Genomic DNA, 55,485 nt, shown 5'->3' with positions numbered 1-55,485 from the left:
GGTGCCGGTGGTGGTGGACAACACGCTCGCCACTCCGGTGCTGTGCCGGCCTTTGGAGCACGGCGCCGACGTGGTGGTCCACTCGGCCACCAAGTACATCAGCGGGCATTCCGACGCGGTGGCCGGGGCGGTGGTGTGCGCGGATCCCCAGGTGCACCGCCGGATCTGGAACCAGCTGCTCATATCGGGCGGCACCCTCGACCCGACGAGCGCCTGGTTGTGCACGCGGGGCCTGGCGACGCTGCACATGCGGGTGAGGCGGCAGTCGGAGAACGCGCTGTTCCTGGCCCGTCGGCTGGCCGAGCACCCGGCGGTGGAGCGGGTCCACTATCCGGGGCTGGAGTCCCATCCGCAGCATGCGACCGCGCGGCGGCTGCTGGACGGCGGGTTCGGCGGGCTGCTGTCGGTGGACCTGGTCGGCGGGCGGGAGGCGGGCCGGGTGTTCGCCGAGAGCCTGCGGCTGGTGCAGCTGGCGGTGTCGCTGGGCGGCACCAAGACGATGGTGATGCATCCGGCCAGCACCTCGCACCGTGAGCTGGACGCCGACGCGCTGGCCGCCGCCGGGATCGGGGCCGGCACCGTGCGGTTCGCGGTGGGCGTCGAGCACCCCGAGGACTTGTGGAGCGACCTGGAGCAGGCCCTGGCCAAGGTCTGAGGCCCGGGGCCCTTCCGGACCGCCCGGCGCTTTCACCCCCCACACGCCGGGCGGCCGGGCCGGGGCCGCCTCCCCTCGCGGAGACCCCGACCGAATCGAGCATCGCCGTGAGGCGGGATCCGGGACATCCGGGGCACCACGGTTCTGAACCCGTAGTGCCGGCTCACGCCGAGACCAGCAGACGTCGGCAGATCCGACGCAGACCGCGGAGATCACTGACCGGGGCGGGAAATTCGATGTACAGATCGCGCCCCGGCGGCATGACCGAATCCGGAGCGAAGCAGCGCAGCCACAGTCCGTGGCGGTCCAGAGCGAGCGGCCGGACCTCCAGATCGCCGTCCGCCGGGCCGAATCGATTGCGCACCATCGCGGCCAGTTCGGCGCCGTGGCAGGCGTCCAGATGCGTCAGCATCCGGTGCTCGACGATCACGAACGGGTCGGGCGGCGCCGCCCGGTACGCCTCCGGCTCCACCGCCGCGTGCACCCAGGGGTCGCAGATCTCCGCCTCGGCGACCTCCAGGGCGAGCACCGTCCACTCGTCGGTCCGTCCCGCCCGGACGTCCAGCAGCTCGGCCCGGGGGTGCAGCCGCGACAGCCGCAGCGCCGCCTCGGCCAGCTCCTCCCCCTCCAGTGCGGTCAGCCGGCCGCGCAGCCGGGCCCGTCCGCGCAGCCGGTCGGCCAGGGGCAGCGGCGCGATGTCGGCGATCTCCAGGGTGGCGGCCGGGCCGGGCTCGTCGCGCAGCGCGACCGCCGCCGCGGAGTCGGCGGGCACCAGCAGCAACGGCCGGCCCGCCGGGTCGGTGACGTGCGCCGGCACGGGAGGGGGCGGGTCCGCGCGCGCCGGGTCCTCCTCCCACGCCGCGGTCACGAGCGCGCCGCCCGCGATCCCGTACGCCAGGGTCCGTGCCCGTTCCGCCGCGGTCGGTCGCCTCACCGAGGACCTCCTTAATTAGGTTAGCCTTACCTAAGCAAGGGTTACCTTAGTCATGAAGGGGGGCAGTTGAACAGGCCCGCCCGAGGCGAAGCCCTCCCGCGCGCCGGGCATCGCCCTCACCCCCGAGCGCGCCGACCGCCTGGAGAACCGCCCCTCCCCGCCGGGCGGGCACGGCCGCGGTCGCACGCGAGCGTCGGACCATCGGCCGCGGCCGCGCGAGAAGCAGCGGCTGCACGCGCCCAGGACGACCTGCGCGAGGCCCGGCTCGCCGGCGCCTTCGCCCGCGCCGCCCGCGCCGCCCGCGCCGGCGGCGAGACCGGGCGAGGTCCCGCCGGCAGCCGGCCGCACCCCGCGCGGCGTGCGGGATGCGGCTCAGTCCTTGGCGGTGGGGCTCGGACTGGGAGCGGAGGTCCGGTCGAGATCGGGCAGCGTGCCGCCGTCGGCGGTGGTGTCGGTCTCGCGGCCCGCGGGCCTTTGCTGGCTGATCTTCCAGGTGCCGTTCTCCCTGACCAGGCTGAGGCTCAGATAGTTGCGGGTGACGCTCTGGGTGGCGGTCGGGGCGGCGATGGTGATGTCGAAGACCAGGACGGCGGTGGCGAAACGGCCCTCGACGGTGCCGACATAGACCCGGTCGGTCTTGGAGGTGAGGGTGAACTCGCCCTCGTCCATGCTCTTTTGCAGCCGATCGACGTCGGTCCGCTTCGCCGCGGCGAGGGCGTCGCCGGTGAGGAACGAGCGGGCGCGTTCGACGGAGGCCTTGAGGTTCTTGCGGTCGTAGCTGAGGACGACGTTGCCGTAGTCGGTGACGACCTCGGTCACCTCCCTGCGGGCCTCCTCCCGGGCGGACAGCTCCGCCTGGGAGCGCCACAGCAGCACGGTGCCGGTGGCCAGCGCGGCGACGGCCACGACCGCGACGCCGGCGATCAGGCGCCGCCCGTCGCGGAGCGCCGACGGCCGCGCACGCCCGCGCCCGACCCGGGGCCCGGGGCGGGCGAGCCGCCTCTTCGCACCGGCCCTCCCCGCGTCCCCGGCCGTGTCCCCGCTCGCGTCCCCGGCCGGCTCCGCCCCGGCCTCGGCGGCCTTCGCGGGCTCGGCAGGCCTCGCCGGCGTCGTCGACGCGGCGGTCCCGGTGTTCTCCGTCCCCTCCGCGGGTTCGGGAGCCTCCGTTCCGGCGCGCCGCCCGGCGGGCCCGCCGTCGGGGGCGGGCCCCGGCCGCTCCCCGTCCGGCCCGGCCGCGGCGTCGCCCTCCTCCAGCGCCTGCAGCACCTCCTGCAGGTCCTCGTCGTCCTCGTCGTCGATGACCTCGATCACCCGGACCCGGCGGACCTTCCTGCGGGCCGAGCGGGCGGGACGCTCCGCCGGAGGCGTCGGGGCCTGCGCCTCCGCGGGCCGCTCGTCGGCCTTCTCGACGACCCCCTCGGCGGTCTCGGGCTTGTCGGTGACGTCCTTGCCGATCTCGACTGTCACGGGCGCACTCCTTAGGGATCGGTCACTTGCGGCGGCGCAGGCGGGACAGCACCGGGACGGCGCCCGCCATGACCCTGATCAGCACCAACAGGGCGATCAGCGGGGGAAGCCAGACCAGCCACGTCGGCGGCCCGGCGGGGCGGTCGGAGGCGCTGGTCCGTTCCGCCTCATGGGCCCGTCGCGCGGCCTCGGCGTCGTGGGACGGCAGGGTCTCGCCGGGCTCCTTGCCGTAGAAGTCCTTCTGCTCGGTCCGCGCCGGCACCCGGCCCCCCGGGCAGGCCGGAACGGGGGAGATCTCCGGCTGCGGCAGCGGGCGCTTGTACTCCAAAGTCGCCGGGGTGTTCAGGGTGACCAGGAAGAACACGTTGAGGACGTTCTGGCCCCGGTCCTTTTGGATGACGCTGTTCAGCACGTGGACCAGCTCCCCGGACTGCTCCAGGGTCTTGCGCAGGTCCGCGTACACCTGCGGGTTCTTGCGCTCCAGGTCCATGGAGCCCAGGGCGCCGAGCATGCACTCCACGTCCGCCCGGGATCCGGCCAGCAGCTCGTTCACCGTCTCCAGCACGGTGGGCCCCTGGTCGCGCAACCTGATCAGCTCGGTGCGGACCCCGCGCAGCGCGGCGGTCAGCGCGGCCAGGTCGTCGACGCCCGCCCCCAGCTCGGCCCGGTGGGCCGACAGCACGTCGGCGATCTTCCCGAAGTCCCGGGTGAGCCCGTCGATCAGCTCGGTGTCGCGGGCGAACGTGCCGGTCAGCCGGTCGGTCCCGGCGATGATCTGGCGCAGCGAGTCCTGCCGGCCCGCCCATCCCTCGGCCAGCTCGCGCAGCACGCCGCCGGCGGCCTCGGGGTCGACCGCCTCCAGGGTGTCGTTGACCGCCTCGAACAGCTCCCCGTAGGAGGGCGGGACGGAGGTGTCCTCCAGGGGGATCCGCGCCGAGCCGTCGGTGGGCATCATCGGACCGGCGGCCCGGCCCGGTTTGGGGGTCAGCTCCACCACCGGCTCGCCGACCGCCGACTTGCGCGCCGCCGCCGCGGTCACCCCGCGGGGGATCCGCACGTCCCGGTCGATGTCCAGGCGCACCACCACGCGGTCGTGCCGCAGCTCCACCGAGTCGATCTTGCCGATCCGGGTGCCCAGATAGTCCACCTCGAAGTTCGGGTGCAGGCCCGGGGAGGACTCGAACTCCACGGTGACCCGGTACGGCCGTTCGATGACGTCCAGCCGCAGCACGCCGGTGAACGCCCACACCAGCAATGCCACGCCCAAGATCGCGAACACCGCGACGTTGATGTGGATCCGGGCCTTCATCGCGGCCTCACGACGTCGTCGGTCATGGGCACCGCCGCGCGGACCCCGGCGGGCAGCGGATCGGACCGGCCCGTCGTGGCGGGGCCGCTCCCCGTGCTCGGGAGCACCGTCCCGTCGTCCAGCACCAGCCGGAGCAGCGGATACAGCAGGAGCTGCCCGTCGTAGGTGGCGCGCGGCAGCTTCGCGGTGAACGCCTCGATCCCGTCGACCAGCCTGCCGAGCCGCTGGCGGTCCCCGGCCAGCAGCTCGAGCACCGGGTCCACCTGGCGGATCAGGGTCTTGAGCCGGGTGACCCGGTTCTCCAGGACCTTGTCGCCGAGCAGCCGGGCGGTCCGGGTGAGCTCCTCGACGGTGGCCAGGATCTGCTCGGCGTTCTCGTTCAGCACCCGGGTGGTGCGCTCCAGCTCCCCCGGCACCGCGCCGAGCCGGTCCGCCCCGTCGGCCAGCGACCGGCCGAGCCGGGCGAACTGGTCCACCGCGGTGGTGAGCTGCCGGCGCTGGTCGGCGAACTGCTCCAGCAGCCGGGAGGATCGGGCGACGGCCGTGTTCAGCACGTCCCCGTTGCCGCCCAGCGCGCTCGCCCCGGCGTCGACGATGGTGGCCGCGTCGCCCTCGGCCAGCGCCTTCAGCAGCGGCCCGGCCCGGCCCACGACCTGCTCGAACGACGGCTGGGTGCTGGTCTGGGCGATCCGGTCGCCGCCGCCGAGATAGGGGCCGGAGGCCATCGTGCGGCCCTTGGGCAGCCGCAGGTCCACGAAGTTCTCGCCCAGCAGCGAGGTCACCCTGATCTCGGCGGTGGTGCCCCGCGGGATGCGGAACCCGTCCTCGATCGACATGGTGACCCGGGCCTTGTAGCCGTCCACCAGCCGCACGTCGGTGACCGTCCCGACCTTGACGTCCGACATCTGCACGCTGTGCCCGACCACCAGATGCTGAACGTCGTCGAAGACGGCCACCAGGGTCAGCCCGCCCTTGGGCCCGCCCAGGGTGCGGATCGAGCAGCCGGTCGCCAGCATCCCGGCGACCAGGCCGAGGACGGCCATCCGCACCAGACGCGGCGTGCGCATCAGTCCCCTCCCCTGTCCCAGGGGCAGTTGGAGTTGGGCTCCGGCAGCGGGCAGCCGACCTCATCGGTGCCCTGGAGGCCGGTCAGCCAGGTCCGCAGGAACGCGTCGGTGGCGAACCGGATCCGCACCGCCTTGAGGTTCTCGTCATAGCCGCCGATCAGCGCCGCGCCGACGTCCGGCAGCACGTCCAGCAGCTGCGCCACCTGGTCGCTCTGGCCCTGCAGCACCAGCGCGAACCTGGTCAGCACCGCCAGGTCCTGCGGGAGCTGTCCCTTGTACCTCTTCAGCAGCCTGCGGCCCTCCTCCGTGAGCGCCAGCGTCCCGCGCACCAGCTCCTGCAGCTCACGGCGCTCATCGGCCAGCACCCGGGCGGCCGCGCCGAAGTCCTCGATCATCCGGCCGAGGACCTGCTCCCGGCCGCGCACCACCCCGGCCAGCCGGTCCAGGTTGCGGGCCACCTCCAGCAGCTCGCGGTCCTGTCCGGCGATGTTCTCCACCAGCCGGCCGGCCTGCTCCAGGGCGGCGTTGAAGGCGCGTCCGTTGCCGCGCAGCGAGGCGTCGGCCTTCTCCAGCGCCGCGTTCACCGTGGTCGGGTCGAGCGCCCGGCTGAGGGTGGTGAACGAGGCCAGCGCGTCGTCCACCTCGACCGGGACGTCGGTGCGCTCCAGGGGGATCTCGTCGGAGGTCTCTTTGGGCTGGCCCGGTTTCCAGGGCGGATGCAGCACCAGGTTGCGTTCGCCGACCAGGTTCAGCGGGACGATCGACGCCCTGACCCCGCGGGGCAGCGGGACGTCGGCACGCAGATGGAAGGTGACCTTGATGCGGTCGCCGAGGTTGCGCACCTCGTCGACGGTCCCGACGTCCGCGCCCATGATCTTGACCTTGGAGCCCGGGTAGAAGGACCGGGCCTTGGTGAAGTACACGGTCATGTGCCGCTGGGCGTCCTGGCCGAACGGCGCGCAGCCCGCCAGGGAGGCCGCCAGTGCGACGATCACCGCCGTGCCGAACAGGCGCCGCATCAGTTCCCTCCGTCCTTGGGCGTGGAGATCGGTCCGGGAGGCTGGATCGGCCCGAGCCCGGTCAGCACGCCCTCGACCCAGTCGCCGTTGCCCTTGAGGTTGGCGACCTGGGCGAACGTGGGGCCGAGCAGGGCGAAGTCGGCGTTGAGCGCGTCGATGTTGGGGGCGATCCGGCGGGTGAGCAGATGCAGGTTCCGCAGCAGGGTGTCCAGCTCCTCGCGGTGCTCCTCGAGGACCCGGGCCATGGTCTGTGCGGTGCGTCCGCCCTCGCCGATGGCGGCGGCCAGTTCCCGCCGGCGCTGCACCAGGGTGGTCAGCAGCGTCCGGCTGTGCTCGATCAGCCGCCGGAGCTGCTCGTCCTTGGCCGCCAACGTGCCGCTGATCTCCTTGCTCGCCTTGATGAGGCGTTCGATCTGCGGAGCGGATTCGTTCAGCGCCGTCGCCAGGGCGCGGAAGTTCTCCAGCATCCGCCGCAGCTCGGCGGCGCGGGGCGACTCGATCCGGGAGATCGACTTCAGCACCTGGTCGATGGCCTCGTGGTCGAGCCGGCGGGTGAGGTCGGTGGCGTTCTTCACCGCGTCGGTGACGGTGAACGGCACGGTGGTGCGCTCCAGCGGGATCCGCCGTTCCTCCTTCGGCAGGTCGTCCAGGAACGGGCCGTCGGTCGGGACCGGGCCGGACAGCTTGAGGTAGCGCCCGCCGAGCAGGGTGGCGGTCTGGATGTCGGCGCGGGTGTTCAGGCCCAGCTTGACGTCGGCGTCGACCCGCCAGGTGACGACGACGTGGCCGCGGGAGAAGTCGGGCTCGACCTTCAGCACCCGGCCGACCCGCACCCCCGCCACCCGGACGTCGTCGCCGTCCTTCAGGCCGCCGGTGTCGGCGAACACCCCGCTCACCTCATAGCCGCGTTCCAGCAGGCGCAGCTCGCCCACCGCGAACGCCAGCGCGCAGGCGGCGCCGATCACCGTCACCGAGACCAGCGCGACCACCCGCTGGTTGACGTCGCGCAGCGACCTGAGCGCCATCAGCCGCCCCCCATCCCGAGCGCGGTGAGCATCTGCCGGAGCTTGGCCTCGTCCCGGTCGCTGAGGGCGGTCTCGCCGCCGGTCCCGCTGGGGAAGCGCATCGGGAACGGGCAGGGCCCTTGCACGACGTTCAGGCACAGCACGTTGGTGCGCATGAAGTGACCGCCGTTGACGGCGGCGAACAGCTGCCGCAGCGCCAGCGGCAGGTTCTGCACCATCTTCTCCAGCGTGTCGAGCTTCCAGCGGGCGGTCTCGCTGAAGGCGGTGAGGTTGCCGATGATCCGGGACAGCCGGGCCTCGTTCTCCCCGAGGACCTCGTCCAGCGTGGCGGCGATCCGGGAGACCTCCACCGCCGCGCCGTCCAGCAGGGACCGGTTGGCGGCGAAGACCTCGGTGAGCTTCTCCAGGTTGTCCACGGCGGCGGCGATCTGCCGGTCCCGCACCGCGACCGCCTCGGCCACCGTCCGGTAGTCCTCCAGAAGCCGCTGGATCGTCTGCGCCCGGGTGCCGAACGCGGCCAGCAGCGCGTCCATGTTCCGGATCATCGCGTTGATGTTGGCCTCGTTGCCGTCCAGCGTCCGGGCGAAGCCCTGCAGCAGCCGGTTGAGCATGTCCGGGTCGAGGCTGCCGGTGAGCGGCCCGAGCGCGTTGACGAGCTCGCCGAGGTCCACCACCGAGCGGGTGTGCCGGATCCGGTCACCGGGACCGAGCTTGACAGGGCTGCGGCCGGGCTCTAGGGAGATCACCCGCTGGCCCATCACGTTGCGCCACTGCACGGCGGCGGTGGAGTCCTCCGGGATCCGCACGTCCCGGTCGATCTTCATCACCACGACCGCCTTGCCGCGCCGGACGCCGATCCGGTCGACCCGGCCGACCGGGACCCCGGAGATCTTCACCTGGTCGCCGCCGAGCAGCCCGGTCACGTCGTCGAACGTGGCGGTCAGCTCATAGCGGTCGGCGAACCCGGTGCCCAGGATCTGCTGGGCGATGAAGACGGTCAGCGCGGTGGTCAGCGCGGCGAACACGGTGAACGACGCCAGCGACCGGGGGTCGGGGCCGTGCCGGAACCGCAGCCGCGGGATCATCGGGGGCCTCCCGGCAGCCGCAGATAGGTGCGGTCGTCGTCGCTCTCGCAGGCGTCCACGAAGATCTTGCAGACGTCGGTCGGCAGGTACGCCACCACCTGGGCGAGCAGCGAGTTCTCCGGTCCGGGGACCCGGATGATGTCGCTGAGCAGGCTGAAGAACCCGTTCAACCCGTCGATCAGGGTGGGGATCTCGTTCTGCTCCCGGTGGAGGACCTCCACGGCGCGGGAGCCGACGTCGATCAGCTCGGCGATGTCGTCGCCGTGCCGGGCGAGCGTGCCCGACAGCTGCTCCGACAGCCGTTCGGCCTGTTTGAGCAGCCGCTCGACCTTGTCCGGGCGATCGCCGATCACCCCGGACACGGCGGTGAAGTCCTCGGCCAGTCCGGTGACGGTCCCGCCGCGTCCGCCGAACGTCTGCGACAACGCGGCCACGTCGTCGACCAGCCGCCGCAGCTCGGCCCGCCGGTCGTGCATCACCTCCAGCAGCCTCGCCCCGTTGTCGATGGAGCGGCGCAGCGCCGGCCCCTGGCCGCGCAGGCCCTCGGAGAAGGTGTGCAGCAGGGCGGAGAGGTCCTGCGGGTCCAGCGCGCCGGTCAGCCGGTACGCCGGCCAGGCCGCATCCGCCGGCTCCTCGGGGTCCTCGGTGCGGGCGACGGTGCCGCCCTCCTCCAGGAACGGCCCCTTCTCCGCCGTCGCGCCGAGGTCGACGGCCAGGTCCTTGGGCCCGAACACCGATACCGGCTCGATCGAGGCCACCGCGTCCCGGGTGATCCGCACGTCCCGGTCGTCGATGCGGAACCGGACCCGTACCCGGCCGTCGGGGCGCAGCGCGACCGACTCGACGCCGCCCACGGTGATGCCGCGGATCTTCACCTCGGAGCGGTCGTCCAGCCCCTGTCCGGCCCGGCCGAACACGGCGTGGTAGTACCGGGCGCCGTCGCGGTCGGGGTGAACGCCCGCCAGGGCGTATGCGGCGCCGCCGGCCAGGACGGCGACGCCGATCGCGCCGTAGAGCAGGCGCGACCGCAGGGACAGGTGGTCCTCGCTCATCCGGTCAACCTCACGGTGCCGCCGTGGCCCCAGAAGATGTACGACAGGAGCAGATTGATCACGATGATCGAGACGCTGGACTCGCGGATCGCGCGGCCCGCGGCGACGCCCACGCCCACCGGCCCGCCCGCGGCGTAGTAGCCGCGGTAGCAGTGGATGAACATGATCACGAACGCGAACACCGCCACCTTGATCGCGCTGTAGAGCACGTCGATCGGCGGCAGGTACAGGTTGAAGTAGTAGTCGTAGATGCCGGGCGAGAGACCGAAGTACCGCACGGTGATGAGCCGGGTGGCGAAGAAGCTGGCGTACAGCGACAGCAGGTACAGCGGGACCAGCGCGATCACCGCCGCCGCCACCCGGGTGCAGACCAGGAAGGTCAGCGAGTTGACGCCCATCACCTCCAGGGCGTCGATCTCCTCGGAGATCCGCATCGCCCCGATCTCGGCGGTGAACGCCGAGCCGACCTGGGCGATCAGCGCCACCCCGGCGATGATCGGGGTCACCTCGCGGACGTTGGCGAAGCTGGCCAGCACCCCGGAGAACGCCTCGGCGCCGATCCGCTCCAGCGAGGGGTAGCCCTGCATGCCGACCATGGCGCCGGTGGCCAGCGACATGGTGCCGATCACGAAGATCATGCCGCCGCCGATCACCAGCGCGCCGACGCCGACGGTGATGTCGCTGACCTGGCGGAGCAGCATCTGGCCGTACTTGCGCCGCAGGATCAGATCAAGCAGCAGGTGGTAGAGCACCCTGCCGAGGAAGACCGGCATGCCCGCCGCGTCGACCAGGCCGGCGGCGCGATCGCGCATCGCCCGGCCGGCCCGGCGCACCGGGGCGAGGACGGGAGCGGTGGCGACCATTTACAACCTCGGAGGGACGAGCACCTGGTAGAGCATCGTGATCACGTAGTTGGCGGCGAAGACCAGGATCGAGGTCACCACCACCGCCTTGTTGACCGCGCGGCCCACGCCGACCGGGCCCAGCGCGCAGTTCATGCCGGCGTAGCAGGCCACCGCGGCGGCGATGAATCCGAAGATCCACGCCTTCAGCAAGGTGACCACCAGGTCGGAGAACTGCAGCAGCGAGGTGGCCCCGTCGAAGAACGCCCCCGGGCTGACGCCCTGCTGGACCACGTTGAAGTAGTAGCCGCCCATGGTGCCGGAGAGGATCACCACCGAGCACAGCAGCACCGCGACCGTGCTGGCCGCCCACAGCCGGGGGGTGACCAGCCGGTGCAGCGGGTTGACGCCCATCACCTCCAGGGCCGCCAGCTCGTCGCGGATGTGCCGGGCGCCCATGTCGGAGGTGATCGCCGAGCCGCCGGCGCCGGAGATCAGCAGCGCCGAGGCCAGCGGGGCGACCTGAGTGATCATGTTGGCCACCACCAGCGCGCCGGTCCCGGACTGGGCGCCGAGCTGGCGGGCGATGTCGCCGGCCTGCAGCGAGATGGTGGCGCCCAGCGGGATCGCGATGAGCAGCACCGGGACGCTGGTGACCCGGGCGATGAACCAGCACTGGTCGATGAACTCGCCCCACCAGGTCTTGAAGTCCCAGGTGCGGCGCAGTCCCTCCAGCAGGGTGACGAACAGCAGCCCGGTCTCGTCGGCGGCCCTCCCCAGGCGCCGGCCCACCAGTTCCGGCGCCCTGCCCAGGATCGACGCCATCTCACCCGGCGCCCTCGCCGCAGGGAGCGGGACCAGGGGTCATACCAGCCTCCTTCGTGGTCTCGGGCGCCCGCCGGTCGCCCGGCCGAGCCACCGAGGTCGGCGGATCACGGTCCGGCGAGGACGGTCGCGCCCGGCGCCGACTGTGATCTGGAGCACTGTGTGGAACCCTGCGCCAAAAAGCGGACGCCCACGACCCTCAGTCCCGCTCATCAGAATCCGCGTCCGTGATCGGCGCCGCGCCCGTGGCAGGGCCGCCGGCCCCTGCACGGGCTTCGCGGCTCGGGCCTCCCGAGACGATCCGGAGCCCTTCTCCGAGCGCCGGCGGCGCTCAGGGGAAGAAGAAACCGGGCGATCACGGAGCGTGGCTTTTCGGCGCCCCGAACCGATCATGCGTCACCTTGCGTATCTTTGGCGACGACAAGTACCGGCGAGACAGGGTCGATCAACTCTCATGCGGCACAGTCGGGGCGCGATGCCCGAACCTCCACGACGGCCGGCCGAGCGGCCCGAGCGACCCGTGCAGGGTCGGCGCGCTGCGGCCCGCAGGCGCCGCCGCGGCCGACGCCGCCTGGTCCGGCGCGTTCTCACCAGCAACGTCACCATCACCCTCGCCGCCATCGCGGCGCTGATGGCGGTCGCGTTGAACATCGGCTCCTTCGGCTTCGCCAAGGCCGATCCGCCTCCGATCGCGGCCGAGCTGGACCTGTCGGCCAACGAGATGGTCGCGCTGCTGAACCGCAGCGACATGGACAAGGTCGCCGCCGACGCGGTCGCCGCCGCCAAGCACCGCGCCTATCTGCAGCAGAAGGAGGAGGAGCGCAAGGCGCGGGAGCGGGCCGAGTGGTACCGCAAGAACCGCAAGAAGATCGAGGCCTCCAAGACCGCCGAGATGCTGCGCCGGATCAACCCCAGCGCCAAGCAGAACAAGGCGTACGGCAAGCAGATGAACGAGCTCAAGGGCTGGGCCGCCTGCTGGCCGTCGCTGGAGCAGTTGTGGGAGCGCGAGAGCAGCTGGAACGAGCGGGCGCAGAACCCCTACAGCGGCGCGTACGGCATCCCGCAGGCCCTGCCCCCCGAGAAGCTGGCCTCCGCCGGGGCCGACTGGCGCACCAGCTCCCCCACCCAGATCGCCTGGGGGCTGAGCTACATCAAGGCCCGGTACGGCGACCCCTGCAAGGCGTGGCGCTTCTGGCAGGCCAACCACTGGTACTGAGCGCGGCATGGGACCATGGGGACCATGGGCATCAACGGCCATGGTGAGGGGGGCGGTGGCCGGCAGTGGGCGCGCGCCGACGCGACTCGGCAGGCGTTGCTGGAGGCGGCCCAGGAGGTCTTCGCGAACCGTGGCTACAACGACGCGGGCATCGCCGAGATCGTCGAGCGTTCCGGCATCAGCGTCGGCAGCCTGTACCACCACTACGGCGGCAAGGCGGGCCTGTACCTGGCGCTGTGGGAGGACTACAACCGCCTGCAGGAGGAGCGCGCCGCGCAGGCGGTGGCGGACGCCCGCGCCCGGGGCGAGCAGGACCCGATAGCGCTGTTCATCGCCGGCGCCCGCGCCTATCTGCAGACGTGCTGGGAGCGCCGGCAGGTGGCCCGGCTGTTCCTGGAGGGCGAGGGCCCCTCGGGCTTCACGCTGATGCGGCGCGCCCGCTCCCGCCAGTGGATCGCCCAGAACACCAAGCTGCTGCGCGGCCTGGACGGGGACGGCAACGGGGCGGGCGCCCGCCGTCGTCAGGTGCTCAGCCAGGTGCTCACCGCCGTGATCGCCGAGGCGGGGCGGGAGATCGCGGCGGCCGAGGACGAGCGGGAGGCGCAGGAGATCCTTCAGGAGGTGTGCCGGATCCTCATCCGGCTGGCCCGCTGATCGTCCCGGCCGCGCGCCGGGAGATCATGGACCGCGGCGGTCGACGATCCTCCGGGCGAAGGGCGGGCCATCGTGCAGGTGCCGTACCACTGGCGCGTGCTGTCGGTGGTGACCTTGGGTTCGCTGGTCACCGGGATCAACGCCGGCACCTTGAACGTGGCGCTGCCGGTGGTGGTGCGGCACTTCGGGGCGGGGGCGCTGGCGGCGCACTGGGTGCTGCTGTCGTTCATGCTGACCAACACGGTGCTGCTGGTGCTGTGCGGGCGGCTGGCCGATGAGTTCGGGCGGCGCGAGACCTATCTGCTCGGGTACGGGGTGTTCACCCTCGCGAGCCTGCTGCTGGGGCTGTCCCCGACGATCGGGGCGGTGATCGCGCTGCGGGTGGTGCAGGCGGCCGGGTTCGCGATGATCCTGGCCAACGCCACCGCCATCATCGCCCATGCGTTCCCGCCGCATCTGCTCAGCCAGGGCATCGGGTGCTACATGTCGACGATCTCCATCGCCCAGGTGCTGGGGCCGTCGGTGGGCGGGTTCCTGGCGGACGCGGCGGGCTGGCGGTGGGTGTTCTGGTTCAACGTGCCGTTCGGGGTGGCCGCGCTCTGCTGGGGGGCGTGCACGCTGCGGCGGATGCCGCGCGGCGAGCGGGAGCCGGTGGACGTGCGGGGCGCGCTGCTGCTGCTGGTGTGGCTGGGCGGGCTGCTGCTGGCGCTGTCGGAGGCGGGCTCGCTGGGCTGGGGCAGCCCGCTGGTGCTGGCCGGGCTGGCGGCGCTGGCGGTGGCGCTGCCGGCGTTCTGGTGGGCGCAACGCCGCGCCTCTCACCCGCTGGTGGACCTGGCGTTGTTCCGGGACGCGGGGTTCGCGCTGGCCAACGCGGCGGCGTTCTTCCACACCCTGGCCCGGTTCGGGATCGTGCTGGTGGCGTCGCTGTTCTTCCAGGCGGTGTGGCGGGTCGACGCGGCGACCGCGGGGCTGGCGGTGCTGCCGGTGCCGGTCGCGATGATGGTGGCCTCGCCGCTGGCCGGGGCGCTGGCCCGGTGGCTGGGGCCGCGCACGGTCGCGGCGGCGGGGCCGGCGATGACCGCGGCCGGGCTGGCGACGCTGCTGGTCACGTTGGACCGCCACGTCCCCTACCCGCTGGTGGCGGCAGGGCTGGCGCTGATGGGCGCGGGCTCGGGGGTGTTCCTGACCGCCAACACCACCGCGATCATGGCCCGGGTGCCGCGCGACCGGCTCGGCGTGGTCAACGGGATGCGACTGACCTTGCAGAATGTGGGCAACACCCTGGGGGTGGCGCTGTCGCTGAGCATGATCGCCAGCGTGCTGCCGACGGCGGATCGACCGGCGCTGTTCACCGGCGCGGTGCCGTCCGGGTCGCTGACCGGGGTGCTGGCCGGTTACGACCGGGCGATCACGGCCATGCTGATCATGGCGCTGGTGAGCATGGCGGCGGCGGTGGCCGGGCTGGCCGTCACCCGGCGCGATCCGCCGACCGCACGGTGATCGCATGGACACGGGCCGCCGCGGAAGCCGCTACCCTAACGCCCAAGTCATGATCCGTTGACCGAAAGCTGAAGGCCGAATGCCCACCTCCACCTGGTTCCGGCTGAACGTCGCCAAGCGAGATCGGGTGCTCGAAGCGGCGATGCGGGAGTTCGGTGAGCACGGCTACTCCACCGGCAGCCTCAACGCCATCGCTCGCGAGGCGGGGATCGCCAAGGGATCGCTGTTCCAGTACTTCACCGACAAGCTGGAGTTCTTCGCCTACGTCTGCGACGAGACCTCCCGGCGGGTCCGGGAGGACATGGAGCGCCGGATCGCCGGGATCGACCTGGACCAGCCGTTCGACGAGTGGCTGTTCGACGTCTTCTGCGAGTGGACCGAGTACATGGCCGACCACCCGCTGGAACGGGGCGTCACCGCGGCCACCAACTTCGAGCTCAACAACGAGGTCCGGGCGGTGGTGCGGGACACCGCCAATCAGCACTACCTGCAGGTCATTCATCCGGTGCTGGAGCTGTGGCGGGACCGGGGCGGCATCCGCCCGGACGCCGATCTGCAGGTCCTGGCGACGATGATCATGCTGACGCTGCCGTTCCTGGCGCTGGCGCCCTACTACGACGGGCTGGATCCGGTCCTGGGCCTGCGCGGCAAGGACCCCGCCGGACAGCGCCCCATCATCCGGCAGATCATCGCGGGCATCCGGCCGCTGTTCGCGCTGCCGGACAAGGACCAGGAGGGTTGAGCGGCGCACACCCTCCGCGAAGCGGGGGTGCGCGCCGCGGAAGGTCAGCGGATGATGTAGTCGGCGGGCCTGGCCTTGCGGCTGGAGAACCAGTACTCGAAGGTGAAGCCCGGCCACAGGGTCCGGTTGACCCCGTCGGCGTCCAGATACCAGCTGCTGCAGCCGCCCTCGTTCCAGACCGCCCGGCGCAGCCGCCGGTGCATCCGGTCGTTGTAGCGACGCATGGCCTCCGGCCGCGGCTCGATCGTGTCGGCCCGGTGCTCGCTGAGCAGCCGCAGGCAGCTCAGCACGTGCTGGATCTGGACCTCGATCATGAAGACGACCGAGTTGTGGCCCAGGCCCGTGTTGGGCCCCAGCAGCATGAAGAAGTTCGGGAAGCCGGGGATGGTGGTGCCGTGGTGGGCCTCGGCGCCGTTCGCCCAGGCCTCTTGGAGCTTGAGCCCGTTGCGGCCGATGACCTGCTGCTCGGCCAGGCTGTCGATGACCTTGAAGCCGGTGCCGTAGATGATGCAGTCGACCTCCAGCTCCCGGCCGTCCTCGGTGACGATCGAGTGCTCGCGGACCTCGGCGATGCCCTCGGTGATCAGGTCGACGTGGGGCCGCATGAGCGCCGGGTAGTAGTCGTTGGACAGCAGCACCCGCTTGCAGCCGATGGTGTAGTCGGGAGTGAGCTTGCGGCGCAGCTCGGGGTCGGGGACCTGCCGCTCGAGATGGCGGCGGGCCATCCGCTCCATCGGGCCGGACAGCCGCGGGTCGACGGTGAAGCTGACGGCGCGGGCCTCCAGCAGCCAGTAGATGGCGTACCGCAGCGCCCGGGCGGCGCCCGGGACGTTCTTGAGGAAGGCGCGCGCCAGAGGGCCGATGCGGCGGTCGGGCTTGGGCTGGATCCACGGCGCGGTCCGCTGGAACACGTGCACCCGCGCCGCCTTCTCGGCGACCTTGGGCACGAACTGGATGGCCGAGGCGCCGGTCCCGATCACCGCGACCCGCTTGCCGGTGAGGTCGTAGGAGTGGTCCCACTCGGCGGAGTGGAACGCGGTGCCCTGGAAGTCGTCCAGGCCGGGCAGGTCGGGGTAGGAGGGGATGTGCAGGGCCCCGATGCCGGAGACGACGGCCCGGCAGGTGTAGACGGTGCCGTCGGCCACGAAGACCTTCCAGCGGCGGGCGGCGTCGTCGTACTCCATCCGCTCGACCTCGCTGTTGTAGCGGATGTACCGCTTGACGCCGTACTTGTCCGCGGTGCGGTGCAGGTACTCGTAGATCTCCCGCTGCGGCGCGAACAGCCGCGTCCAGCCGGGGTTGAGCTCGAAGGAGAAGGAGTACATGTGCGAGGGGACGTCACAGGCGCACCCCGGGTAGGTGTTCTCGCGCCAGGTGCCGCCGAGGTCGTCACTCTTCTCCAGCACGACGAAGTCGTGAAAGCCGGACCTGATCAGCTGGATCGCCATGCCGAGGCCGGCGAATCCGGTGCCGACGATGACGATCGCGGGACGTGCGCTCATGATCCCTCACTTCACCAGTAACCTACTCTCAGTAAGTTACCAGCAGTAGCTTACTGACGGTAGGTCCAACAAGCGGGAGTTCCTGTGAACGGTGCCACAACCAGGACACGGCGGCGGATGTCTCGAGCCGACCGCAGGCGCCAGCTGCTCGAGACGGCCGAGCAGGTGTTCGCCGAACGGGGCTTCCGCGCGGTGTCGATGGACGAGATCGCCGAGCGCTGCGGGGTGTCCAAGCCGCTGCTGTATGAGCACTTCGGCAGCAAGGACGGGCTGGTGCAGGCGACGATCGACCGGGTCAGGGCCGAGCTGTACGAGGCCACCTCGGCGGCGATGGCCCAGGCCCGCGACCCGCGCGAGATGGTCTGGCGCGGGATGCTGGCGTACTTCGAGTTCATGGACGCCCACAGCCGGTCGTTCATGATGCTGCTGCAGGAGCCGATGGTGGTCCCCGGCGGCACCGACGACGTGCTCGAGCAGACCCGGCGGCAGCAGAGCGGGCTGATCGCACCGCTGCTGGCGGCGCTGGCGCCGGACGTCCCTCCGGCGGCCGTGGAGGCCTACACCGAGATCATCATCGGCGGATGCGAGCGGCTGGCGCTGTGGCGGTTGAGCCACCCGGAGCTCAGCGCCCGCGACGCGGCCCGCTACATGACCGACTTCACCTGGAACGCGCTGCGCGAGCACGTCAGAGCGGACCTCATGCCCCCGCCGCTCGGTCCCGACGCGCCGAGCGGCGCGTCGTGATCGGACGTTTCCTCAGGCCGGCGACCGGGGAAGGACCCCTCCTGACATCGCGGAGGTCGCCATGCCCCTGGCCCCTTTCGACGGCGCGCTGGCGGTGGTCACCGGAGCCGGCAGCGGTTTCGGTCGGGCCACCGCGCTGGCCCTGGCCGAGCGCGGCGCCACGGTGATCGCCGCCGACATCGACGGCTCCGCCGCCGAGCGGACCGCGACGCTGGCCGGCGCCCGCGGCCCGGCGGCCACCGCCTGGCGGGTGGACGTGGCCGACGCCGCGGCGATGGAGGAGTTCGCCGCCGCCGTGCGGGACGGGCACCGGGTCCCCGACATCGTGGTCAACAACGCCGGGATCACGATGAGCGGGCCGTTCCTGGAGACCGGCCCGGCGGACTGGGAGCGCATCATGGGGGTCAACCTGTGGGGCGTGATCCACGGCTGCCGGCTGTTCGGCGCGCAGATGGCGCAGCGCTCCCGGGCCCTGCCGATCAGGCCGGAGCGGCCCAACAAGGGCGGCCACATCGTCAACATCGCCTCCGCCGCCGCCTACTGCCCCAGCCGCATGCTCCCCGCCTACTGCACCACCAAGGCGGCGGTGCTGATGCTCAGCGAGTGCCTGCGCGCCGAGCTGGCCTCCGACCGCATCGGGGTGACCGCCGTCTGCCCCGGCTTCTCCGCGACGAACATCCTCCGCAACGCGCGCTTCGTCGGCATGGACGAGGCCCGCGCCGAGCGGCTGCGGGCGCTGGGCGAGAGAGGGCTGCGGCTGCGCCGCTACCCGCCCGGAGAAGGTCGCCGAGCGCATCATCGAGGCCATCGTGAAGAACAAGCCGGTCGTGCCGGTCAACGCCGAGGCCCGCCTGCTGCACGGGCTGTCGCGGCTGTCCCCGGCCGTCGTGCGGCTACTGGCCCGCGTCCCAGCTCCCCGGCTCGGCTAGCCCGGGGCTCGCGGAGCGTTCGACGATCACCGGGTCGGGCTGGTCGATCAGGGCCAGGCAGGCGGCGTAGCCGGGGCCGGGGGCCAGGGTCCGCAGGGTCATCCGGCCGGGCAGGTCGCGACGCCCCTTCCAGGACAGCAGCCGCGGGGGCTCGTCGGGCGCGGAGACCCGCACGTCGGTCAACGGGACCCGCAGCCCGTCGCCGGTGGCCTTCACGACGGCCTCCTTGCGGGTCCAGTAGGTCAGCAGGCCGCGCCGGAGCCAGGCCGCCCCCAGGTCCCGCAGGTCGGCGACCTCTTCGGAGCCGAGCAGCTGCCGGACGATGCCCTCGCCCAGCCGGCCGGAGTCCTGTTCGACGTCCACGCCGACCGGCCCGCCGCGGCTCAGCGCCACGACCACGAGGTCTCCCGAGTGCGAGACCGACAGCTGCGGGCCGCCCTCGATCACGGGACGTCCGTGCGGGGCCCCGCAGCCCGGGCACGTGCGATCCACCGGCACCCGCTCCGGCCGGACCCCCAGCAGGGCCCCGGCGGCCAGCCGGGTCACGGCGACGCCCACGGTGAAGCGGTCGCGGTCGGCCTCGCGCCGGTACCGGTCGCGGCGGGCGCGCTCGGTGTCGTTGAGCAGGTCCACATGCCAGGGGCGCACGTCCTCGCGCCTGGCCCACCACACCTGACACTCCAGCACGCGCCCCAACGTACCCATGCCGGTCATCGACCGATGTCCGGAACGGCTCATCCGGACGGGGGCGGGCGCGGCCCCGCGTCCGCCGGCGAGGAGCGGAGGGCGGCCCCCCTCACGGGGAGATGCGGCGGGCATGCGGCCGGCCCGGCCGGCCGCCACCACGTTCGGCAGTCACAGAACGGCCGTCACGCCTTGACCGATATTCGCGCCACTTACCATTCGTGACGTCCCTCTCAATGGACGCGCAGAACTTTCCTCGGAGTTAACCAAAATGTGGGCAGCCGGCAACAGCAAGGCCGCCGGGCGGAACCTCCGCCCGGCGGCCTGCTCGGCAGTGCCGTGCTCTTCTTGACGGGGTGATCGCGAGTCCAGGCCGACCTAGACCCAGGACACCCCCACCAATCGAACGGCCACGTGTGCGCCCTCCTCCTCCTGGGCACGCGTCTCCCCTCTGCGCGTGCCCGACGCCGGGACCGATACCCTCCGCGAATCGGCTTACACCCGTATTTACCGAGACAGCTTAACGGTGAATCGTCGGTCACTTAACGGGTTCGGCCGATTACCCGCAAACGTTTTAGCCCAGACTCCCCAGGACTTCTCGGGCGACCGCGGCGGCCTCCTCCAGGCACCGCTCCCGTTGCCGCGGCGACGGCTCCGTTCCGGCCGTCGGTTCGCTGTAGCCGGCCGTGATCACCACGTTGCCGGTGCGCACCGCGACCTCGCCGATCGCCAGCGGCCGCCGCCGGTCCACCTTGAACCAGCGGTACGCCTGGTCGCCCAGGCCCGGCAGCGCCTCCAGGGTGACCGTCCGGTCCTCGGTCGAGCGGCCGGCCAGCGTCCACTTGATGTCGAAGTGCCGCTGGGCGCTCTGCTCCGGGGTGAACGCGCCGATCTCGGTGTACAGCCGCAGGTCGACCGACAGCCACCGGGGCTCGCCCGACGTCGAACCGTACCCGCAGTAGCCGAACGTGGCGTTCCCGCTGGAGGTCGGCCGTCCACCCGGCACCAGCCGCCGCACGGTCCGCTCCGAGACGGTGCCGCACGCCGGCGGCAGCGTCGAGTAGCGGCGCCGCGAAGCGGTGGGGGCCCCGCCGGGAGCCGAGGAGGCCGTCCGGCCCGACGCCGCCCGGCCGTCGTCGCCCCCCACGGGCAGCAGGAACACCAGCGCCATCGCCGCCGCCGCGACGACCGCCGCCGCCGACAGGACGGTGAGGCGCCCGGGCCGACGGCGCCGCGGCGTCGGCGGCTCCGGCGGCGAGTAGATCCGGTCGAAGTGCTCGGGCGGCCGCGGCAGGCCCACTCCGCTCCCCTCTCCCCGGTGGTCACCATCCGAAAGGCTAGGCAAAGGCCGCGGCCCCCGCCAGGCGGGGATCGGCTGTCGAGAAGGCCACGAAGCGGTGCCGTCCGCGACCGTCTGCGCAGGCCCTTGCGCCCCGGCGAAGGGGTCAGCCGGTGAAGTGGATGGGGTTGACCAGGTCCGCGTAGATGAGCAGGGCGCCCATCACCAGCAGGATCCCGGCCATCACATAGGTGAGGGGCAGGGCCTTGGCCACGTCGACGTAGCCTGGGTCGGGACGGCGCAGCAGGCGGGCGGTGCCGCGCTTGACGGCCTCCCACAGGGCTCCGGCGATGTGGCCGCCGTCCAGCGGCAGCAGCGGGATCAGGTTGAACATCCCGACGCCGAAGTTGACCGCGGCCAGCACCGAGACGAACCAGACGATCTTGTCGGTGGTGGGGTGCTCGGAGGCGATGATCTCACCGCCGATGCGGCTGGCGCCGACCACGCCGATCGGGCCCTCGGGGTCGCGCTCGGCGCCGCCGAAGGCGGCGTGCCACACGTCGACCATCCGCTGCGGCAGCTGCACCAGCGCGACCACGGTCCGCCGGGTCATCTCCGCCATGCGCTCGGCGACCGCGCCGGGGCCGAGCCGCTCCCGTTCCACCAGCGGGGAGATGCCCAGGAAGCCGACGGTCTCGATCTTGTCGGGGTCGTCCAGCGAGCGCAGCCGGTTGGTGGTGACGGGGATGTGGAGCGTGCGCCGCGTCCCCTCCCGATCGGCCACGACGACCTGCACGGTCTTGCCGCCGGAGCGGCGGATGAGGCGCTGCAGCTGCTCGTAGTCCTCGATGCGGACGCCGTCGTAGGAGATGAAACGGTCCCCCGGACGCAGTCCCACCGCGGCGGCGGGGGTGAGCCGCTCGCCGGGACGGCACTCCTGACGGCCCGCCTCGGCCGCCGGGATGACGCACTTGGACACCGAGCTGATCACCGGCTGCGGCCGCTCCACCCCGAACCCCATGATCAGGATGGCGAAGAACACCACCGCCAGCAGGATGTTCATGGCCGGGCCGCCGAGCATGATCAGCAGCTTCTGCCACCACTTCTTGGAGTAGAACACCCGGTTCTCGTCCCCCGGGCCGACCTCCTCCAGCGCCGCGCCCCGGGCCGAGTCGATCAGCCCCTGGAACGGCCCGGTCCGCATGGTGCGCGCCCGCCCGGACGGGTCGCCCTTGACGGGCGGCAGCATGCCGATCATCCGGATGTAGCCGCCGAACGGCAGCCATTTGATCCCGTACTCGGTCTCCCCGCGGCGGACGGACCACAGGGTGGGCCCGAAACCGACCATGAACTGCGGGACGCGCACCCCGAAGAGCTTGGCGAAGCTGAAGTGCCCCAGCTCGTGCAACGCGATCGACAGCATGAGCAGCAGGAAGAACAGCAGCGCGCCGCCCAGCACGATCAGCGATTCCATGAGCCCTCCGACGATCTGCGCCCCCGCGATCGGGTCAAGCGTATGCCATCCGGTACGAACGGACCCGCCGGAAAGGTTTCCGGACCCGGTCGCCCGCGCGGCCCTGCCCGCCCTCCGCGCGGCGGTCCCCGCGCCGCCCCGCCGGACCCTTCGGCGGTCCCGGCCCCGCCGTTTCCGCGCGGCGCGCCCCTCCCCCGCGGCGGGCGCGGGCGGCTACCGTGAACCGGGTGAGGCCCCAGATCGCGGTGTGCGGTCCGGCGGACTGCACCCCTCGGGAGGAACGGGACGCCCGCGAGGTCGGGCGGCTGCTGGCCGAGCGCGGCGCGGTCGTATTGTGCGGCGGCTACGGCGGCGTGATGGCGGCGGTGGCCGCCGGGGCGCGGGCGGCCGGCGGCACGGTGGTGGGCATCCTCTCCGGCGACGACCGCGCCGGGGCCTGCCCCGACCTGACCGTCGCCCTCCCCACCGGCCTCGGACAGGCCAGGAACGTGCTGCTGGTGACCGCGGCCGACGCGGTGATCGCGGTGGGCGGCTCGTGGGGGACGCTCTCGGAGCTGGCGCACGCGATGCGCCGCGGAGGCGTCCCGGTGGTGCAGCTCGGCGGGTGGCGGGTGCTGGACGCCGACGGCCGGGAGCCGCCGGGCGTCCGGCACGCGGCCGACCCCGCCGAGGCGGTCCGGCTGGCCTTGGAGTGAACACCGCTCCGGCCCTTCGCCCGGCCGCCCGGCGCTGCTAGCCTGAGGCACGCGCCGATGACTCCGCGCGGGAGAGCGCCCTCGCAGCCGGCGGGGGACGCCGAAGGAGCAACTCCTCCCCGGAACCTCTCAGGCACCAGGACCGCACGGAAGCAGGCGTCCTCTGGAAAGCGGGGACTCCGGTCCCCCGCCGACGGTGAAAGCCTCCCGCCCCGCGGGGGGCGAATCTCTCAGGCTCCGATGACAGAGGGGGAGGCGCCGTCCAGCCTGGTCCGGATGGGAACATGAGACCAGTGCAGCGTGACAAGGAGCCGACCCGTGCCTGCCGATGACACCACCGCCAAGCGGACCCCGCTGTATGACGTGCACCGCGAGCTGGGCGCGACCATCGTGGAGTTCGCCGGTTTCCTGATGCCCCTGCGGTACGACGGCGAGACCGCCGAGCACCGGGCGGTCCGCACCGAGGCGGGGCTGTTCGACCTGTCCCACATGGGGGAGATCTTCGTCACCGGCCCCCAGGCCGCCGAAGGACTGGACTACGCGCTGGTGGGCGAGCTGTCGACGGTCGCGGTGGGCCGCGCCCGCTACACCATGCTCTGCGCCCCGGACGGCGGGGTGCTCGACGACCTGATCGTCTACCGGCTGGCCGAGGAGGAGTACCTCGTCGTCGCCAACGCCGCCAACACCGCCACGGTCCGCGACGCGCTCACCGAGCGGATCGCCGGGCGGTTCGACGCCCGCGTGGCCGACCGCAGCGACGAGCACGCGCTGATCGCGCTGCAGGGTCCGCGATCGCAGGAGATCCTGAGCCGCTTCACCGACGCCGCTCTGGACGATCTGAAGTACTACGCCTGGCGGCGCGGGCGGGTCGCCGGAACGGACGCCGTGATCGCGCGCACCGGGTACACCGGCGAGGACGGCTTCGAGCTGTTCGTGGCCGCCGACGACGCCGTCGCGGTGTGGAACGCGCTGGCCGGGGCGGAGGGCGTGACGCCGGCCGGGCTGGCGGCGCGGGACACGCTGCGGCTGGAGGCGGGCATGCCGCTGTACGGCAACGAGCTGACCGCCGAGATCACTCCGTACGAGGCGGGGCTGGGCCGGGTGGTCAAGCTGAGCAAGCCGGGCGACTTCGTGGGCCGGCAGGTGCTGAGCGCCTACGCCGAGACCCCGCCGGGCCGTACGCTCGTGGGACTGGTGGCGCGTGGCCGGCGGGCCCCCCGCAAGGGGTATCCGGTGGTCGCCTCCGACGGCACGACCTGCGGGGTGGTGACCAGCGGCGCCCCGTCGCCGACCCTGGGCAAGCCGATCGCCATGGCCTACGTCGACAGCGGAGCCGTCGGCGGCGAGCTGGCCGTCGACGTCCGCGGCAGGCGGGAACCGGTGGACGTGGTCGACCTGCCGTTCTACAAGCGTTCGTAAACGTGCGGATCCGGAAGAGAGAAAGCGATCGTGAGCGTTCCTGAGCAGCTCCGTTACAGCGAAGAGCACGAGTGGGTGGCCGGCCTCGACAACGAGGACGGCATCGTCACCATCGGCATCACCGCGCACGCCGCGGACGCGCTCGGTGAGATCGTCTATCTGGAGTTGCACTCCGGGGAGGGCGACACCATCGAGGCCGGTGAGCCGTGCGGCGAGCTGGAGTCGACCAAGTCGGTCAGCGACCTGTACGCACCGGTGTCCGGCGAGATCACCGCCGTCAACCAGGCGGTCATCGACGAGCCCAAGGTGATCAACGACGACCCGTACGGCGAGGGGTGGATCCTCAAGGTGCGGGTCAGTGAGGAGCCCGGCGACCTGCTGGACGCCGAGTCTTACAGCAAGCTGATCGAGGAGTCCTGATGAGCTTTGGACTGCACGACCCGCTGGCCGCGGTCGATCCGGAGATCGCCGAGGCCGTGGCCGCGGAGCTGCGCCGCCAGCAGAACACGCTGGAGATGATCGCCTCGGAGAACTTCGCTCCGGTGGCGGTGCTTCAGGCGCAGGGCTCGGTGCTGACCAACAAGTACGCCGAGGGCTATCCGGGCCGCCGCTACTACGGCGGGTGCGAGTACGTGGACGTGGCCGAGCAGCTGGCGATCGACCGGGCCAAGGCGTTGTTCGGCGCCGAGCACGCCAACGTGCAGCCGCATTCGGGCGCGCAGGCCAACACGGCGGTGTACTTCGCGCTGCTGGAGCACGGCGACACCATCCTGGGCCTGGACCTGGCGCACGGCGGTCACCTCACCCACGGGATGCGGATCAACTACTCCGGCAAGATGCTGAACGTGGTGCCCTACCACGTGCGCGCCGAGGACGGCCGCGTCGACATGGACGAGGTGGCGGAGCTGGCGGCCGAGCACCGGCCGAAGATGATCGTGGCGGGTTGGTCGGCCTACCCCAGGCGGCTGGACTTCGCCGAGTTCCGGCGGATCGCCGACTCGGTGGGCGCGCTGCTGATGGTGGACATGGCGCACTTCGCCGGGCTGGTGGCGGCGGGGCTGCACCCCTCGCCGGTGCCGTACGCCGACGTCGTCACCACCACCACCCACAAGACGCTGGGCGGGCCGCGCGGCGGGATGATCCTGTGCCGCGCCGAGTACGCCAAGAAGATCAACTCGGCGGTGTTCCCGGGCATGCAGGGCGGCCCGCTGGAGCACGTGATCGCGGCCAAGGCGGTGGCGCTGAAGATCGCCGCGTCCGAGGAGTTCCGGGAGCGGCAGGCCCGCACCGTGGAGGGCGCGAAGATCCTGGCCGAGCGGCTGCTGGCCGAGGACTGCGCCAAGGCCGGGGTGCGGGTGCTCACCGGCGGCACCGACGTGCACCTGGTGCTGGTCGACCTGGTCAACTCCCAGCTCACCGGGCGGGACGCCGAGGATCTGCTGCACTCGGTGGGCATCACGGTCAACCGCAACGCGGTGCCGAACGACCCGCGACCGCCGATGGTCACCTCCGGTCTGCGGGTGGGCACGCCCGCCCTGGCCACGCGAGGGTTCCAGGCCGAGGACTTCGCCGAGGTCGCCGACGTCATCGCGCTGGCCCTGCAGCCCGACCCCGACATCGCCGCGCTGTCGGCCCGGGTGCGGGCCCTGGCCGACAAGCACCCGCTCTACCCCGGCCTGTGACGCCGTCGCCCTGATCCCCGGCCCGGCGCCGCGGGATCGGGGCGGGGCACGCCGGGCCTTGGCCTACAACGAGGTAGCCATGGCCATCAGCGTCTTCGACCTGTTCAAGGTGGGCATCGGGCCGTCCAGCTCGCACACCGGCGGCCCGATGGTCGCCGCCCATCGTTTCGTCCGCGGCCTGGACCGGGACGGTCTGCTGGAGAAGACCGCCTCGGTGCGGGTCGTGCTGTACGGGTCGCTCGGCCTGACCGGCAAGGGGCACGGCAGCGACAAGGCCGTCATGCTGGGCCTGGAGGGCGACACACCGGAGCTCGTCGACGTGGACGCGGTCCCCGGGCGGCTGGCCGCCATCGGCGAGCGGGGCGCGCTGCGGCTGCTCGGCCGGGTGGAGATCCCGTTCGCGGTCGGGGAGCACCTGGTCTTCGAACGCAAGCGGTCCCTGCTGGGGCATCCGAACGGGATGCGCTTCACCGCCTACGACTCCGGCGGCGAGGAGCTGCGCTCCCGGGTGTACTACTCGGTCGGCGGCGGGTTCGTGGCGGACGAGAACGCCACCGGGGCCGACCGGATCAAGCCCGACGACACCGTCGTCCCCCATCCGTTCGAGTCGGCCGCCGAGCTGCTGGCCCGCTGCGCCGAGACGGGGCTGTCGGTGTCGGCGCTGATGCTGGCCAACGAGCGGGCGTTCGGCCGCAGCGAGGCGCAGATCCGGGACGGGCTGCTGGAGCTGTGGCGGGTGATGCGCGCCTGTGTGCGGCGCGGCTGCACCACCGAGGGGCTGCTGCCCGGCGGGCTGAAGGTCCGCCGGCGCGCTCCGCGGCTGCACCGCCGGCTGCGGACCGAGGGGTCGGCCGACCCGATGCACGCGATGGACTGGGTGACCCTGTTCGCCCTGGCGGTCAATGAGGAGAACGCCGCGGGCGGGCGCGTCGTCACCGCCCCCACCAACGGCGCGGCGGGCATCATCCCCGCCGTCCTGCACTACTACGACCGCTTCGTCCCCGGCGCCGACGAGACCGGCGTGGTGCGCTTCCTGCTGGCCGCCGGCGCCATCGGCGTCCTGATCAAGCAGAACGCCTCCATCTCCGGCGCCGAGGTCGGCTGCCAGGGCGAGGTGGGGTCGGCCTGTTCGATGGCCGCCGCCGGGCTGGCCGAGGTCCTCGGCGGCACCCCCGAGCAGGTGGAGAACGCCGCCGAGATCGGCATCGAGCACAATCTGGGGCTCACCTGCGACCCGGTGGGCGGCCTGGTCCAGGTCCCCTGCATCGAGCGCAACGCCGTGGGCGCGGTCAAGGCGATCACCGCGGCCCGCATCGCCCTGCACGGCGACGGCCGCCACTTCGTCTCCCTGGACAAGGCCATCAAGACCATGCGGGACACCGGCCGCGACATGCTCGACACCTACAAGGAGACCAGCCGCGGCGGCCTGGCCGTCAACGTCATCGAGTGCTGACGGCCCCGCGCCGGGGCGGTGCGCGGGGTCAGGGGGTGGTGTTCAGGTTGGCCAGGACCTTCGCGCCCAGCTCCCGGTCGCCGGCGACGGCGACGGGGACGGTGTCGGGGGTGCGGCGCCCGGTGGCCAGGAGCAGGTAGGTCTCCCACTCCATGGTCAGGGTCACGGTGGGGGTCTCGACGGGCTCGGTGTCGCGGGCGCGGCGGTCGTCGCCGACGGCGATGCACCGGGTGAACGCGACGGGCCCGGTGACCTCGAACCGGACGGTCTGGCCGGGCTCGGCGGCGACCTTCTTGCCCACCACGTACGGCAGGCCGAAGCCGAGGCGGTAGCGGGTGTACTCGGCGGCGGGGGCGTCGAGGTTGCCGGGGCGGCCCACGGCGCGCCGGATGTCCTGCTCGTGCACGTAGCAGTCGAAGGCGCGGAAGGTCATGAACTCCACATAGGGGACCTTCTTGCCGGTGGGGGCGGTGATCTCCTGGTCGGGGTCGATGCCGGGGAGCCGGGCCAGCCGGCGGTCGAGGGTCTCGACGAGCTCGGCGAGGACCTTGGGGCCGGGCACCGGACGGCGCACGTCCACGTCGACCTCGAGCATGCGGCCGAAGTCGTTGCGGATGTGCGGCAGGTCGTCCGGCAGGGTGTGCTGCGGCGCGGGGTCGCCGAGCAGGGCCCGCTCGATGCCGATCAGGTGGGAGAGGACGTCCTTGACCGTCCATCCCGGCAGATCGGTCGGCAGACCGTAGTCGGCGTCGGTGAAGTCCTGGGCGAGCGCGATCGTCGACCGCATGGTCTGCTCGTAGGCGGCCACCACCCGGGCCATGTCGTCTCTCATGGGGTGAGGCTGCCATGCCCGAATTTCGTGATGCAACCCCTCAGCTCAGCCAGATGTACCCGGCGAACCGTCCGGTGCGGTTCGAACGTCGGTAGGAGTACAGCTCCGGCGACTCCAGGGTGCAGCGGTCGTCGTGCCGGATGTCGGCGACGCCCGCCCGCTTGAGCTGGGCCTCCACTCCGGCCCGGATGTCCAGCGCCGGGGTGCCCCGCCGGGTGACGGCGCGGGTCTCGGGGACCAGCGCGGCCACCTCGTCGCGGACCTGGGCGGACACCTCGTAGCAGGCCCCGCAGGCGCACGGGCCGATCAGCGCGGTCATCCGGGCGGGGTCCGCGCCGCGCTCGGTCATCGCCGCCACCAGCGCCGGGACCACGCCCGCGGCGGTGCCCGCCCGCCCGGAGTGGGCGGCGCCCACGCATCCGGCGTCGGGGTCGGCCACCAGCACCGGGGCGCAGTCGGCCACCAGCACGGCCAGCCCCAGCCCCGGCCGGTCGGTGAAGATCGCGTCGACCCCCGGAGGGTCGTCGCCGAACGGCTCGGTCACGTACCGGACCTCGGCGCCGTGCACCTGTCGCATGTAGACCACGCGGGAGGGGTCCAGGCCCAGTTCCCGGGCGGTCAGCTCACGGTTGCGACGGACCGCCTCCGGGTCGTCGCCGACCGCGCCGCCGAGGTTGCGCTCGTCGAACGGCGGGGCGCTCACCCCGCCCGAACGGTCCGTGATGGCCACCTGCGCCCGTCCGGCCAATCGCATCCGCGTCGTCCCCTCCCGCCTCGGGGAATCCGTCCGGACGCAAGGCTATCGGCCGGCTCCGGCCCGCCGGGGGGCGGCTGCGGCGGGCGGGGCCCGCTCCGCGGAGGGGACGGGCCGACGCCCCCGGCCGCGCGCCCGCTCCCGCGGCGCGGCCACGGCCGCGCCGTCGCCGCGTCACGGCCGTTCATCGATGACGACGAATGCGCCGCACGCGGTGGATCGTCCGTGCGCCCGCACGACCGGCCGCACGAAGCGGTGGCCGGCGGCGGAGAGAAATCCGATCTCCGGGAAAGAGATCGCCGGGAAAAACCGTTCCGACGGCCCGGTCCGGCGACGCCGGACGGGGCCGGCGGCGCCCTGTCACACCGCCGACCCCGCCGTTCGCAGGCCGGATTACCGCGCCTTGCGCGCCTTGTCCCGCGCCCGCTGCGCCTTGCCGCGCAGCGCGTCCTCCGCCTGGTCCATGGACTGGCCGGCGCGGTCGGCCCGCTGGTCGGACCGGAGCTCGTCGTACTCCTGGGCGCCCTTGGCCGACGCCTTGGCCCGCTGCATCTTATTGCTGTTAGCCACGACAATTCCCCCCATTGTGTACGGCGTGGCCTTGCGCCCCGTATATAACCCGGCTGCCGGAAATCATGCACCGAATCTTCAGATCATTCCGGAGCGACCGAAAAACGGAGCCTAATACATTTTTCTAGGGCACACCGGGCACATATGGGCGAAATGCTCGAGCGTTTCGGCGCCCGAGGAGCCCTCCCGATCAGCGGAAGACGATCGTCTTGTCGCCGTCCAGCAGGATCCGGTGCTCGCTGTGCCAGCGGACGGCGCGGGCCAGCGCCAGGCACTCCATGTCCCGCCCCACCGCCATGAGATCCGCCGGACTGTGGGTGTGGTCGACCCGCGCGACCTCCTGCTCGATGATCGGCCCCTCGTCGAGGTCGGGCGTCACATAGTGCGCGGTGGCGCCGATCAGCTTGACCCCCCGGGCGTGGGCCTGGTGGTAGGGCCGGGCGCCCTTGAAGCTGGGCAGGAACGAGTGGTGGATGTTGATGATCCGCCCCGGCAGGCGGTTGCAGAACTCGTCCGAGAGCACCTGCATGTAGCGGGCCAGCACCACCAGATCCACCCGGTAGCGCTCCACCAGCGCCAGGACCTCGGCCTCCTGCGCGGCCTTGCCGCCCGGGCCGATCGGCAGGTGGTGGTAGTCGATGCCGTACGACTGGGTCAGCGGGCGCAGGTCCGGGTGGTTGGAGGCGACCGCCACGATGTCGATGTCCAGCAGCCCGGAGCGGGTCCGGTACAGCAGGTCGTTCAGGCAGTGCCCGGCCTTGGACACCATGATCAGCACACGGGTGCGGCTGCCGGGCTCATACAGCCGCCAGTCCAGCGCGAAGCGCTCCGCCCGGGCGTCCAGAGCGGCCCGCAGCTCGTCCGCCGTGACCCCCTCCGGCGCGCTGAACTGCACTCGCATGAAGAACCGTCCGGTGTCGACGTCGCCGTACTGCTGGCTCTCCAGGATGTTGCACTCGCGCTCGGCCAGCAGCCCGGAGACGGCGGCGACGATGCCGGGCCGGTCCGGGCACGAGAGGGTCAGGATGTAGGAGCTCGAAGTCACGGCAGGGCCTTCTGACGTTCTCACCGGGGTCCACTCGAGGCGCCGCCTTCGCTCCGCGGCGCCGCCGTCCACGATAGCCAGGCGCGCCGTCCGGGCACGACGTCCGGGAGCACCGTCCGGAAGCGGTCTCCGGGGAGCCGGTCCTCGGCGCCTCTTCCCCGGTGCCGGGCGGAGCGAGATCGTTCACCCGGAGGTTAAATTGCCCTGTATGCAACGGTTCGCGCCCTTGGCACCGGTTCTGGCGCTTCTGCTGGCCGCGTGCTCCGCCGGCGACGCGCCGGACCGGTCCGACGGCGGGACCGAGCGCGGGCGTCCCCCCGCCCGGGTCGCGGGCGTGCCCACCGCCCCGGGCACCCACACGCTGAAGGCGGACACCGGCGGCGTCGCCGCCCGGGAGTACCGGCTGCGGGTCCCGCCGCAGCTCGCCGAGCGGCGATGGCGCGACGGCCGGCCCGCCGCGCCGTTGCCCCTCCTCGTCGCCCTGCACGGCGGGGCGGCCGACGCCGGGCGCATGGAGCGGATCAGCGGCTTCGACGAGACGGCCGACCGCGAGGGCGTCCTGGTGGCCTATCCCGAGGGCTGGCTGATGAGCTGGAACGCCGGGTTCTGCTGCGGCCCGGCCAAGCTCGCCGGGATCGACGACGTCGGATTCGTCACCGCGCTCGTCAGGCGCCTCGTCGACGCCGGGCTGGCCGACCCCGACCGGGTGTTCGCGGCGGGGTTCTCCAACGGGGGCGGCCTCGCCTACCGGCTGGCGTGCGAGGCGCCCGGGACCTTCGCCGCGATCGGGGTGGTGGCGGCGGCGATGGCGATGCCGCGCTGCGATCCGGCGCCGACCTCGGTGCTGATCATGCACGGCACCCGCGACGGCTCGGTGCCTTATGAGGGGGGCGGGCGGATCGACTGGAACGACCCGCGCCCCTTCCCGCCGGTCTCCCACGCCGTCGACTACTGGCGCGAGAAGAACGGCCTCCCCCCGCTCGGCCGCGTCTTCAGGGTCGACGGCGGCCCGGACTGCCGTTCCACCGGGCGGGGCCGGTCGGGGACCGAGGTGGCGCTGTGCCGGATCGAGGGCGACGGCCACGCCTGGCCGACGGGGGCGCATCGCACTCTGTGGACGTTTTTCAAGGATCATCCGCGCCGGGACTAGAATGTGAGGACTTCTCATGTTTGCTGCGTCGCTCCGGCAGGATGACCCCATGAACCTCCGCAAGCGGTACGACACCGCCACCGCCGCGTTGCCCGCCCCGCTGGCGATCGTCGACCTTGAGGCGTTCCGCGCCAACGCCGCCGACCTGGTCCGCAGGGCGGCGGGCAAGCCGATCCGGGTGGCCAGCAAGTCGGTGCGGTGCCGGGCGCTGCTGGCCGAGGTGCTGGCCATGGACGGCTTCGCCGGGATCATGGCGTTCACGCTGCCCGAGGCGCTGTGGCTGGCCGACGAGCGGATGAGCGAGGACATCCTGGTCGCCTACCCCACCGCCGACGAGGCCGCGCTGGCCCGGCTGGCGGCCGACGAGCACGCGCGGAACGTCGTCACCGTGATGATCGACTCCCCCGAGCACCTGGCGATGATCGAACGCGCCGCCGGCGACGCCGGCGGCCCGATCCGGGTGTGCATGGACATCGACGCCGGCTACCGGCTGCTGGGCGGCCGGATCCGGATCGGGGCGCGCCGCTCCCCCATCCACGATCCCCGACAGGCCGCCGCGTTCGCCGCCCGCATCGTCCGATGCCCCGCGGTGCGGCTGGTCGGGCTGATGGCGTACGAGGCGCAGATCGCCGGAGTGGGCGACGAGCCGCCGGGCAACCCCCTCCGCGGCGCGGCGATCAAGGCGATGCAGGCCCGCTCCCGGCTGGAGCTGGCCCGCCGCCGCGCCGCCGTCGTGCGGGCGGTCCGTGAGGTGGCGCCGGACCTGGAGTTCGTCAACGGCGGCGGCACCGGCAGCGTGGAGAAGACCGCCGCCGAACGCGCGGTCACCGAGGTCGCCGCGGGCTCCGGGCTCTACCAGCCGCATCTGTTCGACCACTACAGCAACTTCACCGGTCGGCCCGCCGCGCTCTTCGCCCTCCCGGTGGTGCGGCGCCCCGGACCCGGTGTGGTGACCTGCCTGGGCGGCGGCTATCTGGCCTCCGGTCCCGCCGACCGGCTCCGGCTGCCCCAGCCGTACCTGCCGACAGGGCTGTCGTACGACCCCAACGAGGGCGCGGGCGAGGTGCAGACCCCGTTGCTGGGGGCCGCGGCCGACGAGCTGTCCATCGGGGACCGCGTCTGGTTCCGCCACACCAAGGCGGGCGAGCTGTGCGAACGCTTCGACGTGCTGCACCTGGTGGAGGGGGACGCGGTGGTGAGGACGGTGCCGACCTATCGCGGAGAGGGCCGCACCTTCCTGTGAACGGTCCCTAGATTGGGGACATGACCCGACAGCCCGTCCGACAGCCCGTCCGACAGTCCGTCCCGCCGCCCGTCATCAGCGTCCGGGGGGAGGCGGTCCTGGAGGCCGACCCGGAGATCGCCCATCTGTCGGTCCACGTCCACTCCAAGGACGACGACCGCCGCAAGGCCCTCGACCGGCTCACCGCGGGCAACCGCCGCTGCCTGGAGCTGATCCGCTCCTACGGGGACGCGATCGAGAAGCTGGAGACCGGCGCGCTCACCATCACCCCGGTGCTCAGGTCCGGGCGCCGCGAGGGCGACGTCCACCACTACCGGGGCGCCGTGTGGATCAAGGTGACGGTGCAGGACCTGTCGATCCTCGGGGAGCTGGTCACCCGGCTGGGCGGCCTGGAGCGCACCCGGGTGGACGGCCCGTACTGGGCGCTGCGCCACGACAGCGAGGTCTACGCCGAGGCGGCCCGGCGGGCCGTGCACCAGGCGGTGCGCCGGGCCCGCGGTTACGCCGAGGCGCTGGGCTGCGAGCTGACCGGGCTGGTGGAGCTGGCCGACGAGGGGCTGGGATCGCGCGGCGTCGAGGTGCCGCGGGCGGTGCCGATGGCGGCCTACGAGGCGGTGGGCGCCGCCGCGGAGCCCGCCCCGCTGGACCTGGAGCCGCAGACGCAGACGGTCAGCGCCGCCGTAGAGGCCAAGTTCACCGTCAGCATGCCTTCGTTCGACTGACGATTCCCGCGCGTCCGCCGAGTATGGTCGGTGGATCGGCCGGAATCGCGACCCGGGGTCGGAGTGCCTCGGACGGGAGGTTCCGATGGGCGCACCGAACTCGACGGCACCGCGGGCGGCGTCGTTCGACGGCCCCTGCGCCGGGCAGGACCCCGCCGGGCGGCGACCGGCCTTCGGCGGCGAGGAGCTGGACGTCTTCCTGGCCGGCCGGGTGTTCATGGACATGATCTTCACGGGGCTGCCCGGCCTGCCGCCCCCCGGCACCGAGCTGGTCAGCGACGGGCTCGGCTCGGCCCCCGGCGGCATCGCCAACATCGCGGTGGCGATGAGCCGGCTCGGGCTGCGCACCGGGCTGGCCACCGCGATCGGCGACGACATGTTCGGCGCCTACCTGTGGCGGACCCTCTCGGAGCAGGAGGGCGTCGACCTCACCTGGTCGCACCGGCCGGCCGGCTGGCCCACCCCGGTCACGGTGTCGCTGGCCTACGACTCCGACCGCAGCATGGTCACCTACGCCCGGCCCATGCCCGGCATCGACGAGCTGGTCACCGTCCCGCCGCGCGCCGCCACCTGCTTCATCGGCATCGACCGGCCGGTCCCGGCGTGGGCGGCGGAGATGCGCCGGGCCGGGACGCTGGTGTTCGCCGACGTGGGCTGGGACCCCACCGAGACCTGGTCCACCGACGTGCTGGACCGGCTTGCCGAGGTCGACGTGTTCCTGCCGAACGCGGTCGAGGCGATGGCCTACACCCGCACCCGGCGGCCCGTCGACGCGCTGGAGAGGCTGGCGCCGCGCGTTCCGGTGGTGGTGGTCAAGCAGGGCGCCCAAGGCGCCATCGCCGTCGACTCCACCACCGGGGAGCGCGCCTGGGCGCCCGCGCTGCCGGTGGAGCCGCTGGACACCACCGGGGCCGGGGACGTGTTCGCCGCCGGGTTCGTGTTCGGCACGCTGGCCGGATGGCCGCTGCTGCACCGGCTCCGGTTCGCCAACCTGTGCGCCGGGCTGTCGGTGCGGCACCACAGCGGATCGCTGGGCGCGCCCTGCTGGGGGGACATCGCCGCGTTCGGGGAGACCTCCGAGGTGCCGCCCGAGGTGCTGGCCGACTATGAGTTCCTCGTCCCGCACATCCCCGACAGCGGGCTCGGATCGGTGACCCGCGCCGAGCCGACACTGCGCTAGGAGAGGCCGGTGAGCGTGAAGATCGCCATCGTGGGGGCCGGCAGCGGCTACATGCCGGGGGTGATCCGCGGGCTGCTGCACCGCGCCGACGACCTGTCCGGGGCGGAGCTGGCGTTCTGCGACATCGACGCCGACCATCTCGCGCTGATGGCCCGGCTGGCCAGGGCCATGTTCGCGGCCCGCGGCGCGGACTTCACCGTGACCGAGCACACCGGGCTGGAGAGCGCCCTGGACGGGGCCTCGTACGTGTTCACCACCTTCCGGCCGGGCGGGATGGCGGCGCGGCATCTGGACGAGGCGATCCCGCTGCGGCACGGCGTGGTGGGGCAGGAGACCGCCGGGCCGGGCGGGTTCCTGATGGCCTGCCGTTCGGTGCCGGTGCTGCTGCGGATCGCCGACCTGGCCGATCCCGGAGCGTGGATCGTCAACTACACCAACCCGACCAACGTCGTCACCGACGCGGTGCTGCGGCACCGGCCCGGCACCCGCATCATCGGGCTGTGCGATCAGCACGTCGGCGACACCGTGATGTGGGCCGAGCTGCTGGGACTGCCGTCGGGCGGGCTGGAGGCGGACTGGATCGGCCTCAACCACGCCACCTGGGCCGAGCGGGTCCGTCTGCACGGCGAGCCGATCGACCTGCCCGCCCGGCTGGCCGAGCTGGAGGTCCCCGACGGCGGCGCGACCCCCTGGCGGGATCCGTCCCGGATGGCGGAGCTGGCCAAGGCGCTCGGCTTCCTGCCGAACTCCTACGCCAAGTACTACTTCTTCCACGACGAGGTGGTCGAGGAGCTGCGCGCCAAGGGCACCACCCGGGCCCAGGACATCCTGGCCATGCTGCCGGCCTACTACGCGTCCATCGCCGCCGAGGCCGCCAAACCCGACCCCGACCCCGGCCGGGAGCGCGGCGGCGGCGAGCACGGCGAGTTCGCGGTCGATGTCATCTGCGCCCTGCACCGCGACGAGCGGCGCCGCGTCATCGTCAACACCAGCAACAACGGCGCGATCTCCTCCCTGGACGACGACGCCGTGGTGGAGGTCCCCGCCGTCGTCGGGCGCGACGGGCCCGTGCCGCTGACCATGGGCCCTCTGCCCGCCCCCGTCCGCGGCCTCACCCAGGCCATCCACGCCTACGAGCGCCTGGCCGCCGACGCCGCCGCCACCGGGGACCGCCGCGTCGCCCTGCAGGCCCTGATGGCCCACCCGTTCGTCCGCAGCAAGCGCACCGCCGAACGCATCCTGCAGGAGGGGCTGGCCGCCCACCGGGCCCATCTCCCCCAGTTCGCGCCCTGACCGCTCCGGCCCTCGGGGCCCGCAGGCCCCTCACGGGCCCCGGCGACGAGGGCGGGCGGCGAGGACGGGGGGACGGGGGCATGAGAAAGCACCGGCCCCGCGACGGGACCGGCGCTGCTGAGATGGGGATCGGTACGGGATCCGGGTCGGCCGGCCGCGGGTCAGCCGCGGCGCCGGCGGCGGCTGCGCCGCCACAGGAGGAACACCGTCACCGCGACCACGGCGCCCACGCCCGCCGCGACGATCCGGCGATCGATCTCCTCCCGCTCCCCCTCCTGCCCGGAGTGCGCCGGAAGCAGCAGCGCGCCCACGGCCGCGGCGGCCTGACCGGCCTCCTCCTTCAGGCGGGTCACGCCGCGCTGGGCGACGTTGCGCGGGTTGACCCGGTCCGCGATCGCGTCGATGGTCTGCGCGAGTTCCCTCCGGGTCGCCTCGATCTCCCTCTCCAGCGCCTCCGGATCGCGGGCTCTGTCAGCCATGCCGTGTCCTTATCGTCCGAACATCCTGCGGCAGTGATCCGTTCAGTGTTGCAGGTGCGGCGGGCGGATGCCGTCCCACCCCTGCCCTCGGCCGTGTCTCCCCCTCCCGTGTCGTCTCTTCCCGGCCTCCCCTCGCCCGCCTCCCCGGTACGGTTGAGGGGACATCCCGCGCCGGGCGACCTCCGGCGCGCCCCATCCGATCGACCGGCCGGAGGGGCCGGGTCCGCGGCCCGCCCGCGGCGCCCGTGCACCCGCCCGGCCGCCATCCGAAAGGCGGAACTGGTGTCCCAGCGGCTGCAGCCCGGTGACGTCGCTCCCGACTTCGAGCTCCTCGACGCCGACGGCGAGCCGGTGTCCCTGGCGTCGCTGCGCGGCAAGCGCGTGATCGTGTACTTCTACCCGGCCGCCATGACCCCCGGCTGCACCAAGGAGGCCGTGGACTTCCGCGACGCCCTCCCCGAGCTGGAGGCGGCCGGCGTCACCGTGGTGGGCGTCTCCCCCGACCCGCCCGCCAAGCTCGCCAAGTTCCGCGACCGCGACGACCTGACCTTCCCGCTGCTGTCCGACCCCGACACCGCCACCATGCGGGCCTATGGCGCCTACGGGGAGAAGAAGCTCTACGGCAAGGTCGTGGTCGGCGTCATCCGCTCCACCTTCGTCATCGACCCCGAGGGCAGAATCGAAAAGGCCTACTACAACGTGAAGGCCACCGGTCATGTCGACCGCCTCCGCAAAGATCTCGGTCTTTGACGACCCGATCGGCGGACTCGGGGAATTGCGGCGCCGCCGTTCCGCGACCCTCGTGCGAAGAAACGCCGCCGCGGTGAGAAGTGCACCGAGGAACTGCTGAGCGAAGCGACCGCGAATTCGGTCAGCATGGTCATCGTGCCGCGTTATGCGGACATTTCTCCGCCTTTGGCGGCCCTTCCGGCCCGGTCGCCGAGCGGGCGAGAGATCCCTGGTCCGCGCCCTGACCGGCCCTCGGCCGCGCCGCTCCGAAAGGCCGCGCCGCGGGGAGGGCCGCCGCAGCGGGCCACCCGCTCCGGCGGGAATGCGGTATCGGCGTGCGCACGGGCGCGTCCTCATCTCCGGGAGCGTCCTTATCCGCGCAGAGCATCGGCGAAGACCGGCGCGGCGAGCGCCCGCGGAATCTCCGATTCCGGCGCGTGAACTGCCGCGCCCGCCCGCGCCCCGCGCTGGTAGGCTTACGGGACGAAAGCAGCGGGGCCGTAGCCCAACCGGTAGGAGGCATGCGGTTTAGGTCCGTAGCAGAGTGAGTTCGAATCTCACCGGCCCCACATCCGGAGGGGCGGCCGCCGGCCGCCCCTTTCTCCCCGCCCCTCCCTCTCCGCCGCCGTCGTCTCCGAGCCCCGCCCTCGGGGCGTTGTGGGCATGTGAAAAACCGGGGCTTCGAGGGGGTCGGAGGGCGGGTCTACGCTGGCCGGGTCGGGGGCGTCCGAGGCGGCCGGCGGCACCTCCGCAGGTCGACCGGGACGCTCGGTCGAGATGTCGGAGCGACGGTGTGATGAACCGTTCTGCCACGGCGACGGGCGAGACGTACTCCGGGCCGGTCCGCGACGAGGGCCTGCTCTCGTTCGAGGGGGTGTTCTTCACCGAGCGCCCGGTGGGGCAGATGCGGCCGGGAGATCACGCCTGGCTGGCGTTCGGCGGGAGCGAGGAGCGGGAACGCGTCGTGGGCGCGTTCGTGACCGCCGGGCTGGCCACCGAGGAGAAAGTCGTTTACGTCACCGACGCCGATCCGCTGAACCTGCCCGGGGTGCGCTGGCCGGGGGGAGCGGACCCTCATGCGTACGTGCGGAGCGGGGCGCTGCGGGTGCTGCCGCGCGAACGGACGTGCCTGAGCGGAGACCGCTTCGACCCCCGACGGCTGCTGGACGCGCTGGGCGAGGAGGTGTCCCGGGCCTTCGGCGAGGGATTCCGGGCGGTGCGGATCACCCTGGACCTCACCTGGGCGACGGCGCACGCCCCCGAGGAGGTCGCCGCGTGCGAGCACGGGCTGGCCGCGGCGGTGTCGCCGAGCACCATGGCCATGGCGATCTGCCAGGTGGACCGGCGGGCGGTGGCGGCGGACCGGCTGGCCGCCCTGCGCGGCGCCCACGAGGTCCTGGCCCGGCCCGATCCGGAGTTCGACGACGGGGTGCTGCGGCTGGTCCGCACGTTCGACCCGCCGGGGCTGCGGCTGGAGGGCGAGCTGGATGCGGCGCGGCACACGGTGTTCGCCGAGCGGCTGGCGCGGGCCGCGGCGGGCCGCCGTCGGGTGCACCTGGACTGCGGGCGACTGCGGTTCATGGATCCGGCCGCGCTGAACGTGCTGGTCCGTCAGGCGATGCGACTGCCGCGCGACGGCCGGCTGGTGCTGGACCGCATGCCCCCGCACCTGGCGCGGATGATCGACGCGGTGGGCTGGGCGCGGCTGCCCGGCCTGGCGCCGGGGCGGAGCGGCGGTCGATGACGGAACCGGCCCTGGAGCACGGCGCGCTGGTCTACGGCGGCCTCGCCGAATACCTGGCCGCGCTGGTGCCGTTCCTGCGGGAGGGGGTGGAGGCGGGGGACGCGGTGTTCGCCGTGGCGCCCGCCGCCCGCCTGGAGGCGTTGCGCGAGGCGCTGGGCCGGGCGGGCGACCGGATCACCTATCTGGAGGCGGAGGCGTTCTACCGATGTCCGGCGCAGACCCTGCGGGACTATGACCGGCTGGTGCGAGCGCACGCGCCGCGCCGGGTCCGGGTGGCGGGCGAACGGCCCTGGCCGGCCGAGGAGCCGTGGGCGCGGGCGGCGGAGTGGACCCGCTGCGAATCGCTGATCAACACGGTGTTCGCCCGCTCGGGCGCCCGGGCGATGTGCGCCTACGACCGCGACGCGGTGAACGCGCGCGTCCTCCGGGAGGCGCGGCGGGCCCACCTGTGGGTGATCGACGGCGGCGCGCCGGAGGACGTCGCGGCCTCCGGCGCCGACCGGCGCCCGTCCCCGCTCGACGTCGACCGCCTGCCGTTCGAGTCGGCGTTCGAGCTGTACCAGGTGCGGCGGTTCGTGACGGCGCGGGCGAGCCGGCACGGGCTGGACGCGGCCCGGCTGGCGGCGCTGGAGACCGCGGTGACCGAGGTGGCCACGAACGCCCTCAAGCACGGCGCCGCTCCGCGAGAGGTGCGGGTGTGGTCCCACGGCGAGGAGTTCCTCTGCGAGGTCGGCGACCACGGTCGCTGGCGGCCGGGCGCGCCGACCGGTCTCCTCCCGCCCGGCTCGGCCCTGGACAGCGGGTTCGGGCTGTGGACGGTGCGGCTGCTGGTGGACGCCGTCCGGGTGCACGCGGACCGGGCCGGCACCCGCGTCCGGCTCGTGATGCGCCGCTGAGCCCCGGTGCACATGCGTTCAGATGGCCGCAAAACCTCCGCATCGAACGGCTGCTCCCGGCGGAAGTCCCCTGCGTACGCTGTTCTCGCTTCGGTGCTATGGCGGTGAGGGGCGAGATGGGCTCTCGTGGGCCGCTGTGCCGGCCGGTGAGCGAGCTGAAACCCGGCGACCACGCCTGGCTAGCGTATCGGGACGAGGACGAACGGCGCCGCGTGACGGAGGCGTTCATCGCCGCGGGATCCGCGAGCGGGGACCGGATCATCCTGCTGGGCGACGTCCGCGTCGAGACGACCGGCGAGGACCGGACGACGTCGCTGCCGTGGGACGCCGAGCCGTCCGCGCTGGAGCGGACGCTGACCGCGGAGGTCGCCGCGGCGGACCGGGCGGGACGGAGCGTACGACTGGTCGCCGATCTGACCGGGGCGCTGCGGGAGCCGGACGGGCTGCCGTCGCTGCTGGAGCGCGAACGCCTCATCGCACGCCTGGTGGGCGCGGGTTCCGCCGTCACCGCGATCTGCCGGTTCGACCGGCGGGCCGGTGCACCGGATCTGCTCGCCGCGGTGCGGGCCGAACATGCGATGCGGGTCGTCGCCGATCCGGTGCTGCGCATCGACCGCACCCGTGATCCGACGGGCCTGGCGCTCGGCGGCGAGCTGGACGCGTCCCGGCACGCGGAGCTGCATCGCGAGCTGTCGAGCCTGCTGGCGTGCTCGGACGGCGGGCCGGTGCATCTGGACCTGGCCGAGCTGGAGTTCATCGACCTCGGCGCCTTGGGGCTGCTGACCGCGGCGGCCGCCCGGCATCCGCGTCGCGGCCCGCTGGTGCTGGACCGCGTGCCAGAGCGCCTGCGCGCGATCATCGAGGCGGTGGGCTGGGACAAGCTGCCCGGGCTGCGGCCGGGCGTTCCGCACCCCGGAGGCTGACCGGTGCGCCCGCCGCGGCGATCCGCCGGCGGACGGGGGCCGCACGCGCGCTCGTCGCAGCGGGCCGAACGGGCGCCGGGCGGGCCGTTCAGTCGAGCGCGTCGAGGAAGCGGACGGCCTCCTCCCGGGTCATGCCGGTCTCGGCCTGGACCAGGGCGAGGGCCGAGTCGCGGTCGCCGGAGTCGCGGAGCGCGCGGACCCGGTCCGACAGCGGGCCGTCCGCGGGAGCGGGCGGACGCGGCACGCGGCCGTCCTTGACGGCGTCGACGTACTCCTTGGCCTCCCGGAGAGACATGCCGGTGTGCTGCCGGACGACCTTGACGGCCCTGATCGGCTCTCCCTTGTCGATCAGCCTCTTGGCCTCGTCCCAGGTCTCGGGCGTGACCGGACGGGGCGTCCGGGACGCCTTGGCCATCGCCATGCCCGCCGGGGCGGCCACCAGCAGCAGCGACAGCACCAGCACCAAAGGCGCGGCGAGCATGGCCGCGACGATCCACAGGGAGTTCATGCCGGCCATGCTAGGCGGTCTTTCCGGTCAGCAGCTCGCCGATGATCGGCGCCAGCCCGCCGAAGGCCTTGCCCCGATGGCTGATGGCGCTCTTCTCCTCCGGCGACAGCTCCGCCAGGGTGCGGCTCTCCCCGTCCGGGACGAAGATCGGGTCGTAGCCGAACCCGCCGGTGCCGCGCGGCGCGTCGATGATCCGCCCGCGCATCCGGCCTTCGACGACCCGTTCGGTGCCGTCGGGCAGCGCCAGCGCCGCCGCGCAGGCGAAGTGCGCGCCGCGTCGCTCGGGGGCCACGTCGGCGAGCTGGTCGAGCACCAGCTCCAGATTGGCGCGGTCCTTGTCGCCGGCGGCGTCGCCGAACCGTCCCGACCAGCGGGCCGACAGCACCCCGGGCATGCCGTTCAACGCGTCCACGCACAGGCCCGAGTCGTCGGCCACCGCCGGCAGCCCGGTGCAGGCGGCGATGGCGCGGGCCTTGAGCAGCGCGTTGCCGGCGAAGGTGGGCTCGGTCTCCGCGACCTCGGGGGCGTCGGGGTACTCCTCCAGCCCGACGACCTCGAACCCGGCGAGGATCCGCCGCAGCTCGGTGATCTTGCCCGCGTTGCGGGTGGCCAGCACGATCCGGGTCACCGCGCCAACGCCTCCTGCTGCAGCCGGGTCAGCTCCCGGCAGCCGTCCAGCGCCAGGTCCAGCAGGGCGTCGAGCTCGGAGCGGTCGAACGGGCGGCCCTCGGCGGTGCCCTGCACCTCCACGAACCGGCCGTCGCCGGTGCACACCACGTTCATGTCGGTGCCGGCCTTGACGTCCTCCTCATAGCACAGGTCCAGGCGGGGCTCGCCGTCGATCACCCCGACGCTGACCGCGGCGATCGAGGCGGTCAGCGGCTCGCCCTTGAGCATGTCCCGCTCGCGCATCCAGGCCACCGCGTCGGCCAGCGCGACGTACGCGCCGGTGATGGCGGCGGTGCGGGTGCCGCCGTCGGCCTGCAGCACGTCGCAGTCGAGCACCACGGTGTTCTCACCGAGCGCCTCGAAGTTCACGCAGGCTCTGATGGACCGGCCAATCAGCCGGGAGATCTCCTGAGTGCGCCCGCCCAGCCGGCCCTTGACGGACTCGCGTTCGCCGCGGGTGTTGGTGGCGCGCGGCAGCATCGCGTATTCGGCGGTCACCCAGCCCAGCCCGCTGTCACGACGCCAGCGGGGCACCGAGTCCTGCACCGAGGCCGCGCACAGCACGCGGGTCGCACCGAACTCGATGAGCACTGAGCCTTCGGCGTGGGCGAGCCAGCCGCGCTGGATGCGCACGGGCCGGAGCTCGTCGGGAGCACGATCGTCAGGACGGGCCATAGCCCTCAACCCTAGTACCGACCGGCGACCGCCCGTCCCGATACGGCGGGAACCCCGGCCGGGCGGCCCGCACCGATGCGCCCCGGACGACCGAATTGAACGAACCGCTTCCGGTTGACACCCTTGCGCCGGAGAGGGCCGACGCCCGGTGTGACACCGCCTCCGGGCGCCCGAGGATTGAGAGGTGTCAGTGCCGCTGGAGATCGAGCGCAAGTTCCTGCTCGCCGCCGCCCCCGACTGGTCGCATCCCGTGCTGCGGGACGCCCGGGTCATCCACTACGAGCAGGTCTATCTCCGGGTCACCGCGACCGAGGAGGTCCGCATCCGACGCGGAACCGACGAGGAGGGCACCCGATACCACCTGGCGCGGCTGTATCGGCTGCAGGACGGGATGCGCACGGTGGAGGAAGAGGAGATCTCCGCGGACGAATACGCCCGGCTGCGAGAACGGCGCGACCCGGCGCGGCAGATCATCGTCAAGGACCGCCGCTGTTTCCGGTGGGGCGGGCTGCTCTTCGAGCTGGACGCGATCCACCGCCCCGTCTCCCGGGCCTGTCATCTGCTGGAGGTCGAGATCGACGATCTCGATCAGCACGTGGAGTTCCCGGACTTCCTGCAGATCGACCGAGAGGTCACCGCGGAGCCCGAGTTCGCCAACGCCGGCATCGCGCTGGGCTGATCGGCGCCGTCGGCGGGGCCGGTCCCCGCGTCGTCGCACGGCGCCCCGACGCCGGTGCGGATCCCCGCCGTCGCCTCACGCCCGCCCCGCGTCGGCGCCGCCGTCCCCTCCGGTCCGGACGGGCGGCGAGAGGCCGGGTCCGCCGGTCCCGGTCACAGGTCGTAGACGGTGCCGACCTGGGCCACCTCGATGGTGCCGGTGAAGCCGCTCATCTTCGCCTCGGCGAGGGTGACGGCGGGGTCGTTCCACGGCAGCAGGTGGGTCAGCACCAGGTGCGCGGCGCCGGCGCGGGCGGCGTGCTCGCCGGCCGTCCGGCCGGTCAGGTGCATGTCGGGGGGGTTCGGGCGGCTCTCCACGAACGCCGCCTCGCACAGGAACAGGTCCGCGTCGCGGGCCAGTTCGACCAACGCGTCGCTCTCCCCGGTGTCCCCGGAATAGGCCAGCACCCGTCCGTTGTGCTCGATCCGCAGGCCGTAGGCCTCGACGGGATGGTTCATCAGCGCGGTGGTGATCCGGAACGGGCCGAGCCGGAAGGGCTCCGGCGGGAACGTCCGGAAGTCGAACGCCACCCCCATGTCCGGGTTGGGCTCCAGCTCGTAGGCCTTGGCCATGTGCTCGGCCGTCCCGTTCGGCCCGTACACCGGGATCTGCGGCGCCCGCCCGAACGGGCAGTAGACGCGCGCGATCCAGTACACCGTCAGATCCAGGCAGTGGTCGGGGTGGAGGTGGGTGATGCAGATCGCGTCGATGTCGAGGACGTCGTGGAAGCGCTGCAGCGAGCCGACCGTGCCGTTGCCGATGTCGAGCAGCAGGGAGAAGCCCTCGGCCTCGACCAGGTAGCCCGAGGCGGGGCTCTCCGGCCCGGGGAAGCTGCCGGAACAGCCGATCACGGTGACCCGCACGATGCCTCCTCCTCCAGTCCGAGGAACTCCTCAGGTCAGGGCGGCGGCGTCCACGACGGCCTCCACCCGGCCGATCTCCGGCCCCAGGAACCGGCGTCCCAGAGCGGCGAAGACCTCCGGATCACCGGTCACGCAGAACCGGTGCTCCGGCGGTGCGCCGCCGGCGGGGCGGGCCAGTCCCTCGTCCTGCAGCACCCGGTACACGTCCTTGGCGGTCTCCTCGGCGCTTGAGACCAGTGTGACCCCGTCTCCGACGACGTAGGAGATGACACCCGTCAAGAGCGGGTAGTGAGTGCACCCCAGGATGAGGGTGTCGCAGCCCGCGTCCATGATCGGCTGGAGATAGGAGCGGGCCACCGCGAGCAGTTCCGGTCCTTGGGTGACCCCCGCCTCCACGAACTCCACGAAGCGCGGGCAGGCCACGCTGGTCAGCTCGATGTGCGGGGCGATGGCGAACGCGTCGTCGTAGGCGCGGCTGGTGACGGTGGCGTGGGTGGCGATCAGCCCCACCCGGTTGTTGGCCGTGGCCCGCACGGCCCGCCGGGCGGCCGGCATGATCACCTCCACGATCGGTACGTCGTACCGTTCGCGGGCATCGCGCAGCATCGCGGCGCTGGCGCTGTTGCAGGCGATGACCAGCATCTTCACGCCTTCGGCGACCAGGCGGTCCAGCATCTGTAGCGCGAAGGCGCGGACTTCGGCGATCGGGCGGGGGCCGTAGGGTTGGCGGGCCGAGTCGCCGAGGTAGAGGATCGGCTCGTCCGGCAGCTGATCGAAAATCGCGCGGGCCACGGTGAGACCGCCGTAGCCGCTGTCGAAGATTCCGATCGGCGCGTTGGACATGGTCACCTAGGCTAGGGGACCGCGCCAGCGCAAAGCGCGTGTTGCGTCGCACATCACAGGTTCACCTGCGCGTTACGCAGGCGAACCCGCGGCGTCTCAACCGTTCTTGCGGCCCACGCGGGCGATCTGGCGGCACTGGGCCACCAGTCGTCCCGCCGAGTCCCACGCCTCGACCTCCTCGTCGAACCAGCCCTCCCGGACCATCCGTCCGCCGCCGTACAGGCTGATCGGGCCGGGGGCGGGCACCGCCCGCATGTGCCAGGTCAGCTCGACGGTGGGGGCCCAGCCCAGCGCCCCGGTGTTGAGCACGACCGGCGGCAGCGCGTCGACCGCCATCGCCAGCAGATACGCGTCGGGCTCGTAGTCGTCGTCGCGCAGCCGGAAGTAGCCGCGCATCTCCAGCCGTCCGCTGGGCTGTCCGTCGAGCCACCCCATGGTGGCCGGATCGAAACGCATGTCCACCCGGTCGGTGAACCCCCGGTCGGTCTCCGAGGGCTGCGGGCCGATGCACTGCTCGATCGGCGGCAGCGGCGGCGGGGCCTCCCCCGCCCAGTCCGGCTCGGCGTCGGCGTCCAACGTCGCGGTGGTCACCTGGGCGTCCACCACCGGGCGTCCCTCCTGCAGCAGGGTGACCCGGGAGACGGTGGCGGTCCGGCCGGTCTTGCGCACCTCGACGGTGATCTCAGCCGGTCCGGGCTTGCTGACGCGCAGGAACGCCGCGCTGGTGGCGACCGGGTGCAGATGCACGGGATCGGCGTCGACCGCGGCGCGCAGCAGCACGGCCATCACATAGCCCCCGTTGAGGGCGCCGGAGATGTCGTATCCGGCGTCCAGGTCGGCGGCGTAACGTCCCTCGGCCAGCTTCTCGACCGTCGTGGCGTCCCGGAACCGGCTCATCGGTACACCTTTCTAGAATCCTGTTCTGATAAGGCACCTTACTCTCCCCCGCCGTCGACGACCCGGCAAGGGGCGCACCCGACCGCGACCGGCCCATGTCCGGCCCCTTCATCGGCCCCTCGCCGGGTCCTCTCCTCCGGCCCTCATCCGGCCGCACGGCCGGCCGTCTCCCCGTCGCACCGGACCCACGACGGGGCGAAGCCGGTGCTCACAGGTCGAAGCCGGTGCTCACAGGTCGAAGCCGGTGCTCACAGGTCGGGGTCGGTGCCGTCCCGCTCGAACGCGGCGTCCTCATACAGCCGCATGGCGATGTCGTGCGCCCACTCGGCCGCGAACCGCTTCACCCGGCGGATCTGGACGTGATCGAGCCCGTACCGCTCGAACTCCGCCTCGGGCATCAGCTCATGACAGGTCAGCCGGTCGGCGAGGCGCTCCAGGCTGAAATCGGGATGGTTGCAGCGCCCCAGCCACTCCAGCCGCTCATAGCCGTACTCGTCCGCCACCGCGGCGACGTCGATCAGATCCCGGGCGACCAGGCGCCCGGCCAGCGCGCCCACCTTCAACCCGATCGCGTCCTCATAGGCCACCACCGGACAGCGGCCGATCAGGACGGGCCGCATCCGCAGCGGCGCCTTGAGCAGATCGACCCTGCACTCCTCGCCGGTCGCGGGATCGGCGACGATCATCCCGAGGTAGGCGTCGCCGTCCGCCTCCCCCGCCCGCACCCGCAGCCCCCGGTCGCGGTAGGCGGCGGCGAGCGCCTCGGCGGCCTCGGGCAGCGACAGCGGAGCGGTGGCGACGAGGTCGACGTTCTCGCTGGGCCGGTCGATCAGACCGTGCGCGCGCAGCGCATGTCCGCCGGCGAGCGCCAGGCAGAACTCGACGCACACGGCCGCACCGGCCTCGATCACCGTGCGTTGCAGGGGATGGTGCAGGGGATCGGTCACCGGGCGGAACCTCGAGCGGTCGTCACGGGACGGCGGTGTCGCCGATGACGACCGCGCGAACCGTGCCGCCGGGCGCGCGGCCTAGGCCCAGAGCTGGCCCTCCAGTCGCGCCTCGGCCTCCTCCAGAGTGCCCTCGTAAGCCCCGGTGGACAGATACTTCCAGCCACCGTCGGCGACGATGAACACGATATCGGCGCGTTCTCCGGCCTTGACCGCCTTACGGGCCATGGCGAGCGCGGCGTGCAGGGCGCCGCCGGTGGAGACGCCGGCGAAGATGCCCTCCTGCTCCAGCAGCTGCCGGGTGCAGTGCAGCGCGTCCCGGGCCCCGACGGAGAACCGGGTGGTCAGCACCGACTCGTCGTACAGCTCGGGAACGAAGCCCTCGTCGAGGTTGCGCAGCCCGTAGACCAGCTCGCCGTACCGGGGCTCGGCCGCCACGATCTTGACGTCCGGGACGTGCTCGCGCAGATAGCGGCCGACCCCCATCAACGTCCCCGTGGTGCCCAGTCCCGCCACGAAGTGGGTGACGGTCGGCAGATCCTCCAGGATCTCCGGCCCGGTGGTCTCGTAGTGCGCCAGCGCGTTGGCCTCGTTGCCGTACTGGTAGAGCATCACCCAGTCGGGATGCTCGGCGGCCAGTCGCTTGGCCACCCGGACCGCCTCGTTGGAGCCGCCCGCCGCGGGCGAGAAGATGATCTTCGCGCCCCACATCTCCAGCAGCTGCCGCCGCTCGGCCGAGGTGTTCTCCGGCATCACGCAGACCATGTTGTAGCCGCGCAGCCGGGCCACCATGGCCAGCGAGATCCCGGTGTTGCCCGAGGTCGGCTCCAGGATCGTGCAGCCCGGGGTGAGCAGGCCCTCCTTCTCGGCCTTGTCGACCATCCACAACGCGGGACGGTCCTTGACCGAGCCGGTCGGGTTGCGGTCCTCCAGCTTGGCCCACAACCGCACCTCCGGGGAGGGCGACAGCCGGGGCAGCCCGACCAGCGGGGTGCGGCCGAGGGAGTCCAGCAGCGAGTCGAAGCGCATTACCGTCGGCCGCCTGCCACCGCGGGCAGCACCGTCACCGTGTCGCCGTCGGAGACCTTGGCCTCGAGCCCGCCGAGGAACCGCACGTCCTCGTCGTTGAGGTACACGTTGACGAACTTGCGCAGCCCCCCCTTGTCGTCCACCAGCCGGTCGCGGAGCCCCGGGTGCCGCGAGTCCAGATCGCTGATGAGCTCATCCAGTGAGCTGCCCTTGCCTTCGACGGACTTGGCCCCGTCGGTGAGATTGCGCAGGATCGTCGGGATCCGGACCTCGATCGCCATCGCGATGCACTCCTTCAAGCGTCATACGGCAGACCCGTGATGCTCAACAGCCGAGCCCACGGGAGGATTCCAAGGCTGGGGCAACGCCTTCAGGAACAGTCGTAGACGACCTCGGCACGGGTGTGCCCGAACAGGAAACTCTGCACAGGCGGGACGAACATGGCCCATATCTTAGGCGCTCGCCCGGCGCGCCCGGCCGACGGGCCGACAGACCTGGCCGTCCGGTCACATCCCGCACGGGACGCGCCCCGGCGGACGACGGGCCCGACGGGCCGCCGGGACCGCGGCGGACGGGGCGCCGCCCGCGCCTCCGCGGACGGCGGATGCGGCACGGCCGCGCGGGCCGCCCGCGGCGGCCCGGATCGGCGAGGGCCTCGCGGCGGGGCGCTCAGTCCTCGTAGGAGTCGACGACCCTGACCTCCTCCTCGGTCACCACGCCGTCGACGATGCGGAACGAACGGAACTCCTCGACCTCGGGGTCGCGGGTGGACACCAGGACGTAGTGGGCGTTGGGCTCGGAGGCGTAGGCGATGTCGGTGCGGGAGGGGTAGGCCTCGGTGGAGGTGTGCGAGTGGTAGATGACGACCGGCTCCTCGTCGTTGTCGTCCATCTCCTTCCACACCCGGAACTGCTCCATGGAGTCGAAGCGATAGAACGTCGGGGAGCGCTCGGCGTTCGTCATCGCGATGAACCGGGTGGGCCGGTCACTGCCCGCCGGACCGGCCACCACCCCGCACGCCTCGTCGGGGTGGTCGGCGCGCGCATGCGCAACGATCTTGTCATACAGGGCCCGCTCGATCGTCAGCATGACCCGAAGGCTACCCGCCCCCTCCTCACCACAGCGCGCGGACCAGCTGCTCCTGGAGCATGGTCAGCCAGTCGTAGGCGGCGTAGTGGGGGAAACGGGGGTCGTCGGGGTCCATCTCGGCGACCTTGTCGTACCACTCCTCGGTGATCTCCAGCCGGGTGCCGAGCGCCAGCCGCACGTCATTGAGGGCGCGCAGCCACGCCTGCGCCTGCTCGGCGTCCAGCAGCACCCGCTCGCCGGGGCGCAGGGTGGCCAGCACCACCCCCGCGGCCTCCCGCTTGCCGTCCCGCAGCCCCGCCTCGGTGTAGCGGCGGAACTCCCGGGCCGCCTCGTCGTCGTCGGCGTATCCGTCGGGGAACAGCCGGGCCAGCACGGGGTCGTCGGGCTTGACGGCGTTCTCGGAGATGCCCAGCGCGGCGGCCAGCGGGTCGCCCCCGGCGGACCCCCCGGGCTCCTCCAGCAGCGCCAGCAGCTGCTCGACCAGCGCGCGGACCAGCGCCGCCTCCTCGGCCTCCAGCCGCAGCCGGACCCCCTCGGCCGCCCGCGCGACCTCGCTCATGCGTGCTCCTCACGGGTTCGCGACGGGCGCGACGACGCCGCCCGTCGCGGGGGGACGGGCCCCCGACGCGACGACCGCGGCTCACTCATCGCGCTTGACGGTGGCCCACAGGCCGTAGGAGTGCAGGATCTCGACGTCGCGCTCCATCTCCTCGCGGGTGCCGCTGGCCACCACGGCCTTGCCCTTGTGGTGCACGTCGAGCATCAGCTTCTCGGCCTTGGCCCGGGGATATCCGAAGACGGTCTGGAACACGTAGGTCACATACGACATCAGGTTGATCGGGTCGTTCCAGACGATCGCCAGCCACGGCAGGTCGGGCCGCTGGTCCTCCTCGGACCTGGGCCGATCCAGCTCGACCGGCGCGGGCGCGGTCATCTCGGATCTCCCTCCAGATGTGCTCTCCGAACGAGTCAGCCTGCTCATCCATGGTGCACACACCTGTCCGTAGTCTTCCACTCGTGGAGTTTGACAACAGTACGGCGCTGCTCACCGATCGCTACGAGCTGACGATGGTGCAGGCGTCCCTGCGCAGCGGCACCGCCGGCCGGCGCGCGGTGTTCGAGGTGTTCGCCCGGCGGCTGCCGGAGGGCCGCCGGTACGGGGTGGTGGCCGGCACGGGCCGGGTGCTGGACGCGCTCGAGCGGTTCCGGTTCGGCGACGCGGAGCTGGAGTGGCTGACCCGGAACGGCGTCGTGGACGGTCCCACCGCCGAATGGCTGGCCGACTTCCGGTTCTCCGGCGACATCTGGGGCTACCCCGAGGGCGAGTGCTATTTCCCGGAATCGCCGATCATGGTGGTGGAGGCGCCGTTCGCCGAAGCCGTCCTGCTGGAGACGATGGTCTTGTCGATCCTCAACCACGACTGCGCCATCGCCTCGGCGGCCTCCCGGATGGTCAACGCCGCGGCCGGCCGCCCGCTGATCGAGATGGGCGCCCGGCGCACCCACGAGGGCGCGGCCGTCGCCGCCGCCCGCGCCGCCTATCTGGCGGGCTTCGCCACCACCTCCGACCTGGAGGCGGGCCGGCGGTACGGGGTGCCCACCGCGGGGACCGCCGCGCACGCCTTCACCCTGCTGCACGACAACGAACGGCACGCCTTCCGGGCCCAGCTGGACGCGCTCGGCGAGGGCACCACCCTGCTGGTCGACACCTATGACGTGGAACGCGCCGTGCGCACCGCGGTGGAGCTGGCCGGCCCGTCGCTGGGGGCGGTGCGGATCGACAGCGGCGACCTGGCGGCGGTGGCCCGGCGGACCCGCGAGCTGCTGGACTCCCTGGGCGCGACGGAGACCCGGATCGTGGTGACCGGCGACCTGGACGAGTACGGCATCGCCGCGCTGGCCGCCGCGCCCGTCGACGTGTACGGGGTCGGCACCAAGCTGGTCACCGGGTCGGGCGCGCCCACCGCGTCGCTGGTCTACAAGCTGGTGGCGCGCGCCGACTCGACCGACCCCGCCGCCCCGCTGCGCCCGGTCGCCAAGCGCTCGGCGGGCAAGCCGACCCGCGCGGGGCGCAAGTCGGCGCTGCGCCGGCTGGACGGCCACGGCGTGGCCTGCGCCGAGATCGTCTCGATCGGCGAGCCGACCCCCGGCCCGCGCGAACGCCCGCTGCTGGTGCCGTTGGTGCGCGAGGGCGAGGTGGTCGGCCGCGAACCCCTGACGGTCGCCCGGGAACGCCATGCGGCGGCGATCCGTGAGCTGCCGCCCACCGCGCTGCAGCTGTCGGCCGGGGAACCGGCCATTCCCACCGAGTTCGTCAACGGGGGCCTTCGGCCGTGACGCGCCGGGAGGGGGCGTCGGAGGGCTCCGGTCGGGTAGCTTCCGAGGTGATCAGCGTGCGAGGGAGCGATCATGGGCAGGGCACTGGTCATCGTCGATGTGCAGAACGACTTCTGTGAGGGCGGCTCGCTGGCCGTCGCGGGAGGCTCCGACGTGGCGGCGGCCATCTCGGCGCACCTGGCCGAGCAGGGCGACCGATACGCGCACGTCGTGGCGACCCGGGACTTCCACCTGGACCCCGGCGCGCACTTCTCCGACGAACCCGACTACGTCGACAGCTGGCCGCCGCACTGCGTGATCGGCACGCCGGGGGCCGACTTCCATCCGAACCTGTCGCTCGGCCCGATCGAGGCGGTGTTCAGCAAGGGCCGCGACACGGCGGCCTACAGCGGGTTCGAGGGGGCGACCGACGACGGGACGTCCCTGGCGGACTGGCTGCGCCGGCACGAGGTGACCGACGTGGACGTGGTCGGCATCGCCACCGACCACTGCGTGCGGGCCACCGCGATCGACGCCGCCCGCGCCGGGTTCGGCACGAGGGTGCTGCTGGACCTGACGGCCGGGGTGGCGCGGGACACCACCGACCGCGCGCTGGAGCAGATGCGCGACGCGGGCGTCGAGCTGACCGGGACGCCGGTCGTGCGGTCGTGACGGCCCCGCCCCTCGGCCCGCCGGTCATCCTGGTGATGGGCGTGGCGGGCAGCGGCAAGTCCGCCGTCGGCCGGTCGCTGGCCCGGCGGCTCGACCGGGAGTTCGGCGACGCCGACGACCTGCACCCGCCGGCCAACGTGGCCAAGATGAGCCGGGGCGTCCCGCTGACCGACGAAGACCGCCGGCCGTGGCTGCGCGACGTCGCCCGGTGGATCGAGGAGCGGGTGAGCGGGGGCGTTCCGGCCGTGCTGGCCTGCTCGGCGCTCAAACGGTCCTACCGCAGGTCGCTGATCCCCCGGCCGGAGGCGGTGCGACTGGTCCACCTGACGGGCGACCGCGAGCTGATCGCCCGTCGGATGGCGGCCCGCCGGGGGCACTTCTTCGCCCCGGAGCTGCTGGACAGCCAGCTGCGGGACCTGGAGCCGCCGGGGCCCGAGGAGAACCCGATCACGGTGGACGTCGCGCACCCGACCGAGGAGATCGTGCGGCGGATCGTCGCGGCGCTGGCCGCCGCCGGCTGAGCCCGCCCTCGGGGACGCCCGGAGCCCCGTGCTGGCGGCCGCCCCGCCGCGCCCGTCACGTCCCGGAGCGGCCGGGCGGCGGGGTCAGCGGCGCTTGGTCGCCCACTCGCGGATCTTGGCGATCCGCTTGGTCAGGTCCTGGGCGCTGGCCTGCGGGACCGGGGGTCCGCCGCAGGCGGCGCGCAGCTCGTTGTAGATGACGCCGTGCGGCTTGCCGGTGCGGTGGCTCCAGGCGCCGACCAGCCCGTGCAACTGGGTGCGCAGCTCGCGCAGGGTCTCGGCCTCGGTGCGCTGCTCGGCCCGCTCCCGCTCGGCCTCGTCGCCGTTCTTCTTGCGGCGCCGGGCGGCCAGCTGCTCGGCCTGGCGGCGGCGCAGCAGCTGCGCCACCTGGTGGGGCTCCAGCAGGCCCGGGATGCCCAGGTACTCCTCCTCCTCGGCGGATCCGGGCGCGGCGTGGGTGCCGAACTCGCCGCCGTCGTAGAGCACCCGGTCGAACGTGGCGGACGCCTCGACCGTCTCGAACGGCAGCTCCTCCCCCACGTCGGCGGTGTCCCGCCGCCGGTTGGCCTCCTTGAGCAGATCGTCGTCGAGTCCGCCCTCCTCGCGGCGCCGCCGGTCCAGCACATGGTCGCGCTCGGCCTCCATCTGCGCCGCGTGCTCCATCAGCACGGGCACCGAGGGCAGGAACACCGAGGCGGTCTCCCCCCGCCTCCGCGACCGCACGAACCGGCCGACCGCCTGGGCGAAGAACAGCGGCGTGGAGGTGCTGGTGGCGTAGACGCCGACCGCCAGCCGGGGGATGTCCACGCCCTCGGACACCATCCGCACCGCGATCAGCCAGCGGTCGTCGGAGTCGTTGAACTGCTTGATCTTCTTGCTGGCGGTGGGATCGTCCGACAGCACCACGGTGGGGCCCTGCCCGGTGATCGAGCGGAGCAGCCGCGCGTACGCGCGGGCCGCCTCGTGGTCGGTGGCGATCACCAGCCCGCCCGCGTCGGGCATTCCGCGCCGCACCTCGGTGAGCCGCTTGTCGGCGGCGGCGAGCACCTGCTTGATCCAGTCCCCCTTGGGGTCCAGCGCCGCCCGCCACGCCTGCGCCATCTGGTCCTGGGTGAGCGGCTCGCCGAGGGAGGCGGCCAGCTCGTCGCCGGCCCGGGTCCGCCAGCGCATCTCCCCCGCGTACGCCAGGAAGATCACCGGCCGGACCACTCCGTCGGCCAGGGCGGCCCCGTAGCCGTAGGTGTAGTCGGCGCGGCTGCGCCGGACGCCGTCCGGCCCCTCCTCGTACCGCACGAACGGAATGGGGTTGATGTCGGTGCGAAAGGGGGTGCCGGACAGGCCGAGCCGCCGGTGCGCCGGCTCGAACGCCTCGCGGACCGCATCGCCCCACGACAATCCGTCCCCGGCGTGGTGGATCTCGTCCAGGATCACCAGGGTCTTGCGCATCTCGGTGCGATTGCGGTGCAGCGCCGGGCGGGCGGCGATGGTGGCGTAGGTCGCCGCGATGCCGTGGAACTCCTTGCCCACCTTGCCCTGGCCGTTGTGGAACTCCGGGTCGAGCTTGATGCCGACCCGGGCGGCCGACTCGGCCCACTGCCGCTTGAGATGCTCGGTGGGGCACACCACGGTGACCGCGAACACCTCCTTGCGGTCCAGCAACTCCCTGGCCAGCCGCAGCGCGAACGTGGTCTTTCCGGCACCGGGCGTGGCCACGGCGAGGAAGTCGCGCGGGCCGTTGCGGTGCGGTGGCGCGAAGTAGGTCTCCAGCGCCTGTTGCTGCCAGGCGCGCAATGACGACGCGGTCCCCCAGGCCGCTCGCTCAGGGTAGGCAGGGGGCATGCTCGAGGCAGCGAAGGTGCTCACGGTCCCCAGAGGGTACCGAGAGGGCCCGACAGGGGGCGGTGGGGCGCGCGGGGCGGTGCGCCGCACGGGAAGGCCGCCGAGGAGGCACCGGGAGCGCGCCGGGCGGGCGCACCGGACGGGGCGCGCCGCGCCGGCGGCGTGGGGGATCCCCGCCCGCCGGGGCGGGGAGGAGGTCAGCGGCCGGCGGAGCGGAACGCCAGCCAGGCCGCCCGGATCCGCCGGGCCTGGCCGGGGGTGAACTCCCGCATGCACGAGTCCCAGGAGTAGTCCATGAAGTTGTGGATCGGGTCGCTCCCCTCCGCCGGGCAGGTGTCCTTGGCGGCCGGGCAGCCCTCGGTGGGCACCGCCTCGTAGGGGGTGTCGTCCACCCCGTCGCCGGGCGGGTTGCAGCCGTTCTCGAAGGTGTGGAACAGCCCCAGCCAGTGCCCCACCTCGTGCACCGCGGTGTAGCCGTGGTTGTAGTTCTGGTACGGGCCGCCGGGAAGGCTGCGGTAGTCGACGACCACGCCGTCCTCGCCGGGTCGGCTGCGGTAGTTCTGCGGATAGGTGGAAAAGCCCAGGACCTCCACCCCCACCGCCGCTGTGTAGAGGTTGAGGGTGCTCGCGCCGCCGCGGTTGAGGGCGGCCTTCATCCGGCGCTCGTTGACCTGGGGGTTGCGGAACCAGGAGGCGTTCCGGGTGACGTCGTAGCTCACCAGCCGGAACCGCACCCCGGTGTCGGCTCCGCCGGTGCGGCCCGAGTAGGCCCTGTTGAGCACGGCGATCTGGCGCTGCGCGGCGGCGCGCGACACCCGGCCGTCGCGGCCGTCGGTGATGACGTGGAAGCGGACCGGGACCACGATGGAGGCGCGGCGGAAGGAGCGGTCCAGGGCGGCCTCGTCGGCGACGCCGTACCGGGCCAGCAGCTCCCGCCGCAGCTCGGCGAGCATCCGGGCGACCTCGGCGGGACCGAGCACGGAACGGTCGCGCCACAGGACGCGCCCCGCGGACGGATCCGACGGTGCGGCCGGGCGGGCGCGCAGCGCGTGCGCCGGCCGGCCGGCCGCGGCGGGGCCGTGCGCG

The 55,485-nt window shown here is 72.8% G+C and carries 57 protein-coding genes, 1 tRNA gene, 1 pseudogene and 1 riboswitch (1 of these 60 only partly in view); of the genes and pseudogenes, 26 read left to right on the top strand and 33 right to left on the bottom strand.

Features of this window, described 5'->3' with window-relative positions:
• A protein-coding gene (locus tag EIO00_RS02060; RefSeq protein ID WP_140175169.1) for a trans-sulfuration enzyme family protein crosses the window boundary here: on the top strand, window positions 1–655 show its 3' portion. 533 nt of this gene lie to the left of the window's left edge; the window shows 655 of its 1,188 coding nt (coding positions 534–1,188); its start codon lies beyond the left edge, outside the window; its stop codon occupies window positions 653–655.
• 163 nt (window positions 656–818) lie between these two features.
• Here EIO00_RS02060 and EIO00_RS02055 read toward each other — a convergent pair whose 3' ends face one another.
• The 10 genes from EIO00_RS02055 to EIO00_RS02010 all read right to left on the bottom strand — a co-directional run bounded on the left by EIO00_RS02055 (window position 819) and on the right by EIO00_RS02010 (window position 11,280).
• Window positions 819–1,589, bottom strand: a complete 771-nt coding sequence (locus tag EIO00_RS02055; RefSeq protein ID WP_140175168.1) for a DUF2470 domain-containing protein — start codon at window positions 1,587–1,589, stop codon at window positions 819–821.
• 372 nt (window positions 1,590–1,961) lie between these two features.
• Window positions 1,962–3,056, bottom strand: coding sequence for a hypothetical protein (locus EIO00_RS02050; RefSeq protein WP_140175167.1), 1,095 nt, complete (start codon window positions 3,054–3,056; stop codon window positions 1,962–1,964).
• Window positions 3,057–3,078: 22 nt separating this feature from the next.
• Complete coding sequence (locus EIO00_RS02045) at window positions 3,079–4,365, bottom strand: MCE family protein (protein ID WP_140175166.1); 1,287 nt, start codon at window positions 4,363–4,365, stop codon at window positions 3,079–3,081.
• Window positions 4,362–5,432: an MlaD family protein gene (locus tag EIO00_RS02040; protein ID WP_241661059.1), complete on the bottom strand. Its 1,071-nt coding sequence runs from the start codon at window positions 5,430–5,432 to the stop codon at window positions 4,362–4,364. Before EIO00_RS02040 ends, EIO00_RS02045 begins: the two co-directional genes overlap by 4 nt.
• On the bottom strand, window positions 5,432–6,451 hold the full coding sequence (locus EIO00_RS02035; RefSeq protein WP_140175165.1) for an MCE family protein: 1,020 nt from the start codon (window positions 6,449–6,451) through the stop codon (window positions 5,432–5,434). Before EIO00_RS02035 ends, EIO00_RS02040 begins: the two co-directional genes overlap by 1 nt.
• Window positions 6,451–7,476 (bottom strand): MCE family protein, encoded by a 1,026-nt coding sequence (locus tag EIO00_RS02030; protein WP_140175164.1) that lies wholly within the window; start codon window positions 7,474–7,476, stop codon window positions 6,451–6,453. The genes EIO00_RS02035 and EIO00_RS02030 overlap by 1 nt, the downstream gene beginning before the upstream one ends.
• A complete protein-coding gene (locus EIO00_RS02025) occupies window positions 7,476–8,561 on the bottom strand; it encodes an MCE family protein (RefSeq protein ID WP_140175163.1) in 1,086 nt (361 codons plus the stop codon). The genes EIO00_RS02030 and EIO00_RS02025 overlap by 1 nt, the downstream gene beginning before the upstream one ends.
• Window positions 8,558–9,613, bottom strand: coding sequence for an MlaD family protein (locus tag EIO00_RS02020; protein WP_140175162.1), 1,056 nt, complete (start codon window positions 9,611–9,613; stop codon window positions 8,558–8,560). The genes EIO00_RS02025 and EIO00_RS02020 overlap by 4 nt, the downstream gene beginning before the upstream one ends.
• A complete protein-coding gene (locus EIO00_RS02015) occupies window positions 9,610–10,476 on the bottom strand; it encodes an ABC transporter permease (RefSeq protein WP_140175161.1) in 867 nt (288 codons plus the stop codon). The genes EIO00_RS02020 and EIO00_RS02015 overlap by 4 nt, the downstream gene beginning before the upstream one ends.
• Window positions 10,477–11,280 carry an MlaE family ABC transporter permease gene (locus EIO00_RS02010; RefSeq protein ID WP_140175160.1) on the bottom strand — a complete coding sequence of 268 codons (804 nt, stop codon included), beginning with the start codon at window positions 11,278–11,280 and terminating at the stop codon, window positions 10,477–10,479.
• Between the two features lie 475 nt (window positions 11,281–11,755).
• On the opposite strand from EIO00_RS02010, the gene EIO00_RS24945 reads away from it, so the two are divergent.
• The 4 genes from EIO00_RS24945 (at window position 11,756) to EIO00_RS01990 (ending at window position 15,392) form a co-directional block, all read left to right on the top strand.
• Window positions 11,756–12,496, top strand: a complete 741-nt coding sequence (locus EIO00_RS24945) for an aggregation-promoting factor C-terminal-like domain-containing protein (RefSeq protein ID WP_140175159.1) — start codon at window positions 11,756–11,758, stop codon at window positions 12,494–12,496.
• 24 nt (window positions 12,497–12,520) lie between these two features.
• A complete protein-coding gene (locus tag EIO00_RS02000; protein ID WP_140175158.1) occupies window positions 12,521–13,150 on the top strand; it encodes a TetR/AcrR family transcriptional regulator in 630 nt (209 codons plus the stop codon).
• A 72-nt stretch (window positions 13,151–13,222) separates the two neighbouring features.
• On the top strand, window positions 13,223–14,650 hold the full coding sequence (locus tag EIO00_RS01995) for an MFS transporter (RefSeq protein ID WP_241661058.1): 1,428 nt from the start codon (window positions 13,223–13,225) through the stop codon (window positions 14,648–14,650).
• 79 nt (window positions 14,651–14,729) lie between these two features.
• Window positions 14,730–15,392 carry a TetR/AcrR family transcriptional regulator gene (locus EIO00_RS01990; protein WP_140175156.1) on the top strand — a complete coding sequence of 221 codons (663 nt, stop codon included), beginning with the start codon at window positions 14,730–14,732 and terminating at the stop codon, window positions 15,390–15,392.
• 44 nt (window positions 15,393–15,436) lie between these two features.
• Here EIO00_RS01990 and EIO00_RS01985 read toward each other — a convergent pair whose 3' ends face one another.
• Window positions 15,437–16,894, bottom strand: a complete 1,458-nt coding sequence (locus EIO00_RS01985) for a flavin-containing monooxygenase (RefSeq protein WP_140175155.1) — start codon at window positions 16,892–16,894, stop codon at window positions 15,437–15,439.
• 117 nt (window positions 16,895–17,011) lie between these two features.
• Between EIO00_RS01985 and EIO00_RS01980 the strand changes: the two genes are divergently transcribed.
• Both EIO00_RS01980 and EIO00_RS01975 read left to right on the top strand, forming a co-directional pair.
• Window positions 17,012–17,638: a TetR/AcrR family transcriptional regulator gene (locus EIO00_RS01980; protein WP_140175154.1), complete on the top strand. Its 627-nt coding sequence runs from the start codon at window positions 17,012–17,014 to the stop codon at window positions 17,636–17,638.
• 61 nt (window positions 17,639–17,699) lie between these two features.
• A pseudogene (locus tag EIO00_RS01975) lies at window positions 17,700–18,284 on the top strand (SDR family NAD(P)-dependent oxidoreductase); the annotation flags it as partial.
• Window positions 18,285–18,531: 247 nt separating this feature from the next.
• Here the strand turns inward: EIO00_RS01975 and EIO00_RS01970 are convergent.
• The 3 genes from EIO00_RS01970 to EIO00_RS01960 all read right to left on the bottom strand — a co-directional run bounded on the left by EIO00_RS01970 (window position 18,532) and on the right by EIO00_RS01960 (window position 22,004).
• Entirely contained in the window at window positions 18,532–19,254 is a 723-nt protein-coding gene (locus EIO00_RS01970) for a 4'-phosphopantetheinyl transferase family protein (protein WP_241661057.1), read from the bottom strand.
• A gap of 571 nt (window positions 19,255–19,825) precedes the next feature.
• The gene (locus EIO00_RS01965; protein WP_140175152.1) at window positions 19,826–20,551 is read right to left on the bottom strand and encodes a hypothetical protein; all 726 of its coding nucleotides are present in this window, start codon (window positions 20,549–20,551) and stop codon (window positions 19,826–19,828) included.
• A 145-nt stretch (window positions 20,552–20,696) separates the two neighbouring features.
• A complete protein-coding gene (locus EIO00_RS01960) occupies window positions 20,697–22,004 on the bottom strand; it encodes a M50 family metallopeptidase (protein ID WP_140175150.1) in 1,308 nt (435 codons plus the stop codon).
• A 227-nt stretch (window positions 22,005–22,231) separates the two neighbouring features.
• Between EIO00_RS01960 and EIO00_RS01955 the strand changes: the two genes are divergently transcribed.
• From EIO00_RS01955 to EIO00_RS01935, 5 genes are all read left to right on the top strand, one after another.
• The gene (locus EIO00_RS01955) at window positions 22,232–22,699 is read left to right on the top strand and encodes a TIGR00725 family protein (protein WP_140175148.1); all 468 of its coding nucleotides are present in this window, start codon (window positions 22,232–22,234) and stop codon (window positions 22,697–22,699) included.
• Window positions 22,700–22,757: 58 nt separating this feature from the next.
• A riboswitch (glycine riboswitch) is annotated at window positions 22,758–22,854 on the top strand.
• Between the two features lie 163 nt (window positions 22,855–23,017).
• Complete coding sequence (gene gcvT / locus EIO00_RS01950; protein WP_140175146.1) at window positions 23,018–24,118, top strand: glycine cleavage system aminomethyltransferase GcvT; 1,101 nt, start codon at window positions 23,018–23,020, stop codon at window positions 24,116–24,118.
• A 30-nt stretch (window positions 24,119–24,148) separates the two neighbouring features.
• Window positions 24,149–24,538 carry a glycine cleavage system protein GcvH gene (gene gcvH, locus EIO00_RS01945; RefSeq protein ID WP_140175144.1) on the top strand — a complete coding sequence of 130 codons (390 nt, stop codon included), beginning with the start codon at window positions 24,149–24,151 and terminating at the stop codon, window positions 24,536–24,538.
• Window positions 24,538–25,800 (top strand): serine hydroxymethyltransferase, encoded by a 1,263-nt coding sequence (gene glyA / locus EIO00_RS01940; protein ID WP_140175142.1) that lies wholly within the window; start codon window positions 24,538–24,540, stop codon window positions 25,798–25,800. Before gcvH ends, glyA begins: the two co-directional genes overlap by 1 nt.
• A gap of 79 nt (window positions 25,801–25,879) precedes the next feature.
• Window positions 25,880–27,253 (top strand): L-serine ammonia-lyase, encoded by a 1,374-nt coding sequence (locus EIO00_RS01935; protein ID WP_140175140.1) that lies wholly within the window; start codon window positions 25,880–25,882, stop codon window positions 27,251–27,253.
• A gap of 28 nt (window positions 27,254–27,281) precedes the next feature.
• Here the strand turns inward: EIO00_RS01935 and EIO00_RS01930 are convergent, their stop codons facing one another.
• The 4 genes from EIO00_RS01930 to purU all read right to left on the bottom strand — a co-directional run bounded on the left by EIO00_RS01930 (window position 27,282) and on the right by purU (window position 30,454).
• On the bottom strand, window positions 27,282–28,085 hold the full coding sequence (locus EIO00_RS01930) for a maleylpyruvate isomerase family mycothiol-dependent enzyme (RefSeq protein WP_140175138.1): 804 nt from the start codon (window positions 28,083–28,085) through the stop codon (window positions 27,282–27,284).
• A gap of 40 nt (window positions 28,086–28,125) precedes the next feature.
• A complete protein-coding gene (gene pgeF / locus EIO00_RS01925) occupies window positions 28,126–28,839 on the bottom strand; it encodes a peptidoglycan editing factor PgeF (protein ID WP_140175136.1) in 714 nt (237 codons plus the stop codon).
• Window positions 28,840–29,232: 393 nt separating this feature from the next.
• On the bottom strand, window positions 29,233–29,409 hold the full coding sequence (locus EIO00_RS24055) for a hypothetical protein (RefSeq protein ID WP_161602629.1): 177 nt from the start codon (window positions 29,407–29,409) through the stop codon (window positions 29,233–29,235).
• Between the two features lie 190 nt (window positions 29,410–29,599).
• Window positions 29,600–30,454: a formyltetrahydrofolate deformylase gene (purU, locus tag EIO00_RS01920; protein WP_140175134.1), complete on the bottom strand. Its 855-nt coding sequence runs from the start codon at window positions 30,452–30,454 to the stop codon at window positions 29,600–29,602.
• A 226-nt stretch (window positions 30,455–30,680) separates the two neighbouring features.
• Between purU and EIO00_RS01915 the strand changes: the two genes are divergently transcribed.
• The 5 genes from EIO00_RS01915 (at window position 30,681) to EIO00_RS01895 (ending at window position 36,042) form a co-directional block, all read left to right on the top strand.
• Window positions 30,681–31,604 (top strand): CE1 family esterase, encoded by a 924-nt coding sequence (locus tag EIO00_RS01915; protein ID WP_241661056.1) that lies wholly within the window; start codon window positions 30,681–30,683, stop codon window positions 31,602–31,604.
• A gap of 49 nt (window positions 31,605–31,653) precedes the next feature.
• A complete protein-coding gene (locus EIO00_RS01910) occupies window positions 31,654–32,847 on the top strand; it encodes an amino acid deaminase/aldolase (RefSeq protein ID WP_140175130.1) in 1,194 nt (397 codons plus the stop codon).
• A gap of 20 nt (window positions 32,848–32,867) precedes the next feature.
• Window positions 32,868–33,569: an SIMPL domain-containing protein gene (locus EIO00_RS01905; RefSeq protein ID WP_140175128.1), complete on the top strand. Its 702-nt coding sequence runs from the start codon at window positions 32,868–32,870 to the stop codon at window positions 33,567–33,569.
• An 85-nt stretch (window positions 33,570–33,654) separates the two neighbouring features.
• Window positions 33,655–34,749: a carbohydrate kinase family protein gene (locus EIO00_RS01900; protein WP_140175126.1), complete on the top strand. Its 1,095-nt coding sequence runs from the start codon at window positions 33,655–33,657 to the stop codon at window positions 34,747–34,749.
• A 9-nt stretch (window positions 34,750–34,758) separates the two neighbouring features.
• Window positions 34,759–36,042: a family 4 glycosyl hydrolase gene (locus EIO00_RS01895; RefSeq protein ID WP_241661055.1), complete on the top strand. Its 1,284-nt coding sequence runs from the start codon at window positions 34,759–34,761 to the stop codon at window positions 36,040–36,042.
• 161 nt (window positions 36,043–36,203) lie between these two features.
• Here the strand turns inward: EIO00_RS01895 and EIO00_RS01890 are convergent, their stop codons facing one another.
• A complete protein-coding gene (locus EIO00_RS01890; RefSeq protein ID WP_140175124.1) occupies window positions 36,204–36,521 on the bottom strand; it encodes a DUF3618 domain-containing protein in 318 nt (105 codons plus the stop codon).
• 282 nt (window positions 36,522–36,803) lie between these two features.
• Here EIO00_RS01890 and bcp point away from each other — a divergent pair, with 282 nt between their 5' ends.
• From bcp to EIO00_RS01865, 5 genes are all read left to right on the top strand, one after another.
• Window positions 36,804–37,271 carry a thioredoxin-dependent thiol peroxidase gene (gene bcp / locus EIO00_RS01885; RefSeq protein WP_140175122.1) on the top strand — a complete coding sequence of 156 codons (468 nt, stop codon included), beginning with the start codon at window positions 36,804–36,806 and terminating at the stop codon, window positions 37,269–37,271.
• 473 nt (window positions 37,272–37,744) lie between these two features.
• Window positions 37,745–37,819: transfer RNA gene (locus EIO00_RS01880), tRNA-Leu, on the top strand.
• A 227-nt stretch (window positions 37,820–38,046) separates the two neighbouring features.
• Entirely contained in the window at window positions 38,047–38,994 is a 948-nt protein-coding gene (locus EIO00_RS01875; protein WP_140175120.1) for an MEDS domain-containing protein, read from the top strand.
• Entirely contained in the window at window positions 38,991–39,890 is a 900-nt protein-coding gene (locus EIO00_RS01870) for a sensor histidine kinase (RefSeq protein ID WP_140175118.1), read from the top strand. Before EIO00_RS01875 ends, EIO00_RS01870 begins: the two co-directional genes overlap by 4 nt.
• A gap of 146 nt (window positions 39,891–40,036) precedes the next feature.
• Window positions 40,037–40,813: an STAS domain-containing protein gene (locus EIO00_RS01865; RefSeq protein ID WP_161602628.1), complete on the top strand. Its 777-nt coding sequence runs from the start codon at window positions 40,037–40,039 to the stop codon at window positions 40,811–40,813.
• Between the two features lie 88 nt (window positions 40,814–40,901).
• Here the strand turns inward: EIO00_RS01865 and EIO00_RS01860 are convergent, their stop codons facing one another.
• From EIO00_RS01860 to rph, 3 genes are read right to left on the bottom strand one after another with little or no spacing between them, the layout of a single operon-like run.
• Window positions 40,902–41,321 (bottom strand): 50S ribosomal protein L7/L12, encoded by a 420-nt coding sequence (locus tag EIO00_RS01860; RefSeq protein ID WP_161602627.1) that lies wholly within the window; start codon window positions 41,319–41,321, stop codon window positions 40,902–40,904.
• A 10-nt stretch (window positions 41,322–41,331) separates the two neighbouring features.
• On the bottom strand, window positions 41,332–41,949 hold the full coding sequence (gene rdgB / locus EIO00_RS01855; RefSeq protein WP_140175112.1) for an RdgB/HAM1 family non-canonical purine NTP pyrophosphatase: 618 nt from the start codon (window positions 41,947–41,949) through the stop codon (window positions 41,332–41,334).
• A complete protein-coding gene (rph, locus tag EIO00_RS01850; protein WP_140175110.1) occupies window positions 41,946–42,665 on the bottom strand; it encodes a ribonuclease PH in 720 nt (239 codons plus the stop codon). Before rph ends, rdgB begins: the two co-directional genes overlap by 4 nt.
• A 184-nt stretch (window positions 42,666–42,849) precedes the next feature.
• Between rph and EIO00_RS01845 the strand changes: the two genes are divergently transcribed.
• Complete coding sequence (locus tag EIO00_RS01845) at window positions 42,850–43,344, top strand: CYTH domain-containing protein (RefSeq protein ID WP_140175108.1); 495 nt, start codon at window positions 42,850–42,852, stop codon at window positions 43,342–43,344.
• Between the two features lie 152 nt (window positions 43,345–43,496).
• Here the strand turns inward: EIO00_RS01845 and EIO00_RS01840 are convergent, their stop codons facing one another.
• The 9 genes from EIO00_RS01840 to clpS form a co-directional block, all read right to left on the bottom strand.
• Window positions 43,497–44,246: an MBL fold metallo-hydrolase gene (locus EIO00_RS01840; RefSeq protein ID WP_140175106.1), complete on the bottom strand. Its 750-nt coding sequence runs from the start codon at window positions 44,244–44,246 to the stop codon at window positions 43,497–43,499.
• A 30-nt stretch (window positions 44,247–44,276) separates the two neighbouring features.
• A complete protein-coding gene (gene murI, locus EIO00_RS01835) occupies window positions 44,277–45,089 on the bottom strand; it encodes a glutamate racemase (RefSeq protein ID WP_140175104.1) in 813 nt (270 codons plus the stop codon).
• Between the two features lie 96 nt (window positions 45,090–45,185).
• Entirely contained in the window at window positions 45,186–45,986 is an 801-nt protein-coding gene (locus tag EIO00_RS01830; RefSeq protein ID WP_140175102.1) for a thioesterase family protein, read from the bottom strand.
• 248 nt (window positions 45,987–46,234) lie between these two features.
• Entirely contained in the window at window positions 46,235–46,933 is a 699-nt protein-coding gene (locus tag EIO00_RS01825; RefSeq protein ID WP_140175100.1) for a nucleotidyl transferase AbiEii/AbiGii toxin family protein, read from the bottom strand.
• An 81-nt stretch (window positions 46,934–47,014) separates the two neighbouring features.
• The gene (locus EIO00_RS01820) at window positions 47,015–47,962 is read right to left on the bottom strand and encodes a PLP-dependent cysteine synthase family protein (RefSeq protein WP_140175098.1); all 948 of its coding nucleotides are present in this window, start codon (window positions 47,960–47,962) and stop codon (window positions 47,015–47,017) included.
• Complete coding sequence (locus EIO00_RS01815) at window positions 47,962–48,243, bottom strand: MoaD/ThiS family protein (RefSeq protein ID WP_140175096.1); 282 nt, start codon at window positions 48,241–48,243, stop codon at window positions 47,962–47,964. The genes EIO00_RS01820 and EIO00_RS01815 overlap by 1 nt, the downstream gene beginning before the upstream one ends.
• Window positions 48,244–48,631: 388 nt before the next feature.
• Window positions 48,632–49,051, bottom strand: a complete 420-nt coding sequence (locus EIO00_RS01810) for a M67 family metallopeptidase (RefSeq protein WP_140175094.1) — start codon at window positions 49,049–49,051, stop codon at window positions 48,632–48,634.
• Between the two features lie 25 nt (window positions 49,052–49,076).
• A complete protein-coding gene (locus tag EIO00_RS01805) occupies window positions 49,077–49,610 on the bottom strand; it encodes a DUF2017 domain-containing protein (RefSeq protein ID WP_140175092.1) in 534 nt (177 codons plus the stop codon).
• Window positions 49,611–49,691: 81 nt separating this feature from the next.
• Entirely contained in the window at window positions 49,692–49,985 is a 294-nt protein-coding gene (gene clpS, locus EIO00_RS01800; RefSeq protein ID WP_140175090.1) for an ATP-dependent Clp protease adapter ClpS, read from the bottom strand.
• A 50-nt stretch (window positions 49,986–50,035) separates the two neighbouring features.
• Here clpS and EIO00_RS01795 point away from each other — a divergent pair, with 50 nt between their 5' ends.
• The 3 genes from EIO00_RS01795 to EIO00_RS01785 all read left to right on the top strand — a co-directional run bounded on the left by EIO00_RS01795 (window position 50,036) and on the right by EIO00_RS01785 (window position 52,560).
• The gene (locus tag EIO00_RS01795) at window positions 50,036–51,388 is read left to right on the top strand and encodes a nicotinate phosphoribosyltransferase (RefSeq protein ID WP_175596094.1); all 1,353 of its coding nucleotides are present in this window, start codon (window positions 50,036–50,038) and stop codon (window positions 51,386–51,388) included.
• A gap of 72 nt (window positions 51,389–51,460) precedes the next feature.
• On the top strand, window positions 51,461–52,039 hold the full coding sequence (locus EIO00_RS01790) for a nicotinamidase (RefSeq protein ID WP_140175086.1): 579 nt from the start codon (window positions 51,461–51,463) through the stop codon (window positions 52,037–52,039).
• Window positions 52,036–52,560: a gluconokinase gene (locus EIO00_RS01785; RefSeq protein ID WP_241661054.1), complete on the top strand. Its 525-nt coding sequence runs from the start codon at window positions 52,036–52,038 to the stop codon at window positions 52,558–52,560. The genes EIO00_RS01790 and EIO00_RS01785 overlap by 4 nt, the downstream gene beginning before the upstream one ends.
• 84 nt (window positions 52,561–52,644) lie before the next feature.
• Here EIO00_RS01785 and EIO00_RS01780 read toward each other — a convergent pair whose 3' ends face one another.
• Both EIO00_RS01780 and EIO00_RS01775 read right to left on the bottom strand, forming a co-directional pair.
• Window positions 52,645–54,399: a DEAD/DEAH box helicase gene (locus EIO00_RS01780; RefSeq protein ID WP_140175392.1), complete on the bottom strand. Its 1,755-nt coding sequence runs from the start codon at window positions 54,397–54,399 to the stop codon at window positions 52,645–52,647.
• Between the two features lie 197 nt (window positions 54,400–54,596).
• A partial coding sequence (locus tag EIO00_RS01775) for a zinc metalloprotease (protein WP_338325899.1) occupies window positions 54,597–55,485 on the bottom strand: 889 nt, incomplete at its 5' end.

The sequence above is a fragment of the Thermomonospora catenispora genome, from assembly GCF_006363815.1.
Lineage (GTDB): Bacteria > Actinomycetota > Actinomycetes > Streptosporangiales > Streptosporangiaceae > Thermomonospora > Thermomonospora catenispora.
This window is presented reverse-complemented; position numbering and strand designations above follow the sequence as displayed.

Coding starts and splice junctions, on each gene's coding strand:
- EIO00_RS01795 (WP_175596094.1), top strand. CDS start 50,036: ATGGTGCACACACCTGTCCGTAGTCTTCCACTCGTGGAGTTTGACAAC.
- EIO00_RS24945 (WP_140175159.1), top strand. CDS start 11,756: ATGCCCGAACCTCCACGACGGCCGGCCGAGCGGCCCGAGCGACCCGTG.
- EIO00_RS02045 (WP_140175166.1), bottom strand. CDS start 4,365: ATGAAGGCCCGGATCCACATCAACGTCGCGGTGTTCGCGATCTTGGGC.
- rph (WP_140175110.1), bottom strand. CDS start 42,665: ATGGCCCGTCCTGACGATCGTGCTCCCGACGAGCTCCGGCCCGTGCGC.
- EIO00_RS01905 (WP_140175128.1), top strand. CDS start 32,868: ATGACCCGACAGCCCGTCCGACAGCCCGTCCGACAGTCCGTCCCGCCG.
- EIO00_RS01860 (WP_161602627.1), bottom strand. CDS start 41,321: ATGAACTCCCTGTGGATCGTCGCGGCCATGCTCGCCGCGCCTTTGGTG.
- EIO00_RS01930 (WP_140175138.1), bottom strand. CDS start 28,085: ATGAGAGACGACATGGCCCGGGTGGTGGCCGCCTACGAGCAGACCATG.
- EIO00_RS01820 (WP_140175098.1), bottom strand. CDS start 47,962: ATGCGCTTCGACTCGCTGCTGGACTCCCTCGGCCGCACCCCGCTGGTC.
- EIO00_RS01990 (WP_140175156.1), top strand. CDS start 14,730: ATGCCCACCTCCACCTGGTTCCGGCTGAACGTCGCCAAGCGAGATCGG.
- EIO00_RS01875 (WP_140175120.1), top strand. CDS start 38,047: ATGAACCGTTCTGCCACGGCGACGGGCGAGACGTACTCCGGGCCGGTC.
- EIO00_RS02040 (WP_241661059.1), bottom strand. CDS start 5,432: ATGCGCACGCCGCGTCTGGTGCGGATGGCCGTCCTCGGCCTGGTCGCC.
- EIO00_RS02020 (WP_140175162.1), bottom strand. CDS start 9,613: ATGAGCGAGGACCACCTGTCCCTGCGGTCGCGCCTGCTCTACGGCGCG.
- EIO00_RS02010 (WP_140175160.1), bottom strand. CDS start 11,280: ATGGCGTCGATCCTGGGCAGGGCGCCGGAACTGGTGGGCCGGCGCCTG.
- clpS (WP_140175090.1), bottom strand. CDS start 49,985: ATGACCGCGCCCGCGCCGGTCGAGCTGGATCGGCCCAGGTCCGAGGAG.
- EIO00_RS02000 (WP_140175158.1), top strand. CDS start 12,521: ATGGGCATCAACGGCCATGGTGAGGGGGGCGGTGGCCGGCAGTGGGCG.
- EIO00_RS01985 (WP_140175155.1), bottom strand. CDS start 16,894: ATGAGCGCACGTCCCGCGATCGTCATCGTCGGCACCGGATTCGCCGGC.
- pgeF (WP_140175136.1), bottom strand. CDS start 28,839: ATGCGATTGGCCGGACGGGCGCAGGTGGCCATCACGGACCGTTCGGGC.
- EIO00_RS01935 (WP_140175140.1), top strand. CDS start 25,880: ATGGCCATCAGCGTCTTCGACCTGTTCAAGGTGGGCATCGGGCCGTCC.
- EIO00_RS02030 (WP_140175164.1), bottom strand. CDS start 7,476: ATGGCGCTCAGGTCGCTGCGCGACGTCAACCAGCGGGTGGTCGCGCTG.
- EIO00_RS01830 (WP_140175102.1), bottom strand. CDS start 45,986: ATGAGCCGGTTCCGGGACGCCACGACGGTCGAGAAGCTGGCCGAGGGA.
- EIO00_RS01810 (WP_140175094.1), bottom strand. CDS start 49,051: ATGCTGACGATCGAGCGGGCCCTGTATGACAAGATCGTTGCGCATGCG.
- EIO00_RS01815 (WP_140175096.1), bottom strand. CDS start 48,243: ATGGCGATCGAGGTCCGGATCCCGACGATCCTGCGCAATCTCACCGAC.
- glyA (WP_140175142.1), top strand. CDS start 24,538: ATGAGCTTTGGACTGCACGACCCGCTGGCCGCGGTCGATCCGGAGATC.
- EIO00_RS01780 (WP_140175392.1), bottom strand. CDS start 54,399: ATGCCCCCTGCCTACCCTGAGCGAGCGGCCTGGGGGACCGCGTCGTCA.
- EIO00_RS01910 (WP_140175130.1), top strand. CDS start 31,654: ATGAACCTCCGCAAGCGGTACGACACCGCCACCGCCGCGTTGCCCGCC.
- EIO00_RS01960 (WP_140175150.1), bottom strand. CDS start 22,004: ATGGAATCGCTGATCGTGCTGGGCGGCGCGCTGCTGTTCTTCCTGCTG.
- EIO00_RS01870 (WP_140175118.1), top strand. CDS start 38,991: ATGACGGAACCGGCCCTGGAGCACGGCGCGCTGGTCTACGGCGGCCTC.
- EIO00_RS01790 (WP_140175086.1), top strand. CDS start 51,461: ATGGGCAGGGCACTGGTCATCGTCGATGTGCAGAACGACTTCTGTGAG.
- EIO00_RS01890 (WP_140175124.1), bottom strand. CDS start 36,521: ATGGCTGACAGAGCCCGCGATCCGGAGGCGCTGGAGAGGGAGATCGAG.
- EIO00_RS01980 (WP_140175154.1), top strand. CDS start 17,012: ATGTCTCGAGCCGACCGCAGGCGCCAGCTGCTCGAGACGGCCGAGCAG.
- EIO00_RS01805 (WP_140175092.1), bottom strand. CDS start 49,610: ATGAGCGAGGTCGCGCGGGCGGCCGAGGGGGTCCGGCTGCGGCTGGAG.
- EIO00_RS02015 (WP_140175161.1), bottom strand. CDS start 10,476: ATGGTCGCCACCGCTCCCGTCCTCGCCCCGGTGCGCCGGGCCGGCCGG.
- EIO00_RS02025 (WP_140175163.1), bottom strand. CDS start 8,561: ATGATCCCGCGGCTGCGGTTCCGGCACGGCCCCGACCCCCGGTCGCTG.
- EIO00_RS01900 (WP_140175126.1), top strand. CDS start 33,655: ATGGGCGCACCGAACTCGACGGCACCGCGGGCGGCGTCGTTCGACGGC.
- EIO00_RS02035 (WP_140175165.1), bottom strand. CDS start 6,451: ATGCGGCGCCTGTTCGGCACGGCGGTGATCGTCGCACTGGCGGCCTCC.
- murI (WP_140175104.1), bottom strand. CDS start 45,089: ATGTCCAACGCGCCGATCGGAATCTTCGACAGCGGCTACGGCGGTCTC.